Consider the following 54,137-nt stretch of genomic DNA (forward strand, 5'->3'; position numbering starts at 1 on the left):
GATAGCGAAAAGGTCACACCCGTTCCCATACCGAACACGGAAGTTAAGCTTTTCAGCGCCGATGGTAGTTGAGGGTTTCCCTCTGTGAGAGTAGGACGTCGCTAGGCAAAGAAAAAAGCACCTGAGTGGGTGCTTTTTTTGTTTATTCATAATTAGATAAAAAAGCACCTATCAAGGTACTTTTTCACTAGTTCATATATTAGGAGAAAATCTCGGGCATATTAATTTTTCTAAGTTTTGATATATAATATTTATATTTTGGGTCTGTTGTTGGCGTAGCCACTAAACTTCGTTCACATTCCACGCAAATAAATGAAGTGTATAGATGTATTCCTTTCGGTTTGGACTGCTCACAAACAACACAAATTTCCCCCAGCTGTTTTATAGCCATAATCGGTTCCAAAATAACTCCACCTCCATACACCTATTGTTACCAAGATCCACTATTTGTATACAATTTTTCGAATAATCTTTTCGATAGATTGGTTGAATACTATTTTATGTATGATAAGTAAATCGTTGTATGTCTACATGAGTACTTTTAAAAAATAAATAAGAATAAAAAGGACTAGTTTGTTAAAATAGACAAGTATGATACTCGAAAAAGATAAGAGGGATGTCATGTGAATCAAAAACACACCCCACTATATGATGCATTAATCCAACATAAAAATAAAAAAGCAATTTCCTATCATGTCCCAGGGCATAAAAATGGAGAGGTGTTTTTAAAAGAAGCTCATCCGGTATACCAAAATATTTTGACTGTCGATGTAACCGAACTATCAGGTTTGGATGATTTACATTCTCCTAGTGAGGCCATTCTTGAAGCAGAAACTTTGTTGGCTGATTATTATGAGGTGAAAAAAAGTTTCTTTCTTATAAATGGTTCAACGAGTGGAAATTTGGCTATGATCCTTTCAGCTGTAGGTGAAGGAGATGACGTTCTTGTTCAAAGGAATTGTCATAAATCAATCATGAACGGGCTGGGCTTGGCCAATGCAAACCCGATATTTATAACCCCGGAGTTTGACACAGACTGGCAAGTAGCCGGAGGAATAACATTAATTAGCATTAAAGAAGCAGTAAAGGACTATCCTCAGGTTAAAGCACTAATTGTTACATATCCCAACTATTATGGAATGGTAACTAACCTAAAGGAGATTATCACTTTTTGCCATGAACACAACATTATGGTTTTAGTGGATGAAGCACATGGCGCCCATTTTAAAAGAAGCAAGGGGTTTCCAATGAGTGCTACAGAACTAGGTGCAGATGTGGTCGTACAATCTGCACATAAGACATTGCCAGCAATGACCATGGGATCCTACTTGCATTACAATAGTGAAAGGGTTGACTTGGGTAAGTTAAAGCTGTTTCTCCGTATGTTACAATCTAGTAGTCCATCTTATCCTATTATGGCTTCTCTTGACCTTGCTAGAAAGTATATTGCAACATATGAGGAAGAAGACTTACACTATACTCTTCAAATGATCTCTCAGTTTAGAGAAAAGTTGAATGGGATTCCATCTATTAAGCTTCTCACTTATAAAGGTGAAGGAGATCCTTTAAAAGTAACGATACAATCAAGAACATCTTTAACTGGTTTTGACCTGCAGTCAAAATTAGAGGAGTTTGGAATCTTTACAGAGTTAGCAGATGAGCATAATGTACTTTTTATTTTCCCACTCTTAAAAAGAGGAGATTTCTATCCTATAGAGGAAGTATGGTGTGCAATAAAAAAAGGAATTGGGGATGAAGAAACCTCTGAAAGGAACTTACGGAAGTTAACTAAAGGACCTTCTATTTCAACTTTACAAATGTCATATAAGGAACAGCAAAAAAAGAAAGTAGAAATTATTCCTTTATCAGAGGCAAGTGGACGAGTATGTGCAGAGAGTATTATTCCTTATCCTCCTGGTATACCGTTAATATTACCAGGGGAATTAATAAAAAGTGAAGATATTTTGCAGATACACAACTTATTAGAGGCTGGATCGAGATTTCAAGGTGGAGAAAATATAAAGAATCACAACTTAAAGGTATTTTATCATTAGAAACAAGTGAATTAGTTGGAGGGTATTATGAGTAAGGGTTTATTTATTACAATAGAGGGTCCAGAAGGTGCTGGGAAAACAACCATTATTGGAATGCTAGCAACCGCATTAATCGAACGAGGTATGAAGGTTATAGTAACGAGGGAACCAGGCGGCATTCCGATTGCTGAGCAAATTCGGGAAGTAATTTTGAATAAAGAAAATACAGCCATGGATGCGCGAACAGAAGCATTACTATATGCAGCAGCAAGACGTCAGCATTTAGTTGAAAAGGTATTGCCGCATTTACAAGAAGGATCTATCGTTTTATGTGATCGATTTATTGATAGTTCATTAGCATATCAAGGGTATGCAAGGGGACTAGGGATAGATGAAGTATATAGCATTAATCACTTTGCCATTGAAGGAAGGATGCCAGATACTACTTTTTATTTTGATATTGATCCTGAAATTGGTTTGAACCGAATTGGCCAACATAAAGGAAGAGAAGTAAATAGACTTGATTTGGAAGAACTTCATTTTCATGAAAAAGTGAGAGAAGGATATTATCTCCTGCTAGAGCGGTATAAGGATAGAATCATAATGATTGATGCATCACAGTCTGTAGAACATGTTTTTCAGCAGGCTTTAAATAACTTATTAGAAGTGTTAGATAAAGAATAAGAGGGAAAGTGTCTTACAAGTTAAGGCACTTTATTTTTTTAGTAAAGTAATCCTTGAATTTCCTATTTTAGATTATAGGTTAGAGCATGGTACAACGCTAATTACCTGTTATAATAAAGGTAATAATTCAGAATATATTATACCGCTAAGGGGTGGATGATATGAAATTAATTTTAGCAGTCGTGCAGGATCAAGATAGTAACCGGTTATCCAATGCTTTAGTTGATAATAATTTTCGGGCAACAAAACTTGCAACTACAGGAGGATTCTTGAAATCGGGGAATACTACCTTTATGATTGGAACGGAAGATATACGTGTAGAGAAAGCCTTGCAGATTATAAAGGATAATTGTAAATCAAGAGACCAGATGGTGGCTCCTGTTTCTCCAATGGGAGGGAATGCAGATTCCTATGTTCCATTTCCAGTGGAGGTAGAAGTAGGAGGAGCCACAGTTTTTGTTTTACCTGTTGAGCAGTTCCATCACTTTTAATAGCGAGGTCATCTATGAAGATTAATCAGGATATGCGTTTAAATACAGATAAGATTCGATCCGAACAAAAGGCAGCGACAAACACTAGTTTAAAATTTAATGAGCTCGTCCAAAAACAGGATCAAAAAATGCAAATCGGCCAACTTCAAAACCTCCTAAAGGATATTGAAAGTGCGGGTGAAAGATTATCGAGGTCAAGAACATTCAAAGACCTTTCAAAGTATAAGACATTAGTCAAAAGGTTTGTGAAGGAAGCAGTTGATTTTGGCATGGACTTAAAGCAGTCACATAGCTGGAATCAGTACGGACAAGGAAGATCGTTGAAAATTGTTGAGACGATCGATGAAAAGTTAGTGGAGTTAACCGAGGGAGTACTTGAAAAGGAAGAAAACTCTATTGATTTGTTAGGTAAAATAGGTGAAATAAAAGGTCTTTTAATTAATTTATATACGTAAGTGAGTGAGACGATGCTTAAAACTTGGGATGAGATGGATCAAGTGCAGCCAATGGTTGGGAAGCTATTAATAAACAGTATACAAAAGGACAGGTTAGCTCATGCCTATCTGTTCGAAGGTATGAGAGGAATCGGAAAAAAAGAAGCTAGTTATTTATTAGCTAAAAGCCTTTTCTGCTCAAGTCCTATCGACAACTATATCCCATGTGATTCATGTAGTAATTGTAAAAGGATTACTAGCGGTAATCACCCAGATCTCCATTTGTTAGAGCCAGATGGGCTTTCGATAAAGAAAAAGCAAATTCAAGATTTACAAGAGGAATTCTCCAAAACAGGCGTGGAATCAAAGAAAAAAATGTACATTATTGTGCATGCGGATAGAATGACAGGGAATGCAGCCAATAGTTTGCTAAAGTTTTTAGAAGAGCCGCATTCAGAGACAACAGCTATTTTATTAACCGAGGGATCTCAGAAAATGCTCCCTACTATATTGTCTCGTTGTCAGATTATTAAATTCCAGCCCTTCTCTCCTGCTATATTAATAAAAAAATTGGATGAACATGGGGTAGAAAGAACAAAAGCTCCTATAATTGCCCAACTTACCAATAATTTAGATGAGGCTTTGGAGCTAAGTCATAACGATTGGTTTGCACAAGCTCAAAAAATAGTGTTAAAATTATATGAAGTGCTAAAAAAGAACCCACTCGAAGCTTTGGTGTTGCTTCAAGAGGAATGGTTTTTACACTTTAAAGAAAAAGAACAGTTTGATCAAGGTTTAGACTTACTTCTTCTATTATATAAAGATTTACTATATTTACAGCTTGAGAAATCAAATCAAGTCGTTTATGTCAGTGAAATGACCCGTCTGCAGCAATATGCTCTCCATGCTTCAGGAAGGCAAGTTGCAGATGGATTATCTAGTATATTGGAGGCAAAAAGAAAGCTGCAAGCCAATATGAATCCCCAGCTCCTAATGGAAGAGCTGGTGTTACGATTGCAGGAGGGATCTTCATTTGTATAATGTAGTTGGAGTACGCTTTAAAAAAGCGGGTAAAATATATTATTTTGATCCCGGTGATCTCTCAATTCAAAAGGATGAATTTGTTATTGTTGAAACAGTAAGAGGAGTCGAGTATGGCAAGGTGGTCATTGCTCCGAAACAGGTTGATGAGCATGATGTTGTGCTTCCTCTTAAGAAAGTCCTTAGAATTGCTGATCAAAAGGATCGTTTAATTGTTGAAGAAAATCGTTTTGCGGCAAAGGAAGCATACGATGTTTGCTGTGAAAAAGTATCTACACATCAACTGGATATGAAACTAGTGGATGTTGAATATACATTTGACCGAAATAAAGTGATTTTTTATTTTACAGCTGATGGTCGGGTTGACTTCCGTGAGCTTGTAAAAGATTTAGCGGCTATATTCCGTACAAGAATTGAACTTCGTCAAATTGGTGTTAGAGATGAAGCAAAAATGCTTGGCGGTATTGGTCCGTGTGGTAGAATGCTATGCTGTTCAAGCTTTCTAGGTGATTTTGATCCGGTTTCTATAAAAATGGCAAAAGATCAAAATCTCTCATTAAACCCAACAAAAATCTCAGGGTTATGCGGACGTCTTATGTGCTGTTTAAAATACGAAAATGATGAATATGAGTCTGCAAAAGAGCTACTACCTGATTTAGGTCAAGTCATCACTACACCACAAGGTCCTGGTCGTGTAGTAGGGTTAAATATACTGGAAAGAGTACTCCAGGTTGAACTGGCTGATCATGAGCGTGTCCTCGAATATACTCTCGATGAAATATTAAAGGAAGGCGCTGTATAGATTCAATCCACAGATTAATGAGGTGGAAGGCGTGAATAAAAAAGAAATTTTTGATTCAGTAAGCAATATGGAAGCACAAATTGGGCATCTATATAAGCAATTAGGTGAGTTAAAGAAACATTTAGCTGAAACGCTTGAAGAAAATAACTCCTTAAAGCTAGAGAATGAGCACTTAAGGAAACACCTTGATCGAACATCCATCGAGAGGCAACAGCAACCAAAAGTAAGTAAAAGCAAAAAAGGTAAAAAAGCAGAGGAGACTCAGAACGAAAAAATTGTTGATATAGGTGAAGGATATGATAACCTTGCTCGCCTTTATCAAGAAGGATTTCATATCTGTAATCTTCACTTTGGAAGTCCTAGAAAGGATGACTGTTTGTTCTGCTTATCCTTTTTAAATAAAAAATAAGAGGGTCTCCTTTGACAAGGGGGCCTTTTTTTCGGAGAATAAAGGAATTGAGGTAGGAGGACAAAACGATATGTTAAAAGGCGACGAACGTTTGGATTATTTATTAGCTGAGGACCTTCGGATTATCCAAAGTCCAACAGTTTTTTCATTCTCTCTAGATGCTGTATTATTAGCAAGATTCGCTTATATGCCTATCCAAAAAGGAAATGTTATTGATTTATGTAGTGGAAATGGAGTGATTCCCCTATTTTTAAGTACAAGAACAAAGGGGAAAATAACGGGAGTAGAAATACAGGAACGTCTATACGATATGGCGGTAAGAAGTGTTCAATATAATCACCTTGATCAGCAAATTGAGATGATCCATGGAGATATTAAGGAAATGCCAAAGCGTCTTGGTCATGGGAAATTTGATGCAGTTACATGCAATCCTCCTTACTTTTTAACTGATGGAAAAGAAGAGAGAAATGAGAATGAGCATTTAGCGATTGCCAGACACGAAATCCTATGTACTCTAGAAGATGCCATTTCTGTATCTAGTCAGCTTGTTCGCCAAGGCGGAAAGGTCGCATTTGTTCATCGCCCAGGACGACTGTTAGATATCGTGACTTTAATGAGACAATACCATTTAGAACCTAAGCGAGTACAGTTTGTTTATCCAAAGGTTGGAAAAGAAGCCAATATATTATTAGTAGAGGCAATCAAGGACGGAAGCCCAGATTTAAAAGTACTTCCTCCCATGTTTGTCTACCGTGACAACAACGAATATACTGATGAAATGAAAGAAATATTGTATGGAGAAAATGAAGGAAAAGCGGAAGTGGGTGGTCTACATGTGGGAACAAAAAAGCTTTGAAAATGAGGAGAATAAAGGGATTTTATATTTGGTTCCTACTCCCATTGGGAATTTAGAGGATATGAGTTTTAGGGCCGTTAGAATGATGAAAGAGGCAGATTTCATAGCAGCAGAAGACACTAGAAATACAAAAAGGCTATGTAATCACTTTGAAATAGATACACCAATTGTTAGTTACCATGAGCATAACCGGATGGTAAGTGGAGCAAAATTAATCGAAAAGCTAAAGGGAGGAGCAAAGATTGCTCTTGTTAGTGATGCAGGAATGCCAACCATTTCAGATCCTGGTTATGAACTGGTAGTGGAAGCAACCCATGAACAGATTGCAGTTGTCCCTTTACCAGGAGCTAATGCGGCATTAACTTCGCTTATAGCATCAGGTATACAAACACAGCCCTTTTACTTTTATGGATTTTTATCAAGACAGAAAAAGGATAGAAAAAAAGAGTTGGAATTACTAAAAAATCAACAAGCGACAATGATCTTTTATGAGTCACCACATCGGTTGAAAGAAACACTTCAGCAAATCGAGGAGATTTTAGGAAACCGACAGATGACCATATGTAGAGAATTAACAAAAAAGTTTGAGGAATTCATTAGAGGGACTACCTCTGAATTGGTGGAATGGGCCAATCATGGAGAAGTGCGTGGAGAATTTTGTTTAATAATAGAAGGAAACAAGGAAGAAGCAACAGTAGAAGAAAGCTGGTGGGAGAGTTTATCTATTCTCGATCATGTAGAGCATTATATTTCTGTTAAAGGACAATCATCTAAAGAAGCTATTAAGGAAGTTGCAAAGGATCGACATTTACAGAAGCGTGAAGTGTATCAGGCTTATCATATTCAAGAATAAAAAAAGCTTCTCTTTATCTGAGAAGCTTTTTGTTGAAATTATTTAGATACTTGAAAGTTGTTTTGGATTTCTTGAAGTAGTTGTTCTGCACCTTCACGGCTAAGAATTAACTTTCCGCCTGCTAGTGTGATATTATCATCAGAAACTTCACCAGTTACTTGGCAAGTCATATTTGGCTTGTATTTTTTAAGGATGATACGCTCATCGTCAACGTAAATTTCTAATGCATCCTTTTCTGCAATACCAAGTGTACGTCTTAATTCAATAGGAATAACTACACGACCAAGCTCATCAACTTTACGAACAATACCAGTAGATTTCATATTTTTTAGCTCCTCTCAAATCTCCATTTTATTTATTTTTTCTATCTCTTATTCGTCATTATTCGACAAATTTCTTTTATGTTTTTATAATACCAGCCATTCCCAAAAACGTCAATAACTTTATATCTGATTAAATTAGAAAATATTAGAAGTGAAAGAACATTGGTACATCAACGTTCTTAAGGTATGTTAGAATGTTTTTTAAGTTTTTTATAAGAAATAATGAAAAAACGTATGTCGACAAATGCTTGTAATTTAATACATCATTCGACAAGAACCAACAAACGTTGTTATATGAAAGTAGGTATAAACGGTAGGGGTAAGTGGAAAAGGCTAAATAGTTGATTATATTGCACATTTCTTCATAATTAGGTATATTTTGATGAGATAAGAGGTTATGCTGACGAGTATAAGAAGTGACTCGATTCAGAATGATAATCGGATGAGGAGTGAGTGATTTGGGTGAGAAGAGAAAGACATTTTATTTAACAACACCAATTTATTATCCTAGTGGAAACTTACATATTGGACATGCATATACAACGGTAGCTGGAGATGCGATGGCTCGTTATAAGAGGTTACGTGGGTTTGATGTAATGTATTTAACGGGTACAGACGAACATGGTCAGAAAATTCAACGCAAGGCAGAGGAACAAGGAATTACTCCTCAAGCATACGTTGATGATATTGTCGCTGGAATTCAGGAACTTTGGAAGAAGCTTGATATTTCGTATGATGATTTTATTCGAACGACACAAGACAGACATAAAATGGTGGTTGAGAAGATATTTTCTCAACTTCTTGAACAAGGGGATATTTATCTTGATCAATATGAAGGTATGTACTGTACTCCATGTGAATCTTTCTTTACTGAAAGACAACTTAATGAAGGGAACTGTCCAGACTGTGGTAGATCTGTAGAAAAGGTGAAAGAAGAATCTTACTTCTTTAAAGTAAGTAAGTATGCGGATCGCCTGTTGCAATATTATGAAGAAAACCCTGGTTTCATTCAACCTGAGTCTCGTAAGAATGAGATGATTAATAACTTTATTAAACCAGGATTAGAGGATCTTGCCGTATCGAGAACGACGTTTGACTGGGGTGTTAAGGTACCAGGTAATCCTAAGCATGTTATTTATGTATGGATTGACGCTTTGTCCAATTATATTACTGCTTTAGGCTACGGCACCGAGAATGCTTCTAAATATGAAACCTATTGGCCAGCGGACGTACATTTAGTTGGGAAGGAGATTGTTCGATTCCATACCATCTATTGGCCAATTATGCTCATGGCGTTAGATCTTCCACTTCCTAAAAAGGTGTTCGCTCACGGTTGGCTTCTTATGAAAGATGGGAAAATGTCTAAGTCTAAAGGCAATGTGGTAGATCCAGTTACATTAATTGACCGTTATGGACTTGATTCCCTTCGTTACTATTTACTAAGAGAAGTTCCATTTGGAGCAGATGGGGTGTTTACACCTGAAGGGTTTGTTGAAAGAATTAACTTTGATTTAGCGAATGATTTAGGAAACCTATTGAATCGTACAGTTGCTATGATCAATAAGTATTTTGATGGAACGATTCCAATGTACCAAGGTTCAAAGGGAGAATTCGAAGGACAGCTACTTCAAGTAAATGAGGAAACGGTGAAAAAGTATGAAGAAGCAATGGAAAAGATGGAGTTTTCAGTTGCTCTTACAGCACTTTGGCAGTTAGTTAGCCGAACTAATAAATTTATTGATGAAACATCACCTTGGGCTTTAGCAAAAGACGAGGAGAAAAAAGATGAGTTAGCAAGTGTTATGGTTCATTTAGCTGAAACACTTAGACGAGTGGCTATATTGCTTCAGCCATTCCTAACAAAGACACCAAAAGCAATATTTAAACAGCTTTCTATTATAGAAAGTAGTCTTCAGTCCTGGGAAAGTCTCGAAAAATTCGGGATGATTCCAGAAGGTACAAAGGTGGAGAAAGGTGAACCTATTTTTCCGCGACTTGATATCCAAGAAGAGGTATCCTTTATTAAAGAAAAAATGCAATCTTCTGTGAAGCCTGCTGTAGAAGAACCCAAAGCAGAAGAAATTCCAGAGGTTGAGGAAATCACGATTGATGACTTTATGAAGGTTGACTTACGAGTAGCACAAGTAGTAGAAGCAGAGCCGATTAAAAAAGCGGATAAGCTGTTAAAGCTACAGTTAGATCTTGGTTTTGAACGTAGGCAGGTAGTTTCGGGAATTGCTCAATTTTATAAACCAGAAGATTTAGTTGGACAAAGAGTCATCTGTGTTACGAATTTAAAGCCGGTAAAATTACGTGGTGAATTGTCCCAGGGAATGATTCTTGCAGGTCAAAAGGATGGAATTATGTCATTAGCCACAGTGAGTGACTCTCTTCCGCTAGGAGCGAAAGTAAAATAAGGAATAAAGGCATACTAAGATAAAACATAGAAATGTTTCACGTGTAACAATACACATGGCTCATTCCTATGTTTTTCTTATCTTTCTGTTAAAATAAGGAATCAGTGAGTGGGATTAATAGATTTAATAGTTGAGAAACAAATAATATATATGTAACAGAAAAATAATATTGGAGGAAATAAATGTTATTTGATACGCATGTACATTTAAACGCAGAACAATTTTCAGAAGATTTAAATGAGGTAATTGACCGAGCAAGGCTGGAAGGTGTCCAAAATATGGTGGTTGTAGGATTCGATCGACCAACCATTTTAAAAGCAATGGAATTAATTGAAGAATATGATTTTATCTATGCAAGTATTGGATGGCATCCTGTTGATGCGATTGATATGCGTGATGAAGACTTGGTGTGGATTGAAGAGCTTGCAAAACATCCTAAAGTTGTAGCTATTGGGGAAATGGGACTTGATTATTACTGGGATAAGTCACCAAAAGACGTACAACAAGATGTATTTAGAAAACAAATACAGTTAGCTAAAAAGCTGAAACTGCCTATTGTCATTCACAACCGAGAGGCAACAGCGGATATTGTTACCATTTTAAAAGAAGAAAAAGCGGCTGAGGTAGGGGGCATTATGCATTGTTTTAGTGGAAGTGTGGAGGTCGCAAAGGAATGTGTGGAAATGAACTTCTATATATCCCTAGGTGGACCGGTTACATTTAAAAATGCGAAAAAGCCGAAAGAAGTGGCACAAGAGATTCCGTTAAATAAGCTTTTAATCGAAACAGATTGCCCGTATCTTGCCCCACATCCATATAGAGGGAAAAGAAATGAACCAAGTTATGTGAAGTTAGTTGCGGAACAAATTGCTGAACTAAAGGGTCTTAGCTACGAGGAAGTTTCACAGGTTACAACAGAAAATGCAAAAATATTATTCGGCATAAATTGATAAGGAAACCTGTCGAATAAAATAAAAGCTTGTCCAAATCTTTTCTTTTTCTAAAAAGTTCTACATGTCTCCTTTCTCTCATAGGATAACCATGTCGACAACTCTCTCTTTCTTTTTTGAACTCTATTAGTCATAATAGGGAATACGTTCAGAGGAAAATCCTGAGGGTTGACAGGCGCTAAGATACTTTATATAATCACTCCGAGAGAAAAGGGGGCGTTTTTCATCGTGATCCAAAACATGAAAAACCTGTTTTCTAGGTCTTTGAGGACAAAGAAGTGGGCCATTATCTCTGCTAGTTTCATAGTTTTGACAACAGCTACTGGATTTACGGTTTATGAATCCACCAAGGAAACTGTTACCATGACAATGGATGGCCAAGAACGTATCATCAAGACACACGCAGCCACAATTGAAGATATTTTCGACGAACTTGACATCGCTCTTCGTTCAGAAGACTATGTGTTTCCCTCGGCAAACACAAAGGTTAAAGACAACTTAGAAGTTGTTTATAACCCTGCTAAACAGGTCCAAATGGTAAAAGACACCGAGAAAAAAGCAGTTTGGTCTACAGCGGATACTGTAGAAGAGTTCCTAAAGGAACAAGAAATTACACTTACTGAGCACGATAAGGTTACACCTGATTTAGACACTGCAATCAAGAAGGATATGGACATTGAAGTAAACATTGCGTTTCCATTCAAGTTAAATAACGGTGGTACAGAAGAAGAAGCATGGACTACTACTTCGACTACGGTCGCTGACTTTTTACTACAACAAGGAATCACTCTAGGAGAACTAGACCGTGTAGAGCCTGAAAAAGACTCAGTTATTCAGAAAGATGCTGTTGTTAGCATCATTAGGGTTGAAAAAGTCACCGATGTAGTGGAAGAACCGATTCATTTTGCAGTTGTTACAAAAAATGATAGTAATCTATCAAAGGGCACAGAAAAGGTAGTAACTCCGGGTCAAGAAGGATTGAAGACAAAGGAGTATGAGGTAGTATTAGAGAATGGAAAAGAAGTCTCTAGAACACTTCTAAAAGAAACACAGGTTAAAGAGAAGCAAGATAAGGTTGTAGCGGTAGGAACAAAGGTTAGTACCCAAACCGTATCACGTGGTAGTGACAGTGTGAGCAAGGAGTTTTTTGTTACATCCACTGCTTATACAGCAAGTTGTAATGGCTGCTCTGGCATTACTGCAACGGGATTAAACCTTCATGCTAATCCAGGAGCGAAGGTTATTGCCGTCGACCCAAGTGTTATTCCACTAGGAACAAAGGTGTATGTAGAAGGCTACGGCTATGCAGTTGCTTCCGATAAAGGGACAGCAATTAAGGGAAATAAAATCGATGTGTTTTTTGCGTCGAAAGCAGATGCCTATCGTTGGGGTCGTAAAACGGTTAAAATTAAAATTCTTAACTAATTCATTTATGCAGGGGGGCTGCCCTCTGCTTTTTTGTGTTTTTGTCCGCTTTTCATTACAATTGGTTTATACTATATAGACGAATTAAGTAGCAAGAATGTTTCATTTTTATTTCAATTATTTTAATTTTTTTTCAGAAAGACTGTTTATTTAATGGTATGTGTATTGGGAGGAGTTTATGAAGATACAGGAAATTATCGTTGTGGAAGGTAAAGACGATACGACAGCCATTCAAAGGGCTGTAGATGCTGATACAATTGAAACAAATGGTTCTGCGTTAAATGAGGATACCATCAATAAGATAAGAAGGGCCCAACAGACAAGGGGAGTTATTGTTTTTACTGATCCAGACTATCCTGGTCAAAAAATAAGACAAACAATCGCTGAGCATGTACCAAATTGCAAGCATGCCTTTATCCCAAAGGAGAATGCGCTACATAAACGAGGGAAGGGTGTTGGTGTTGAACACGCTTCAGTAGAAGAGATTCGAAAGGCTCTTCGCCATGCTCACCTTATGAAGGAAGAAGTAGAAGTACAGATTACTCAAGAGGATTTGCTAACAGCAGGTCTAATCGGTGGGCCAAAGGCAAAGGAGAGGCGAGAGAAACTCGGTAAACTTCTTTCGATTGGGTATACAAATGGAAAGCAACTTTATAAGCGACTGCTGATGTTTCAAATAAGTAAAACAGAGTTCTCTAAAGCACTAGCCGTTATTTTTCAGGAGGAAACAGATGAATAAAGATATCGCTACCCCTGTAAGGACACAGGAAATACTAAAGAAGTTTGGTTTTTCTTTCAAAAAAAGCTTAGGTCAAAACTTCTTGATTGATACCAATATTTTAAAAAGAATTGTTGATCACGCTAATTTAACCGAACAGTCCGGAGCCATTGAAATTGGGCCAGGGATTGGGGCATTGACAGAGCAGTTAGCAAGAAATAGTGAAAAGGTGGTTGCGTTTGAAATTGACCAGCGATTGCTACCGATTCTAAAAGAGACACTAGCTCCCTATCCGAACACAACGATTATTCATGAAGATGTGTTAAAAGCAAATGTAAAGGAAGTTATTGAGGAGCAGTTTGAAGGCATAGAAGACATCATGGTTGTAGCCAATCTACCATACTACGTAACCACTCCGATTATTATGAAGTTATTAGAGGAGAAACTCCCAATTAGAGGGATTGTTTGTATGCTTCAGAAAGAAGTAGCCGACCGAATTGCTGCGAAACCTGGTGGGAAGGAATATGGCTCTCTTTCAATTGCTGTCCAATATTATACGGAAGCGGAGACGGTGATGGTTGTACCGAAAACTGTCTTCATGCCTCAACCAAATGTGGATTCTGCGGTTATTCGATTAACCGTTAGGCAAGAGCCTGTAGTTAAAGTTCGAAATGAAGACTTTTTCTTTCAAGTAACAAGAGCTAGCTTCGCTCAGCGTAGGAAAACGATTTTAAACAACTTAACAAGCCAACTACCCGACGGAAAGATTAAAAAGGACAAGATATTGCAGGCGCTTGAAAAAGCTGAAATTGAGCCTTCTAGAAGAGGAGAGACATTGTCGATTGCTGAGTTTGCTCAACTTAGCGATGCTTTGCTCGACCATTTTGCTTAAAAAGACCCCACTGAGGGTCTTTTTTAATGGGAATTACGTTATTTATTTTGAACTCTGTCTAGCTCCAGCGCCTAGCCCCTCTAGGTCATAAGCCAAATCACTCCAGAAGGCAGGCCTTCCTGCGCGATTCGTCTTATGTTTGTCGGGGCTAAACAAGGCGCTTCCGCTTTTCTATATATCACGACTTTTAAGCTACGTGCATAGGATAATTAAGAATTATTCTATTTGAATGCTCTGTTTTTTTTGGGCTAATTGGAGTGACTACATTGACGATCAACCTTTTGGATGTCGTTGGGAGAGTTTCGTATAATTGTGATATTATCTTTCGGGTTATAGATATACGAGAAGAAAAGGGAAAGAAGCTTGCTATATTATATGGGGAGGATTTTCGACTAATTGCTGATGCACCCTATGAAGATTTGGTCATGATTGATCAAAACACCCGATCAAAAGTAGCTTCGGAGTATCAAACACTAGAGGAACAATCTTACCAGTTTTTTCGGCAGGATGTAGACCTTTTGCAGTTTAAACAGGAGTTTGAGGTAACTGAAGGTTATAGTAAGCCGTTTAATTATTTTCAAGTGCCAGGCAAAGTGTTACATCTTGATGGCGATCCTTCCTATTTGCAAAAGTGCTTAACTTTATATGAAAAAATAGGAGTACCAGTAACAGGCATACATGTAAACGAAAAAGAAATGCCTAATAAAATAGGGGCATTGATCGATTACTATCGTCCAGATATCCTCGTTATAACAGGGCATGATGCCTATTCAAAGTCCAAGGGGAAACCTACGGATATCAATGCATATCGGCATTCAAAGCACTTTGTTCAAACAGTAAGAGAGGCCAGAAAGAAGTTCCCTCATCTCGACCAGTTGGTCATATTTGCAGGAGCCTGTCAGTCCCATTTTGAATCATTGATTCAAGCAGGTGCTAACTTTGCAAGTTCCCCTTCAAGAGTTAACATACACGCCCTTGACCCTGTCTATATTGTAGCTAAAATTTCCTTTACTCCGTTTATGGAGAGAATTAACGTATGGGATGTATTAAGAAATACGTTAACGGGAGAAAAAGGACTCGGAGGAATCGAAACAAAAGGCGTACTACGAACGGGTATGCCTTATAACAAAGGCAATCATGAATGAGATTCGGTTTGAAATTATAATAGGTTTACTTGTGAAGTGCAAAACGGCAAATCTCATAAACTCCACAGTCAAAAAGGATTAGAGATGGAACTATCTCTAATCCTTTTTGACAATGCGTCCGTAACTCAGAGTTTGATAAATAAGCGGAGAAATTTCTCTTAATTAGGAAAATGCACTGAATATAGCTAAAATAGACGGAAGGATTCCGACTATTGACTCGAAAAACTTGAAAATGAATAATTTTGCTTTGCTTAATCGGAAAAACTCCGCTTATATCCCCCGAACTAAACCCTATTCTGGAGTCTAACGGAAAAACTCCGCTTATGTTTTAATTGATTATGTTGCGCATCTAAGGTACCAAAATTGAACGGTGTTTTTTTGTTTCAAAATTCGGTACATATTTCAAAATAAATAGGTAATCCTAAAAATGTTGAAAATTAGAAGAAAATGCTGAACAAAAAATATTGACTTTTATTTTTAAACACTGTTATAATTTATTATTTTGTTTGACTATACAGTGTAAATGTGTTATACTTTACATAGTGAGGTGGACCGAATGGCAAAAACTTTGGTTGATATTAAAAAAGCTCTTGATTCAAATTTAGGAAAAAGACTTTTGCTCAAGGCCAATGGTGGTCGAAGAAAGACGATTGAAAGATACGGAATTCTTGCAGAAACGTATCCATCTGTGTTTGTAATTGAGTTAGATCAAGAAGAAAATGCTTTCGAACGTGTATCGTACAGCTATGCAGACGTTTTAACAGAGACGGTTCAAATTACCTTCTATGAAGATACAACAGGACAAATGGCACTAAGTTAAGGTTGTCCTTATCGTGTAAGCAGTGAACTTTGGTTTGCTGCTTTTTAATTTGTTTTTTATTTTATATTTTCTTTTAAAAACTATACATATATTTAATCAAATTTTCTCTAAAAGCTAATGAATTTCTAACCACTTCAACATAATAAGAGTGTCGTGATGAAGAAAGGGGATGTTAATCGTGAGCAGAAGAAGAGGGATGATGTCAGAAGGGTTTAAAGAGGAACTAGCGAAGGAGCTAGGGTTCTATGATGTCGTTCAAAAAGAGGGTTGGGGCGGCATTAAAGCAAAAGATGCTGGCAACATGGTCAAGCGTGCGATTGAAATAGCGCAACGGCAGTTAACGGAAAAGCGCTAAAAGCAGCAACCTTTTTACTTCATGCGAGAGTTAACTAACAATTCGAATTCATTGCGACAGAAGCCGGAGAAAACTGATTCTCCGGCTTTTTTGTGTGGAGAGGTCTTACTTTTATCGTTTTGTGGTAAAATAGGACAAAAATGGACTAGAGAGAATGTTTAAAGTAGGTGGAGATGTTGAAGCTTCTAATAAAAGCTCCTGCAAAAATCAATTTATCGTTAGACGTATTACATAAACGATCGGATGGGTTTCATGAAGTAGAAATGATCATGACAACGATAGACCTTGCTGATCGAGTCGAATTAACCTTTTTAGAAGAGGATACCATTCGAATTAATTCTCAAAATCGGTTTGTTCCGGACGATCAAAGAAATCTAGCCTTTCAAGCAGCAAAGCTATTGAAAGAAAGATTTCAAGTGAAAGCTGGGGTTCATATTTCTATTGAGAAAAATATCCCTGTTGCGGCAGGTTTAGCTGGTGGAAGCAGTGATGCAGCGGCAACTTTAAGAGGATTAAACAAGCTTTGGAAACTGAACTTAACATTGGACGAGCTTGCAGAGTTAGGTTCTGAGATTGGGTCGGATGTGTCTTTTTGTGTTTACGGTGGAACAGCGTTAGCAAAAGGACGTGGAGAAAAGATTACACAACTTCCTCCACCTCCTACTTGTTGGGTAGTTTTAGCAAAGCCCTTTATTGGTGTTTCAACAGCAGATGTGTACAGAAGGCTTGAATTAAGTGGAATAAGTCATCCAAACCTTCCTGCAATGGTCGAGGCGATTAAGGAAGGAAGCTTCGAAGGTGTTTGTGGCAATGTTGGAAATGTGTTAGAGGATGTCACTCTGAAGCTCTATCCAGAGGTTGCTCAAATCAAGGATCAAATGCAACGATTTGGTGCAGATGCGGTCTTGATGAGTGGAAGTGGTCCAACTGTTTTTGCCCTTGTTCACCATGATTCAAGAATGCACCGATTGTACAATGGGTTGAGAGGATTTTGTGACCAGGTTTTTGCTGTACGTATGCTAGGAGAACGCCATACCCTTGATTAAATCCGTACATTAATGGTATATTATCGTTAAAACATTCGGATATGGGAGGTCTATTATGAAGTTTCGTCGAAGCGAAAGGTTAGTAGATATGACGAATTATTTGCTTGAGCACCCCCAGCAATTAGTTTCACTTTCTTTCTTTTCAGAAAGGTATGGTTCCGCTAAATCATCCATAAGTGAAGATTTAGCAATCATAAAAGAGACTTTTGAGAAGAGAGGAATTGGAACGCTGAAAACGGTTCCTGGAGCATCAGGTGGTGTAAAGTTTACCGTAAAAGTATCAGATGAGGAAGCAAGGCCAATTATTAACGAATTATGCGGCCTAATAGCCGATCCTGATCGGTTATTACCAGGTGGATATCTTTATATGACAGATATATTAGGAGATCCAGCTATTGTTCAAAAGGCTGGTCGCTTGCTTGCTTCTGCTTTTACAGAAGAAAAAATTGATCTTGTTATGACAGTTGCAACGAAGGGGATTCCTTTGGCTTATGCAGTAGCAAGTCATTTAAATGTGCCGGTTGTTATCGTGCGCAGAGATAATAAAGTAACGGAAGGTTCAACCGTAAGTATTAACTACGTGTCTGGCTCAACAGGAAGAATTCAAACGATGGTTCTGTCAAAACGTAGCATGGATCAAGGAGCTAACGTTTTAATTGTTGATGATTTTATGAAAGCAGGCGGAACGGTTAACGGAATGATTAGTATGTTGAATGAGTTTAATGCTAATTTAGCTGGAATTGCCGTACTGGTGGAAGCAGAAAAAATCGAAGAGAGACTAGTGGATGATTATTTATCCTTAGTAAAGCTTTCGGATGTAGATGTAAAAGAAAAGCAAATCCAAGTGAATGAAGGAAATTATTTTTTACATAAACAGGAGGAATTAGTATGAAAGTAGTTCAAACAAATCAAGCACCTGCAGCTATCGGGCCGTATTCTCAAGGCATCGTGGTAAACAATATGTTTTTTAGCTCTGGTCAGATTCCTTTAACAGCCGAGGGTGATTTACTACAAGGAGATGTAAAAGAACAAACGCATCAAGTATTTAAAAACTTAAAGGCCGTCCTGAAAGAGGCAGGAGCTTCTTTAGAAACAGTAGTAAAGGCAACTGTATTTATTAAAAACATGGATGATTTTGCAGCAGTAAATGAAGTGTATGGGGAATATTTTTCGGTACATAAACCAGCTCGTTCTTGTGTGGAAGTAGCAAGATTGCCGAAGGATGTATTAGTAGAAATCGAAGTAATTGCACTCGTCAAATAAGACGAGTGTTTTTTTTATGAGATATTTTCTAAGAAACTACAAATTCGTCCATAATTTTGACTAATTTTTCAAAAAAAATCGAATTAGAAGAAGGAGATATGAAAAATTTGTTGAATATTTAAACGTAGATTATATCTAATTGTGCAAAGGTGGTGAACAGGATGGAAGTAACAGACGTAAGATTACGCCGCGTTAATACAGACGGACGTATGAGAGCAATCGCATCCATTACGCTTGATAATGAGTTTGTTGTTCACGATATCCGCGTGATAGACGGAAATAACGGATTATTCGTTGCTATGCCTAGTAAACGCACACCAGATGGAGAGTTCCGCGATATCGCTCATCCGATCAATTCAGGTACACGTGGGAAGATTCAAGAAGCAGTTTTAGCTGAGTACCACCGCTTAGGTGAATTAGAAGTTGAATTTGAAGAAGCCGGTGCTTCCTAAAAAAAATAAACAACAAGGGCCTACTTCCTAAGGGTAAGGCTCTTTTTTATGTATCTGTATCCATTTTTTCTCTCCAACCTACTACTACCCATAAAAATAAATGGTTAAACCTTCTTTTATGTTAAAATCATGCAGTTTTTTATCTGTTCTTGAAAAATACGAGTATTTAAGATATATTCTTAATGGATAAAAAGGTATATTGGAGGCCTGTAAATGTCGAATCGGTATGCGGTAGTATTAGCCGCAGGTCAAGGAACTAGAATGAAGTCAAAACTGTACAAAGTTCTCCATCCTGTTGGTGGTAAGCCTATGGTGCAGCATGTAATCGATCATGTGAAAAAGCTTAATATAAACAGTATTGTAACGGTTATTGGACACGGAGCGGAACTTGTAAAAGCACAGCTGGGTGAAGAGAGCAGCTACGTGCTTCAAGAACAACAGCTTGGAACAGCACATGCTGTTATGCAAGCAACGGATATACTAAAGGATAAAGAAGGTATTACCATTGTCGTATGTGGCGACACGCCATTAATTAAGGCAACGACGATGGAAGCATTGTTTAAGCATCATGAAGAGACTTCTGCTAAAGCAACGATTTTAACAGCATGGACAAATGATCCGACAGGCTATGGACGTATTATTAGAAATGAAGATGGATCGGTTGAAAAAATTGTTGAGCATAAAGATGCAACGAATGAAGAACGCTTAGTAAAAGAGATTAATACGGGAACGTATTGCTTTGATAATAAAGCCCTCTTTGACGCACTATCAAAGGTTTCAAATGATAATGTCCAAGGAGAGTACTATTTACCAGATGTTATTGAAATTCTAAAAAATGCTGGCGAAATAGTAACCGCATATCAAACAGAAGATTTTGAAGAAACATTGGGTGTTAATGACCGAGTAGCATTAGCTGAAGCGGAACGAATCTTTAAAGAACGTACGAATGAGTGGCATATGCGTAACGGTGTTACAATCATTGATCCTTCAAGTACATATATTGGTCCGGATGTAGAAATTGGTCAAGACACCATTCTTTACCCAGGAACGATATTAGCTGGTGGAACTGTTATTGGAGAGGATTGTATTATTGGTCCACAAACTGAAATCCACAATTGTAAAATAGGCAATGGAACGTCTATCCGTCAGTCAGCAGCTTACGATAGTGAAATTGGTAGTGAGGTTGCCATTGGTCCGTTTGCGCACATAAGACCTCAATCGAATATTCATGATGATGTGAAAATTGGAAACTTTGTTGAAATAAAGAAAGCTGTATTTGGCAAAGGAAGTAAGGCTTCCCATTTAAGCTATATTGGAGATGCTGAAGTTGGTAGCAATGTAAACATTGGTTGTGGATCGATTACGGTGAACTATGATGGGAAAAATAAGTACTTAACAAAAATCGAAGACAATGTATTTATAGGTTGTAATTCAAACCTTGTAGCTCCAGTTAGAGTAGGAGAAGGAGCGTATGTAGCAGCTGGGTCAACCATCACTCACGATGTTCCAGGAGAAGCACTTGCTATAGCTAGAGCAAAGCAAGTAAACAAAGAAGATTATGTTTCAAAATTAAATAGCAAAAAGAAATAAGCAATCGGAGGTCCATCATGTCAAATCAGTATTTAGATCCAAATTTAAAGGTGTTTACTCTTAATTCGAATCCTGCTTTAGCAGCAGAAATTGCAAAGGTTATTGGTGTGGAGTTAGGGAAATGTTCGGTTACTCGTTTTAGCGATGGAGAAATTCAAATTAATATCGAGGAAAGTATCCGTGGTTGTGATGTGTTTATTATCCAATCCACTAGCTCACCGGTTAATGAGCATTTGATGGAGTTATTGATTATGATTGATGCACTTAAAAGAGCATCTGCCAAATCAATTGGTATCGTAATGCCTTATTATGGGTATGCACGTCAAGACCGAAAAGCTAGAGCTCGTGAACCAATTACAGCTAAACTAGCAGCTAATTTACTTGAAACTGCAGGAGCTACTCGCGTAATTACATTGGACCTACATGCACCACAAATCCAAGGTTTCTTTGATATTCCGATTGATCACCTTATGGGTGTTCCAATTCTATCTCAATACTTTAGCAAGAAGGATTTAAGTGGGGATATCGTAGTTGTGTCACCTGATCATGGTGGGGTAACGAGAGCTCGTAAAATGGCAGAAAGACTTAAGGCACCAATTGCGATCATAGATAAGCGTCGACCTAGACCAAATGTTGCTGAGGTAATGAATATTGTTGGTAATATTGAAGGAAAGACGGCTATATTAATCGACGATATTATTGATACAGCTGGTACGATTACTCTTGCTGCCAATGCACTTGTTGAAAATGGTGCTGCTGAAGTGTACGCATGCTGTACACATGCTGTGCTATCTGGACCTGCGATTGAAAGAATTGAAAACTCAAAAATTAAAGAGCTTGTTGTAACAAACTCGATTGCGTTATCTGAAGAGAAAAAAGCGTCTAAGAAGATCAAGGAACTTTCCGTTGCTGAGCTTTTAGGAGAGGCTATTATTCGTGTACACGAAGAACAATCTGTAAGTATTTTGTTTGATTAATAAAATTCTGAGGCTTGCTACTGGTGCAAGCCTCATCTGTTTAGGCTAAATTAAAAAATTCTACGTTTAGACTCTCCTGTTTAAGGGCATTTTTTATAAAGAGACCTTAATATTGGAAGGAGAAAACGATTTTGACTACCCAATTACATGCACAGGAACGTGAGGATTTCCGTCAATCCACTTTGTCAATTATGCGTCACGAAGGCCAAGTGCCAGCAGTGGTTTATGGCACTAATGTAGATAGCAAAGCACTATATATCAATGCTGTCGATTTCGTGAAAACGATTCGAGAAGTGGGAAGAAATGGTGTGATCTCTCTTGATCTTGATGGAGAAACATACGATGTCATTTTATCGGATTATCAAATGGATCCAATAAAGAAGGAAATACTACACGCTGATTTTCTAGCTGTGGATATGGCAAAAGAAATACAAGTAAATGTTCGTGTTACACTTGTAGGTGAGGCTGCAGGTGTGAAAGATGGTGGAGTACTCCAACAGCCTTTACATGAAGTAAGTATCACAGCCACACCAGCAGATATTCCGCAGGTTATTGAGGTAGATGTTAGCAATCTACAAGTTGGCGAGACCATGTCTATTGCGGATATTCAAGGACGTACATCTTACCATATTAACAACGAATGTGAAGAGACGATCGTCTCAATTCTCCCTCCTAGACAAGAAGAGGAAATTAGTACTGGTGAAGAACAAGAACCAGGAATTCCTGAAAACCTAGAAGGAAGAGAGACAGAGGCTGTCGAATAATTAAAGATAACAAAGCAATCACTACAGGGACTGACCATATTTGTTTGGCCAGCCCCTTTTGATGTTGTAAGAGGTGAAACATGAAACTATTTATCGGTTTAGGCAACCCTGGAAAACAGTTTGATCAAACAAGGCATAATATAGGGTTTGAAGTGATTGATCATTTATCCAATGAATGGAATATTAAGCTTGATCAGTCAAAATTTAAAGGAATATATGGTGTTGGTTATGTAAATGGGGAAAAAGTTTTTCTATTAAAGCCATTAACTTACATGAATTTATCTGGAGAGTCTATCCGTCCGTTAATGGATTACTTTAATATTTCTATGGAAGATATCGTTGTGATATATGATGATCTTGACTTACCAGTAGGGAAGCTACGTTTAAGAGAGAAAGGCAGTGCTGGTGGTCATAATGGTATAAAGTCCTCCATCGCTCATCTAGGAACACAAGAGTTTAAACGTATACGTGTGGGAGTTGGAAGACCAACAAATGGGATGAGTATTAGTGACTATGTTCTTAGTAGATTTACAAAGGAAGAGCAGGAAACCATTAACCTCATCGTGAAAAAATGCGGGGAAGCATGCATAGATTGGCTAAAGGACCCTTTCTTGCAGGTAATGAACCAGTATAATCAATAATCATAGAAAAAAATAAATCTTCGGTTATCATTGCTACGTGGATTACATATCGTATATAAGTAATGAATGAATAAAGTCTGTCCTAAAAGGTCAATACTAAGCTTAATGAATTGTTTACTAGGAGGGACAGGCATGGCCATTCATTACCATTGCCGACACTGCGGACATACAATGGGCACCATTGAACAAACGACTTTAGAGTCTGAAAGATTAGGGCTTCACAAGCTGAATGGTGAAGAGCGACTTGATATGGTAAGTTATGATCCAGAGGGAAATATGCATATTAAATCGATTTGTGAGGATTGTCAGGAGTTGCTAGAAAGAAATCCTGGCTTTCATGAACAAGACTATCTAATTCAGTAAAACGCTTTGGAGAAACATCCAAAGCATTTTTCTGTTTTTATATTACATACATGTGTAGGTATTGGGAGGAGGGCATATATGTTAGCAATTAAGCAACTTTTCAGTGAATTAGATGATACAAAATCCGTCCTTTCTGGAATTGAAGAAGGCATTACTGAACAGCTGATTGCGGGGCTATCTGGTTCTGCAAGGACAGTATTTTTGGCTTCAATGTATGAGCGTATGAGAAAGCCAATGCTTATCGTTACTCATAATCTGTTACAAGCTCAAAAGCTCTATGATGATTTAATCCAATTGGTTGAGGTAGATGAGGTCTTCCTCTATCCAGCTAATGAACTCATCGCAGCTGAGATGAGTATTGCTAGTCCAGAATTAAAGGCACAGAGAATAGAGGCTTTAAATTATTTAAGCAGCAATGCAGGTGGAATTGTTATTGCTCCTATTGCTGGAGTTAGAAAATATCTTCCGCCACTCGAGCTTTGGAAATCCAAACAATATACGATTTCCCTAGGGCAAGATATTGAGTTAGGTGAGCTAAGTCTTCAGCTTGTGAAAATGGGGTATGCAAGGTCTGAAATGGTTGCAGCACCTGGTGAGTTTAGTGTACGTGGGGGGATTTTAGATATATATCCGCTTACGGAAGCGGACCCGATTCGGATAGAGTTTTTTGATACAGAAGTAGATTCTATTCGCACGTTCTCATTGGAAGATCAGCGCTCAAAGGATAAACTGTCTACCGTTTTTATTGGACCAGCAACGGAAGCGCCACTAGATGATTCCCATTTTCCAATAATCGCCGAGCGGCTTGAGGAGCATCTAGCAAAGAGTTTGAAAAAGTTGAAGGATGAGAAAGTAAAAACCGTACTGTCTCAAAATATAGGCTATGAAATCGAACAGCTTAAGAATGGTCAGAGGCCAGAGCAGTTATTTAAGTATTTATCATTCGCCTATGAAAAGTCTAACAGTCTATTAGACTATTTGCCGAAAAATGGTCTTATTTTTGTAGATGAAATTAGTAGAGTTCAGGAAATGAGCGATTCTTTGGATAAAGAGGAAGCTGAATGGTATACAAGCCTTCTAGGTGAAGGAAAGATTGTTCATGATATTCCTGTGTCTCACCAACTGAATGGAATGCTACAAAAATCTAAAAAATCAATTGTATATATGTCACTTTTCCTAAGACATGTGCCCAATACGAACCCACAAAATATTATTAATGTCACTTGTAAGCAAATGCAAAATTTCCATGGACAGATGAATGTGTTAAAAGGGGAAATTGAGCGTTGGAAAAAAGGGAAGTACTCCGTCATTTTTTTAGGAGAAGATAATGAGAAAAGTAAGAAACTAGAAAGAGTATTAGAAGACTATGAAATCGAAGCAGTTGTTGCGGACCAAAAGCAGGATATTTTAAAAGGAAAAGTCCAAATCATGCAAGGTGGGTTACAAACAGGCTTCGAGTTACCTATACAGAAAATTGTTGTTATAACAGAGGAAGAACTTTTTAATAAACGTTCGAAGAAAACAACAAGAAGACAAAAGTTATCAAATGCTGAGAGGATAAAGAGTTACTCAGAATTAAAAGTGGGCGACTATGTTGTTCACGTGAATCATGGGATAGGGAAGTATCTTGGGATAGAAACGCTCGTCATAAACGGAGTGCATAAGGATTATTTACACATTCGCTATCAAGGAACCGATAAGTTATATGTTCCTGTAGAGCAAATTGATTTGGTTCAAAAATATGTGGGATCTGAAGGCAAGGAGCCGAAAATATATAAACTTGGTGGGAATGACTGGAAACGTGTGAAAACGAAGGTTCAGTCATCTGTTCAAGATATTGCTGATGATCTTATTAAGCTTTATGCAGAAAGGGAAGCTTCTGTCGGTTATGCCTACAGTCCAGATGGAGATATGCAGAGAGAGTTTGAATCAGCATTTCCATATCAAGAGACAGAGGATCAACTGCGTTCTATCCAGGAAATTAAAAAGGATATGGAAAGAGAGCGTCCGATGGATCGACTGCTGTGTGGGGATGTGGGTTACGGAAAAACTGAGGTTGCCATTCGTGCTGCATTTAAAGCAATTGCAGATGGTAAGCAGGTGGCTTTGCTCGTCCCAACAACGATCTTAGCTCAGCAGCACTATGAGACTATGAGGGAACGTTTTCAAGATTATCCAATTAATATCGGCCTATTAAGTCGTTTTAGAAGCAGAAAGCAGCAGAATGAGACCATTAATGGCCTAAAGACAGGTACGGTAGATGTGGTGGTAGGAACTCATCGAATTCTTTCTAAAGACATTACGTATCGCGATTTAGGGCTGTTGATTATTGATGAAGAACAGCGTTTTGGAGTTACACATAAGGAAAAGATTAAGCAGTTAAAAACAAATGTAGATGTACTCACGTTAACGGCTACTCCGATACCGAGAACTCTTCATATGTCGATGCTAGGAGTAAGGGATCTATCGGTAATTGAGACTCCCCCCGAGAACCGTTTCCCGGTTCAGACCTATGTGATGGAGTATAACGGTGGACTCGTAAAAGAAGCGATTGAAAGGGAATTAGCACGTGGTGGGCAAGTTTATTTCCTTTACAATCGTGTGGAGGATATTGAAAGAAAAGCAGAAGAAATCAGTGCGCTTGTTCCAGATGCTCGTGTGACGTACGCACATGGTAAAATGACGGAGAATGAGCTTGAGTCTGCTATGCTTGGGTTTTTAGAAGGAGAATCGGATGTACTTGTTAGTACGACCATTATTGAAACGGGTGTAGATATTCCTAATGTAAATACCTTGATTGTATTTGATGCTGACCGTATGGGTCTTTCTCAGTTGTATCAGCTAAGAGGACGTGTAGGACGATCTAACCGGGTGGCATACGCGTACTTTACCTATAGAAAGGATAAGGTATTAACAGAAGTTGCAGAAAAAAGACTTCAAGCTATTAAAGAATTTACTGAGCTTGGATCTGGTTTCAAAATAGCCATGCGTGACTTATCTATTCGTGGAGCTGGAAATCTATTAGGTGCAGAGCAGCATGGATTTATTGATTCTGTCGGATTTGACCTATATTCTCAAATGCTTAAGGAAGCAATAGAGGAAAGAAAAGTTGGTATCGATAAAGAGGTTGTTATAAAGCCTGTTGAGATTGATGTGGAGGTAGATGCATATATACCAGACACATACATTCGTGATGGAAATCAAAAAATTGAAATGTATAAGCGGTTCCGTGGACTATTAACGCTAGAAGATGTACAAGAGCTTCAGGAGGAGATGATTGATCGATTCGGTGAATTCCCTGATGAAGTGGCCTACTTATTCCAATTATCCGAGTTAAAGGTCTATGCGAGAATGGCTGGTGTAGAGACAATTAAGCAAAGCAAAAATGAAATTAATATCATTGTCTCTGAAGAGGATAGCTCTCATATAGATGGGCAAAAAATATTTGAGGTAAGCAGTCAATTTGGCCGGATGGTTGGACTTGGAATGGACGGTAGTAAATTAAAGATGGTTCTTCATATTAAGGGAGTTGGGCTAGATCAGTGGCTAGACGCTGCATTCAAGATGATGAAAGGTCTTCATAATGCAAGGAAGGATCTAGGAAGTATTGTCTCATAAGAGATAAATAGCATAGTAAAATGTTTAATTGCAAAGGTAAGGGGTAAGTAAAGATAAATTGGTTTATTTATCCATTGTTGTTAATTTTAACATTTTAGAGAAAAAACTATGTAAGTGTATAGAACTTTCCATATGAAAGATACTAAGTTCAAACAATGGCAATCATTTCACAACGTAGGGAGATGGATGCCAATCGTTTAAATCATCAGATGAAAGTGAGGCAACGTTGGATGAAAGCAACTGGTATTGTTCGTCGAATCGATGATTTGGGTCGTGTCGTCATTCCTAAAGAAATCCGTAGAACTCTTCGAATTCGTGAGGGAGACCCGTTAGAAATTTTCGTAGACCGCGATGGAGAGGTGATCTTAAAGAAGTATTCTCCAATCAGCGAGTTAAGTGACTTTGCAAAGGAATATGCAGAGGCTCTATACGATAGCCTAGGAAATCCCATCTTAATTTGTGACAGAGATGCTTACATAGCTGTTGCAGGTAGCTCAAAGAAGGACTATTTAAATAAGAATATTAGTGATCTTGTTGAAAAAACAATGGAAGACAGAACGTCGGTCATTATTACACAACAGGGTGAAGTCGCATTAATCGATGGAATTGAAGAAACCATTTCTTCATACACCGTGGGACCAATTATTGCAAACGGTGATCCTATCGGTGCTGTCATCATCTTCTCGAAAGAATCCACTATCGGTGAAGTAGAGCGTAAAGCTGTAGAAACAGCTGCTGGATTCCTGGCAAGACAGATGGAATCATAAAATTCAGGGTGAAAAAGAGGTAGCAATCAGCTGCCTCTTTTTCCGTCTTATCATGTATGCAAGTCTCTGATGTGCTATAATAACTCCGAATTACATAAATTGGGGGTGAGGGTGATTAAACCCCATATAGAGTCACATACCATACTAAAGGGAACCTTACTTCTTACTGTTTCTGCACTTATTGTTAAAGTGCTAAGTGCGTTTTATCGAATTCCCTTCCAAAACCTAGTTGGGGACGTTGGATTTTATATCTATCAACAAGCCTATCCCTTCTACGGAATGGCCTTGGTGTTATGTACATACGGCTTTCCTGTTATTATATCTAAACTTTATATTGAAAAAATGAGCGTAAAAGACGTTCAAGGAGCAAAGAAGCTAATTGTAACCTCCTCTTTTCTTTTATCTTTGATTGGAGTCATCTTATTTATAGCTTTATTTTACGGTGCTCCTTATATAGCCTCTTTTATGCAGGACCCACATATTGCCCTTCTTTTAAAGGCCATTTCTTTTATCTTTCTTTTATTCCCGGTTCTATCTATTTTGAGAGGGGTTTTCCAGGGAAGTGGTGATATGAAGCCGACGGCAATATCACAAGTAAGTGAACAATTTATACGAGTCAGCACCATTTTAATGGTTGCCTTCTTTTTGAGGAACGAAGATCTATATACAGTGGGAGCAGGAGCGATGTTTGGTTCCGTTATCGGAGGGCTAGTAGCAGTATCCGTCTTGCTTTTCTATTTTAAAAAGAGGCAAAAGGATTTCCCGGTGTTTTTTCAAAAGGCATCCATTCCATCATGGTCTGAAGCAAAGGGAATTATAAAATTAGTTTGTATTCAAGGATTTGCTATTAGTGTAAGTAGTATGCTTCTCTTATTTATTCAACTGGCAGATTCTCTAAACCTGTATTCATTATTATTAAAAATTGTGACAAATGAACATGCTGCAAAAGAAATAAAGGGAATATATGATCGAGGAGTTCCTCTTATTCAACTCGGAACGGTAGTAGCTACATCGATGTCGTTAGCGCTTGTACCAATTATCTCTAGTGAAAAAGTGAAAAAGAATATGAGGGTGTTACATGATCGAATTCGCTTGTCTTTGCTTATTAGCATAATGATTGGATGCGGAGCAAGTATTGGGCTTCTTTCCATTATTGAGCCGACCAATATATTTTTATTTCGAAATAGCGAAGGGTCATCCATTCTTGCTATGCAAAGCACCATCATTCTTTTAAGTTCCCTTATTATCACCTTATGTGCGGTACTTCAAGGAACGGGGCAAATCGTCTTTCCTGCGATCACCATTGTTCTTGGATGTTTATTAAAATACTTATTTAATATGTATTTCGTGCCCCTATTTGGAGCATATGGTGCGGTCTTTGCTTCCGTTTTATCACTTGTTATTATTTGCATCCTTTTGTTTATGGTTCTACTAACAAGGGTAAAGGGAGAGATTATAAAAGGGAAAGAGTTAATAAAGGTTGCGGTGGCTGCTTTCATCATGTTTTTGGTATTAAAAGGGTACCAGTGGCTTATTGATCATTTCCTGAATGAACCGAATCGATTAGAGTCTGGTTTAGAAGCAATGGTTGGTGTCATATTAGGGGGACTAAGCTACTTAATTGTTATATTAAGATTATATACATTTAAAGAGAGTGAATTGAGTTTATTGCCTTTTGGAAGCAAACTAATACAATTACTCCCGAAAAAAAATAGGAGTTGATGAATTTGAATAAAATCCAAATCGTTGGTCTTGGTGCAGGTGGTATGGATCAGCTGCCACTTGGTATATATAAAATTTTAAAACAAAGTGAGAGAGTGCATCTTCGAACGAAAGAACATCCTGTAGTGGATGAGTTAGTGAGAAAAGAAGATTTTCAGTTTACTTCATATGATCATATATACGAAGCAAAAGAAACATTTAATGAGGTATATGAGTCTATATGCGATGATCTTATCTCAAAAGCAAATATGGGGTCACTAGTGTATGCTGTTCCTGGACATCCATTGGTTGCCGAACGTACGGTTCAAATTCTGTTAGAAAGAGCAAATGAGCTACAGGTAGAGATTGAGGTTATTGGAGGTCAAAGTTTTTTAGATCCCTTGTTTCAGGCAGTAAAAATCGATCCAATAGAAGGATTCCAACTTTTAGATGGGACAAATCTGAAGCGTGACGATATTTATATGAGTCAGCATCTGATTATCGGGCAGGTATATGACACTTTTATTGCCTCAGAAGTAAAACTAACATTAATGGAAAAATACCCTTATGACCATGATGTGACGATTGTAACAGCAGCAGGTACTTCCAAAGAACTGGTCAAAAAGGTTCCCTTGCATGAGCTTGACCGAGAAGTGACATTAAATAACTTAACCTCCGTATATGTACCACCTGTTCAAAATGAAGAGTTATCTTATAAAGAGTTTTCTAAGCTTCGAAATATAATTGCTGAACTTCGTGGGCCAAATGGCTGTCCTTGGGATAAAAAGCAAACACATCAATCTTTAAAAAAGTATCTGATTGAAGAGTCATATGAGTTAATTGAAGCAATAGAGGAAGAAGATATTGACCACATGATTGAAGAGCTAGGAGACGTACTACTTCAAGTAATGCTACATGCACAAATCGGAGAGGATGAAGGATATTTCTCTATTGATGAAGTAATTGAGGGAATATCAGCGAAAATGGTTAGAAGGCATCCGCATGTATTTGGTGATGTGACCGCCGAAACGGCTGACGAAGTTTTGAAAAATTGGCAAGAGATTAAAGTGGAAGAAAAAGGGGAACAAAAAGTTTCTATTCTTGATGGTGTAGGTACACATTTACCTAACTTAATACGTGCTTATGAATTACAAAAAAAGGCGGCAAAGGTTGGTTTTGATTGGGAAAATGTATTACAAGCATGGGAAAAGGTAAAAGAGGAACTTCTAGAGTTTGAGGAAGAACTCGCAAAGGATACGCATACAGATGATTTGCAGAAGGAATTAGGAGATATCTTGTTCGCTCTGGTCAATATTGCTCGGTTTTTACAAATTCAGCCTGAAGAGGCTTTGTTTCAAACAAATCAAAAATTCATGCGACGCTTTGCCTTTATAGAGGCTAAGGTGCTTTCAAGTGGGAAAAGCTTTGATGAATTTACGTTAGAAGAGCTTGATCAGTTCTGGAATGAGGCAAAAAAAGAAGAGCGATAAGGAGGAGTTTAATATGAGATTAGATAAATTTTTAAAAGTCTCACGTCTTATTAAAAGAAGAACACTTGCAAAAGAGGTTAGTGACCAAGGGAGAATTACGATAAATGGCCTCCAGGCAAAAGCGAGCTCAACCGTAAAAGTTGGAGATGAACTGGCTGTCCGATTTGGGCAAAAGATCGTAACGGTAAAAATTGAAAAGCTTCAAGAAACTTCTCGAAAAGAGGAAGCGGCAGATATGTATAGTCTTGTTAAGGAAGAGAAGGTTGAAGAAGCCGTTGAATAGCTAGCTAGAAGAGGAATCGTATCCTTATGTTTCTGTTCTAATTGAATCATTCCCTTCATACATATGTACAAAAGGTTGTACAAAGTGATTGTGAGGGATGAGAGAATGAGCCAATACTATGACACAAATACTTCAAAGGGATCTACGTTACCAGATCATGATGTCATCATGAGGGGACGTAGACTTTTAGACATCACAGGTGTGAAACAAGTTGAGAGTTTTGATAATGAAGAGTTTCTTCTTGAAACCGTAATGGGCTTTCTTGCTATTAAGGGTCAGAATCTGCAGATGAAAAACCTAGATGTTGATAAAGGGATTGTATCAATTAAAGGGAAAGTTTTTGATCTTGTGTATTTAGATGATCAGCATGGGGAGAAGGCTAAAGGTTTCTTTGGCAAGCTATTCCGATGACGCTTACTACACAATTTTTAACAATGATTTCCATGGCGGCCATGGGAAGCTATCTAGGTGCTGCAATTGATACGTATAATCGTTTCTTATTTCGATCGAAAAGAAAGTCTTGGCTTGTATTTTTAAACGACATATTCTTTTGGATTCTACAAGGTTTGATTTTTTTCTATGTTTTATTTGTTATTAACCAAGGAGAATTAAGGTTTTATATCTTCCTGGCCATTCTCTGTGGGTTTGCTGCTTACCAAAGTCTCTTAAAGCGTGGGTACGCAAGAGTTTTAGAGATTATCATAAACATGATAATCTCTATTTATCGGTATGCTGTTAAAATATTCCTTATGCTTATTTATAGGCCCATTGTCTCTCTCTTGTTAGGTTGTGTTAGTCTAGTTACAATTATAGGGAAGGGACTATTCGCACTTGTGATGTGGACAATCAGGGTCATTTGGACGATAATTAAACTGGTACTTACCCCTATCAAATGGCTCTTGATATTATTTTGGAATTTATTGCCGAAACATATTAAAAAAACCGTCGAGAAGTTATATAATAAGTTAGCAGGATATTATCAGAGAATAAAGAATACCATTAATAACGTTCTTTCTAGGTGGAGAAAGGACAAAGAGTAAGGAGGGAACGCCGAGGTGAGTGTTGTTAGAAAACGCAATATAACAAAAATACCGTCACAATATGTGGAGCATCAGGAAATGGCAGTGATTCAAAATGCAAGAAAAAGAACTCTGCTTATGAGAAGGCTTATTGTTTTTATTGTAATTGTAGGATTATCAGCATACTTTATTGTATCTACACTCCTAAGGCAATCCGCGACTCTAGAGGCAATGAAGGAAGAAAAGCAAAAGGCGGACCAGGAACTAGTCGCCTTAAAAAAGGATGAAACCATCCTTAAAGAGGAAATCATTAAGTTAAATGATGAAGAATATATCGCTAAATTAGCAAGAAAGGATTTCTTTCTTTCCAATAGTAACGAGATAATTTTCAACCTCCCAGAGGAAAAAAATGACAAGGAAAAATGAACCGGTAACTCGGCTTATTGACACGCTTTTTTTCCTTTCTGTATAATATATATAAAGTATGATTTTTTATATTCTTAAGGAGGAACATTCTTTTTATGTCAATCGAAGTAGGCAGCAAGTTACAAGGAAAGGTAACAGGCATTACTAATTTTGGAGCTTTTGTAGAGCTACCGGAAGGATCAACAGGTCTTGTTCACATTAGTGAAGTTGCAGATAATTATGTTAAGGACATTAATGACCATCTAAAAGTTGGTGACCAAGTTGAAGTAAAAGTTATCAATGTTGAGAAAGATGGGAAGATCGGTTTATCAATTAAAAAAGCTGTGGATCGACCTGAAAGACCTGAGAGACCTGAACGTAGCTCTCGTCCAGAAAGATCGGAAAGACCACCATATCGTGGTGGCGGAAATGATTCAAGAGGAGCAGGGCGTCCGCGTCAAGGGAAAGCAAATGATAGAATGCCTGCTAAAGAGAACTTTGAGTCTAAAATGGCTCGTTTCTTAAAAGATAGTGAAGATCGACTGTCTTCTCTTAAGCGTAATACTGAGTCTAAGCGCGGTGGAAGAGGAGCTAGAAGAGGGTAACTTGCTGCTTATACATTAATAAATATGAAGGCAAGCCGAAAAACGGCTTGCCTTTTTGTATGGATTCATAAATTTCTATAAAAAATGACTATTTTTATTCCCATAATTTCTACAAAAACCCCTTTCTTTTTGGAAGGGGTTTTGACTTCCGAAGTTATGAATATAGTTCCGAAAGCGAAGAAATATATAGAATCTTGTCACGTTATTGAATAAGTCTTGAATTAATCCAAGAATTACGTCGAAGGAAAATTGGAATATGTTGAGTAATTATGACAAAATTTTGAACTTATGTTTTTTATAATGCTTGCAACGAAACAAAAATGGGGTGTAAAAATTATGGAAAAGGTAGAAAGGAATATTATTGATCCTGTCGGTGATGTCAATTTTAATAAACATAAGATTGAGTTTGGAAATATGTTGAGCAAGCTACAAGCAAAGTTAGAGACGTTTTTCGTAAAGAAAGGAATTCTTCTACTACTCATCGGATTTTTGCTTGGACGAGCCCTTATATTGGCTAAACTAACGCCTTTTGCCCTTCCTTTTTTTGCGGCTGTCTATTTCGTAAAAAAGGACAAAGCTCCTCTTGCTTTAATCGGACTAGTAGCTGGTGCAGCAACCCTTTCAATTGTAAATTCCGCTTTTGCTTTTTGCACAGCTTTTCTCTTTTTATTTGCCTTTCGACTAACGAAAAGATGGTTGAAAACAGAAGTTCGTGCAATCCCCTTTTATGTATTCTTCACTTTGGGTATTGGTGAGATTGGAAAAAGCTATCTAACAACAGGCAATGTATCACTTTACGATGGAATGATGGCAGGGGTTGAGGCTAGTCTTGGCTTCATATTAACCTTAATTTTCCTTCAGAGTATCCCTCTTCTTTCAATAAGTAAAAGAAGACAAACTTTAAAAACCGAAGAAATCGTATGTCTTATTATTATGCTGGCATCTATTATGACAGGGACCATTGGTTGGTCATTGTATGATTTATCTATTGAACATATTATGTCGAGGTATTTAGTATTAGTATTCTCCTTTGTTGCTGGGGCAACCGTAGGCTCTACTGTCGGAGTTGTGACGGGATTAATATTCAGTCTGGCGAACATTACTAGTTTCTATCATATGAGTTTACTAGCCTTTTCGGGGCTGTTAGGAGGGCTTTTAAAAGAGGGGAAAAAAGTAGGAGTAGCCGTTGGATTATTAATAGCAACTTTATTAATTGGCATGTACGGAGAGGGTGGTGGTTCTCTTTACAAAACCGTCTTAGAATCATCTGCTGCGATTCTATTATTTTTCCTGACACCTCAAGCACTAACATCTAAACTAGCCAAGCATATCCCTGGAACACCCGAGTATTCTGCTGAGCAACAGCAGTATATGAGAAAAATGAGGGATGTAACTGCACAAAGAGTAGAACAATTCTCTTCTGTCTTTCAAGCTCTGTCAGACAGTTTTTCATCATTAGATGATAGTGGAGAAATAGACAAAGATAGAGAACTTGACTTTTTCCTAGGAAACGTAACAGAAAAAACCTGTCAAACTTGCTTTAAAAAGGAAAATTGCTGGTCCAGAAACTTTAATACAACTTATGAATATATGAAAGATATTATGAATGAAATGGATCAAAACTCTGGTGTTGTGCCATTAAAGCTTTCACGAGACTGGGAGAAACATTGCACAAAGTCCAAAAAGGTAGTCGATGCGATTCAACAGGAATTAACCTTCTATCAAGCGAATCAAAAGCTGAAGAAACAAGTGCAGGAAAGTAGAAGACTTGTGGCTGACCAACTCCTGGGTGTTTCAACGGTCATGGGGAACTTTGCAAAGGAGATTCAAAGGGAAAGAGATAATCATTATAAGCAAGAAGAACTTATACTTGAAGCATTACGAGAGTATGGTGTTCATATAGAACATGTTGAAATCTATAGCCTTGAACAAGGAAGTGTTGATATAGATATAACCATTCCATATTGTAATGGACATGGAGAATGTGAAAAGATCATCGCACCTATGTTATCAGACATATTAGGGGAAAACATCGTTGTAAATGCAGAAGAGTGTGCTTCCTATCCAAATGGTTATTGTCATGTAACGTTCCATTCGGCGAAGGCTTTTACAATTGATACAGGGGTTGCTCATGCGGCAAAGGATGGGGGCTTTGTATCAGGTGATAGTTATTCAACGATTGAGCTTGGTGGTGGAAAGTATGCTGTTGCCATTAGCGATGGCATGGGAAATGGGGAAAGAGCCCATATCGAGAGCCAGGAAACTCTTCAACTTCTACAGAAAATTCTGCAATCGGGAATAGAGGAGAAGGTGGCCATTAAGTCAGTCAATTCTGTCCTATCTCTGCGCACAACGGATGAAATATTCTCGACTTTAGATTTAGCAATGATTGATCTTCAAAATGCCGCTGTACGTTTCTTGAAAATTGGGTCAACACCAAGTTTTATTAAGAGGGGGAACGCAGTTATTAAAGTCCAAGCGAGTAATCTTCCGATGGGGATTATTCAGGAGTTTGATGTGGATGTGGTAAGTGAACAATTAAAGGCTGGTGATCTCCTGATTATGATGAGTGATGGAGTATTTGAAGGGCCTAAGCATGTAGAGAACTATGACCTTTGGATGAAACGGAAAATCGGAGAGTTAGTTACGGACGATCCACAAGAGGTGGCTGATTTAATTATGGAAGAGGTGATTCGCTCTCGTTCAGGGTATATTGAGGATGATATGACAGTCGTTGTTTCAAAGATTAAACATAATACTCCGAAGTGGTCCTCTATACCGGTTAATAAATATCGACAAAAAGCAAACTAGTTATTTTATACAGTAAAGAGAAAAGATATGTATATTTCCTCTCCAACTAGTCGAAAATGTTATCAATATGTAGACGTGGAGGGGAATCGAATGAAAACTGGCACATTAAAACAAATTCTTTTGATAACTGATGGATGCTCAAACCAAGGAGAGGACCCAATTGCTGTTTCAGCTTTAGCAAAAGAACAAGGGATCACTGTAAATGTTATTGGAGTGATGGAACAGGATGTTATTGATGATCAAGGTTTAAGAGAAATTGAGAATATTGCATTATCTGGTGGAGGAGTAAGTCAAGTAGTCTATGCACAGCAGCTTTCTCAAACCGTACAAATGGTTACTAGAAAGGCAATGACACAAACACTTCAAGGAGTGGTAAATAAGGAATTACAGCAAATTTTAGGTGGTTCACAGACAGTAGAGGACTTACCTCCGGAAAAACGAGGCGAAGTAATGGAGGTTGTTGATGAGCTTGGAGAAAAGGTAGAACTGGAAGTGTTGATTCTTGTCGACACAAGCGCAAGTATGAAGCACAAGCTTCCAACTGTTAAAGAGGCTTTATTAGACCTATCGTTAAGCCTTAATGCTAGGTCAGGTGACAACCATTTTTCCGTATTTGTATTTCCCGGGAAAAAGAATGATGTCGAAAAATTGCTAGATTGGACCCCGAGGTTAGAATCATTAAGTAGTATTTTTTCAAAACTTACAACAGGTGGAATTACACCTACTGGTCCCGCACTCCGTGAAGCACTGTCATCCTTTAAGAAAAAACGTTCGTTAAGGAGCCTACTTTCTCGTGATGATGAACAATTCTTTGAAGAATCTGTCTAATTTAACAGCTGGAACAATTGTTGAAGGGAAATGGCATAAGAATAGATATGTAATTGTCAAGGAGCTTGGGTATGGAGCAAATGGAATTGTTTATCTTGCTCAGTACTTAAATCAGTATATAGCATTAAAGTTGAGTCATAATGGCATGTCAATTACTTCTGAGGTCAATGTCCTCAAATCCTTTGCCAAGGTCCAAGGGTCAACCCTAGGGCCTTCTTTGGTTGATGTGGATGATTGGATAAGACCGTCAGGAAAGATATCCTTTTATGCAATGGAATATATTAAAGGTCCGGACTTTTTAACGTTTATACAACAAAAGGGGTCAGTATGGATTGAAGTTCTTGTGCTACAGTTACTCTCCGATCTCCATCTATTGCATGTCAATGGATGGACTTTTGGGGACTTAAAGCCAGAAAATTTAATCGTTACAGGTCCACCATCGAAAATAAGATGTATTGATGTTGGAGGTACAACCATTCAAGGAAGAGCAATCAAAGAATTCACAGAGTTTTATGATAGAGGTTATTGGGGTCTTGGATCAAGAAAAGCAGATCCAGCTTACGACTTATTTGCAGTTACTATGATTATGATCAATACCGCATATCCAAAGCGGTTCCAGAAAACTTCAGGAGGTCTTAATCAGTTACAAATGATGATTAAACAAAAGTCTGAATTACTAAAATTTGAGCAAGTGATCATTCATGCACTGCAAGGGAAGTACCAATCAGCTCTGGACATGAGAAAAGCAATAATTGAAGGTAATCATGCTCCTATTCAGCCCAATACAACGAAGGCATCCAATATACAATCACAAAAGCAACGCTCTAAACCATCTGTGCAGCAGCAAAGAAGCCAGGCACAAAATCAAACGGGTCAAAGTCGTCAAATTGTTGTAAAAAAGAAAAAGAAAAGGCATGCCCTTGAAACAATGCTCATTGTAACGACGCTGTCCTTTCTTTATTTCCTTTATATTTATGGGCAGTTATAAAAAAATAATAAATAAATCCCTTAGTTTTTGAAGGAATGTATAGAACATGGTAAGCTAATGATAAGACAATGAAGTAAGGAAGAATCTCATGCTTGAACAAAAAGTAGAAGCTTTTCTAAATCGAAAACAAATAAACTTAATGGGAGCTAGCATTTTAGTTGGTGTATCGGGAGGCCCAGATTCCCTTGCACTTCTGCATTTCCTATGGAGGCGTCAAGAGCGTTACCAATTAAAACTTTTTGTTGCACATGTCGATCATATGTTTAGAGGAGGTGAGTCCGAGCGTGAAGCAAGGTTTGTACAGTCCTTTTGTGAAGAAAGGAACATTCCTATAACGGTTCGTTCTATAAATGTACCATTGTACATGGAAGAAACAGGGTTGAGCTCCCAGGTAGCTGCTAGAGAATGCAGATACTCTTTTTTTCAAGAAACGATGAGAAGGGAAAACCTTCGCTATTTGATGCTCGGACATCACGGGGATGACCAAATGGAAACGGTAATTATGAGGTTAACAAGAGGAAGTTCAGGAAAAGCTAGAGTCGGTATCCCTTTTTCAAGACCATTTGATAGAGGGACCCTTCTAAGACCTTTTCTTTGCGCCTCTAAACAAGAAATAGAAGAATACTGCCAAAGACATTTGTTAGATCCAAGAAGAGACCCTAGTAATGACAGTGACAAATATAGTAGAAATCGATTTCGCCACACCATCCTTCCTTTTTTGAAAGCTGAAAACCCTAGGGTACATGAGCATTTTCAAAGGTTTAGTGAGGAAATGGAAGAGACAGAGTACTTTTTGGAAGACTTGGCAAACCAACAATTAACAAAGGTCATAAGTTTTCAAAGTGAAGAAAAAAATGTTGTTGACATACAAACCCTATGCTCAATGCCAATGCCTTTACAAAGAAGAGTGATTAAACTAATATTAAACTATCTTTATAAGCAACAACCAGCTTCCCTTTCTGCTATTCATATTGAACAGATCTTTTCTCTTATCAACAATCCTCAGCCCTCCGGTGTGATTGATTTACCTGAAAAATTAAAGGTAACTCGTTCATATGGAGAGTTACAATTTCAATTTCAACATACCCTACCAAAGGATGTAACCTTTGAAATTGAATTAAAGGTTGGAAAAACTGTATTACCAACAGGGGATTTCATGACTTGGGAATATCTTGATAAAGAAATAGAATATACTAACATTAATCAACTTCTACTTCCTTTCACCTACAGCAATCTTCCGCTGAAGGTCAGAACAAGGAGAGAGGGAGATCGAATGAGAGTGAAAGGGATGAAAGGAACAAAAAAGATTAAAGATATCTTTATTGATCTGAAGCTACCCATTAAAGAGAGAAATAGGTGGCCTATTGTTACAGACTCAAATGATCATATCATTTGGATTCCTGGAATAAAGAAATCAGATATATCTTCTTTCGTTCAAGCTGATGAAAAGAAATACATACTTTTACAATATAACAAGCAATGATCTTCTAGGGGGCACAAACAAATCATGATGAAAAATGACATTGAAAAAGTTTTATTTTCTGAAGAAGAAATTCAGGAGAAAATCAAGGAGTTAGGGGCAAAACTATCACATGATTATAGTGATAAGTTCCCATTAGCAATTGGCGTACTTAAGGGTGCGATGCCTTTTATGGCAGATCTTTTAAAACGAATGGATACATACCTTGAAATGGATTTTATGGATGTGTCGAGTTACGGAAATTCAACGGTATCTTCTGGTGAAGTGAAGATTTTGAAGGATTTAGATACTTCAGTAGAGGGTAGAGATATATTAATAATCGAAGACATCATTGATAGTGGGTTAACACTTAGCTATCTTGTTGAGCTTTTCCGTTACCGCAAAGCAAAGTCAATTAATATTGTCACATTATTAGATAAACCTACTGGACGTAAGGCTGATATAGCGGCAGATTATGTTGGATTCATCGTTCCTGATGAGTTTGTTGTAGGTTATGGTCTCGATTATGCGGAGAAATACCGTAATTTACCTTATATTGGGGTTTTGAAGCCGGAAGTTTATACAACAAATAACGAGTAAGCGTACGACAAAAGAATTAGTATAGTATGCATATTAAATAGGCATATTCATATACTGGAACAATTTTCTATGTTACTATTTACTATAGTTTGTTTACCCGTGGGAGGAGGTAAGGGATGAATCGGATTTTTCGTAATACCATCTTTTATTTATTAATTTTTCTAGTGATTATTGGTGTGGTTAGCTTTTTCAATGGTAATAATGAACCGACCGAAAATATATCTTATAGTAAATTCGTAGACCATCTTGAAGCTAAACAGGTGGAGTCCATCTCAGTTCAGCCTGAAAGAGGAGTTTATGAAGTTCGTGGGACACTTGAAGGTGCAGAAGAAGGAAAAACATTTATTACTTACGTATGGAACAGTGAAAGTCTATTACAAAGGATTGAGCAGGCAGATCCTACTGTAGATGTGCTTCCTGCGAAGGAAACAAGTGGTTGGGTAACTTTCTTTACTTCTATTATTCCGTTTGTCATTATCTTTATTTTGTTCTTCTTCCTTTTGAATCAGGCACAAGGCGGTGGAAGCCGTGTCATGAATTTTGGAAAGAGCAAGGCGAAGCTTTACAATGACGACAAGAAGAAGGTTCGTTTCAAAGATGTAGCTGGCGCTGATGAAGAGAAGCAAGAGCTCGTTGAAGTCGTTGAATTTTTAAAGGATCCTCGTAAATTTGCAGAACTAGGTGCGCGTATTCCAAAAGGAGTACTTTTGGTAGGACCTCCAGGTACCGGTAAAACACTATTAGCCCGTGCGGCCGCTGGTGAAGCAGGTGTTCCATTCTTCTCCATTAGTGGTTCAGACTTTGTTGAGATGTTTGTTGGGGTAGGGGCATCGCGTGTACGTGACTTATTCGAAAATGCAAAGAAGAATGCTCCTTGTATTATCTTTATTGATGAAATTGATGCAGTTGGACGTCAACGTGGTGCTGGGCTTGGTGGTGGACACGATGAGCGTGAACAAACGTTAAACCAATTGCTTGTTGAAATGGATGGATTCGGAGCAAACGAAGGAATTATTATCGTTGCCGCTACAAACCGACCAGATATTTTAGATCCTGCGTTACTACGTCCAGGGCGCTTTGACCGTCAAATAACTGTGGATCGTCCAGATGTTGTTGGTCGTGAGGCAGTGTTGAAAGTACATGCGCGTAACAAGCCACTTGATGAATCAGTCAACTTAAAAGCGATTGCAGCTCGTACTCCAGGGTTCTCTGGAGCAGATCTCGAGAACTTATTGAATGAAGCAGCATTAGTTGCAGCTCGTCGAAATAAGAAAAAAGTTGATATGACAGATATTGATGAAGCGACAGACCGTGTTATTGCGGGACCTGCGAAAAAGAGCCGTGTCATATCTAAGAAAGAACGCAATATTGTTGCTTTCCATGAAGCGGGCCATACCGTTATTGGTGTGGTGTTAGAGGAAGCCGAAATGGTGCATAAGGTAACGATTGTCCCTCGTGGGCAAGCAGGTGGATATGCGGTAATGCTTCCAAAAGAAGATCGTTACTTCATGACGAAACCTGAGTTACTTGATAAAATTGTTGGCTTACTAGGAGGACGTGTTGCTGAGGAAATTGTCTTCGGTGAAGTAAGTACAGGCGCTCATAACGACTTCCAACGTGCAACAGGAATTGCTCGCCGAATGGTTACAGAGTTCGGAATGAGTGAGAAGTTAGGTCCATTACAATTTGGTCAAACTTCTGGTGGTCAAGTGTTCTTAGGGCGAGACATTCATAATGAACAAAACTATTCAGATAAGATTGCCTATGATATCGATCTTGAGATCCAAACCATTATTAAAGAGTGTTACGCTAAAGCGAAAAAGCTTCTCACTGAAAACCGAGATAAACTTGATTTGATAGCAAATACACTTCTTGAAGTAGAAACTCTAGATGCTGAGCAAATTAAGCACCTAGTTGAAAAAGGATCACTTCCTGATCGACCATCTAGTGAGGATGGTGTTGATGCAAACCCTACAACATCAGTGGTAGATGATGTGAAAGTGAATATCGGCGGTAAGAAAGAAGAAGAATCGTCAATAGATGAGGCATCTTCAAATGAAAGTACACTACCTGATTTAAGAAGTAAAAAAGAATAATAAATCTTAAGAGGTACTCATCTACTGAGTGCCTCTTTTCTATGCTTGCGTTGGATAGTTATGGTATGATGTTGGCAGAATGAAACTAAAGGATAAGAAATTTTAATAAAGTGGTGAGACGTTTGATATTTGTATTTGACGTGGGGAATACCAATATTGTGTTAGGTGTATATGATCGAGAGGAATTAAAACATCATTGGAGAATAGAAACAAACCGTTCAAAAACAGAAGATGAGTTTGGAATGATTATTAAGAATCTATTTACGCATGCCAATCTTTCTTTTTCGGATATAGACGGAATCATTATATCTTCCGTTGTACCGCCTATTATGTTCTCTTTAGAACGTATGTGCCAAAAGTATTTCCATATAAAGCCCTTAGTTGTTGGACCAGGAATCAAAACGGGGTTAAATATAAAGTATGAAAACCCAAGAGAAGTTGGAGCAGACCGGATAGTTAATGCAGTAGCTGCTATTCATGAGTATGGAAGTCCGTTGATCATCGTTGATTTTGGTACGGCAACAACCTATTGTTACATAGATGAACATAAGCAATATATGGGAGGAGCCATTGCTCCTGGTATTAATATTTCAACAGAAGCTCTATATACTAGGGCTGCCAAGCTTCCAAGGATAGAAATTGCTCGTCCAGATGGGGTGGTAGGAAAAAATACGGTTGCGGCCATGCAAGCGGGGATTCTATATGGCTATGTAGGTCAAGTGGAAGGAATTGTCAAACGCATGAAGGATCAAAGTAGAGCAAAGCCTACCGTTATTGCTACAGGGGGATTATCCAACCTCATTGCACAGGAATCCAATATTATTGACATTGTAGACCCATTTTTAACATTAAAAGGTCTTCAAATAATTTATAAAAGAAATTTGGAAACGATAAAGTAAGATAACAGCTTTGTATGACTGAAAGGGGTAAACAAATGAGTGACTATTTAATAAAAGCTCTTGCCTATGACGGGCAAGTTCGTGCTTACGCAGCTAGGAGTACAGAAACAGTAGGAGAGGCACAAAGACGCCATTATACATGGCCTACAGCATCAGCTGCCTTAGGGAGAGCTATGACTGCAGGGGTAATGATGGGTGCTATGTTAAAAGGGGAAGAAAAAATCACTATTAGAATAAATGGTGGGGGTCCACTTGGTCCGATTTTAATTGATACAAATGCAAAAGGGGAAGTACGCGGATATGTAACCAATCCTCAAACTCATTTTGATTTGAATGAACATGGAAAGCTGGATGTTCGAAGAGCAGTGGGAACAGATGGTTTTTTATCAGTTGTTAAAGATATTGGGCTACGTGAGAACTTTACAGGCCAAGTACCTCTTATCTCAGGAGAATTGGGTGAGGACTTTACTTATTACTTTGTCACTTCAGAACAAGTTCCTTCATCTGTTGGAGTGGGTGTCTTAGTCAATCCTGATAATAGTATTCTTGCTACAGGTGGATTTATTATCCAGTTAATGCCTGGAACAGAAGATAAAACGATTGCAGAAATAGAAGCTCGCTTAAAAAACATTGAACCGATCTCGAAGATGATTGAAAAGGGCCTCACTCCTGAGCAAATACTAAATGAGCTACTAGGTAAAGAAAACGTAAAAATCCTTGAAACCTTACCTGTTACTTTTTCTTGCACATGTTCAAAGGAGAAATTCTCGAATGGAATTATCTCTCTAGGTAAAGAGGAAATAGAAGATATGATTGTGACAGATGGCCAAGCGGAAGCGCAATGCCACTTCTGTAATGAAAAATATCAGTTTACGAAAGAAGAATTAGAAGTCCTAAAGGAACAGGCGAAATTTTAATTAAAACCTGGGGGAGAAATGGTGGATAAAAGGTATTTAAAGTCTTTAGTTGTCGGCCTTCTCTTGCTAAATTGTGCAACCATTATATTTTTCTTATCACGGGATAACGGTGGTAGTAAAGAGGTAGTGGCAACGATAGGGAATGAGACCATAACTAGACAGGAATGGCTTGGGGAAATGGAAGAGCGTTATGGACGTGATATATTAAGTGAGATGATTGATCAAAAAGCAATTGCTCAATTAGCTGAAAAATATGACATCTCCATTTCAAAAAAAGCAGTAGATAGAGAGCTTCTTTTGGTGAAAACCATGTACGGGTCAGGATCTAATGAGAACCTAGATGAAGAAAAATGGAGACAGCAAATTCAATATAGCATCATGCTTGATGAGCTTCTGACAAAAGACGTGGTAGTGGAAGAAGAGGATTTAAAAAAGTTTTATGAGGAAAATTCTAGCCTGTACGAAATTCCAACCGCTTACCACCTTTCTCATATTATTGTAGAGACGGAAGAAGAAGCAAAAAAGGCGCTAGAGGAACTTGAACAGGGTACAAGTTTTGAGGCGTTAGCAAGGGAACGTTCCATTGATGAATTCAGTGCAAATCAAGGGGGCGATATTGGGTATGTTAGTGAAGAAATGGACCAGTATGCCCGCGACTACTTAGCAGCTGTCAAGAAGTTGAAGGAAAATGAGTGGACAGGTCCGATTAAAACAGATAATGGTTTTTCCATTGTTATGCTTCACGATCAAATAAAAGGAAGAACGTTCGAGTATAAGGATGTCAAAGACAGTATTCGGAGACAAATAGCCTTAGAGCAAATGGATGTAACTGCAACGGCGCGTGACTTTTGGGAAGAAGCTAAGGTTGATTGGTTTTACGAACAGAACTAGGATAGTTCATTCGAACGATTTTTTACTTGAAAAATCAGTGAAGTTTTATGTAAAAAGATTGACACATGGCAAATTTATGATATAAATTAAATTAAACCAATAAAAATAGTCGGAATAAGGAGTGGTTGTTGATGGCACGTGTAGCAAACTCTATTTCAGAACTAGTCGGGCAAACGCCGATTGTGAAGCTTAATCGCCTTGTTGAAGAAGGTAGCGCAGATGTATACTTAAAGCTTGAATATATGAATCCAGGAAGCTCAGTAAAAGACCGTATTGCTCTTGCGATGATTGAGTCAGCTGAGGAGAGTGGAGAACTTAAGGCTGGAGATACGATTGTTGAGCCAACGAGTGGTAACACGGGAATTGGTCTTGCCATGGTTGCTGCAGCAAAAGGATACAGAGCTATTTTAGTTATGCCTGAAACGATGAGTATGGAAAGACGTAACCTCCTTCGTGCATACGGAGCAGAGCTTGTTTTAACACCTGGTCCAGAAGGAATGGGCGGAGCTATTCGTAAAGCGGAAGAACTTGCAAAAGAAAATGGCTACTTTATGCCACAACAATTTAAAAACCTATCTAACCCTGAAGTTCACAGAAGAACGACAGGTAAGGAAATTGTTGAGCAAATGAGTGAAGGTCTTGATGCATTCGTTTCAGGGATCGGAACGGGTGGAACGATTACAGGAGCTGGTCAAGTTCTTAAGCAAACTTTTGACAATGTTAAAATTTATGCGGTTGAACCAGTTGATTCACCTGTATTATCAGGTGGTAAGCCAGGTCCACACAAAATTCAAGGGATCGGTGCAGGTTTTGTCCCTGATATTCTTGATACAAAGGTATACGACGAAGTGATTCAAATCTCTAATGACCAAGCTTTCGAATATGCACGTCGTGCAGCAAAGGAAGAAGGAATTCTTGGAGGAATCTCTTCGGGTGCAGCTATCTGTGCTGCATTGAAGGTAGCAAAAGAGCTTGGAGCAGGTAAGAAAGTGCTGGCAATTATTCCAAGTAACGGTGAGCGTTACCTAAGTACTCCATTATATCAATTCGAAGATTAATCAAATCTAAGCAACAGTCCCTAGGGCTGTTGTTTTTATTTAGCCAAATAGTAAAATAAGACAAGGAACTTTTATTTTCACTTTTTTAAAGGGGAGAACCTTTTTTGAAAATACTAACATTAACTAGCAAACAGATACCTTTTGATAAAGAAAGGTTTTACCAGAAGTACAGAGAGCTTTCTGGGTCATATCAACACCATGTGTTGTTAGAAAGTGGCCGAGGTGGACGATACAATATTGCTGCTTTTGGACCAGAAACAATCTTTATAGGGAAAAACAACAAACTAACGATTGTTGAAAAGGATAGAAAACAGGAACTACAAGGGAATCCTCTTCATTTAATGAAAGAGTATCTTGCTCAATATACGCTTGAGCATCAGGAAGGGCTTCCGGATTTTCAAGGAGGCCTTATAGGTTATATCAGCTATGATTATGTGCGCTATATAGAGAAAATGCCTAGATTTTCATCGGATGATTTGGACATGCCTGAGGTTTATTTTTTCCTCTTTAATGAATGGTTTGTGTTTGACCATGAAAAGGAAACACTCTGGCTCTTGCAGATTCAAGAGAAGGGATATGAAAGTCCAGATGATCTCGATGAGTGGGAGTCAAAGTGGGCAAGCGCACTCTTGAAGTTCGAACAAGAAAGAATTACTCCTCATAATGATGATCTTCATGTTTCTATGAGCGACGAGCAGTTTATGAAAGCGGTAGAAAGAATTCAGGAGTACATTGCTCAAGGCGACATCTTTCAAGTGAATTTATCTGTCCGTCAAGCAAAAGCAATATCTATTCCAGCGATGAATGTATACGACCAGCTTAGACAATTGAATCCTTCACCTTATATGAGTTATTTACATACCCCTGAGTTTCAGATTGTGGGTGGGTCTCCCGAGCTCCTTGTTAAAAAGCATGGAAAAGAGGTTAGTACAAGGCCGATTGCTGGGACTCGTTCTCGAGGAGAGAATGAAGAAGAAGATCTTAGACTTGCAAAGGAACTCATTGAAAATGAAAAAGAGAGAGCAGAGCATGTGATGCTCGTTGATTTAGAACGAAATGATTTAGGAAGAGTTTGTGAGTACGGAACGGTTGAAGTAAATGAATTTATGGTTATTGAAAGATATTCGCATGTGATGCACATTGTCTCGAATGTTAGAGGTGTCATACGACCGGATCAAACATCCTTTGATTTAATTGATGCAGCCTTTCCTGGTGGTACGATTACAGGAGCCCCTAAGGTCCGAACAATGGAAATTATTGAAGAGCTCGAGCCGGTTCAACGCGGAATTTATACAGGTTCCATGGGTTGGATTGGTTTTAATGATGACATGGAAATAAATATTGTCATTCGAACCATGCTAGTAAAGGAAGGACAAGCTTTTGTACAAGCGGGAGCAGGGATCGTCATAGATTCCAATCCTAAACATGAATACAAAGAATCTTTGAAAAAGGCAATGGCTCTTTGGAGAGCAAAAGAATTGGCGGAAAAAGGTGAATTCCAGTGATTTTAATGATAGATAATTATGACTCATTTACTTTTAATCTTGTTCAGTACTTAGGTGAACTTGGTGAGACTTTGGAAGTTAAGCGAAATGACGCCATAAGTATTCAAGACATTCAAGAGTTAGGTCCAAACTTTCTTATGGTTTCACCTGGCCCATGTAGTCCGAATGAAGCAGGGATATCATTACGAGCAATAGAGGAATTTGCAGGAAAGATTCCCATTTTTGGAGTATGCCTAGGTCATCAGTCGATCGCTCAAGTATTCGGGGGAGATGTCGTGCAAGCAGAGCGGTTAATGCATGGTAAGACCTCTCTAATGTATCATGATGGAAAAACAATCTTTGAAGGATTAGCAAACCCTTTTCCCGCAACAAGATACCACTCTTTAATTGTAAAGAGAGAGACTCTGCCAGAATGCTTTGAAATATCTGCTTGGACGAAAGAAGGAGAAATCATGGCAATCAGGCATAAGGATCTTCCGGTAGAGGGGGTTCAATTCCACCCAGAGTCTATTATGACATCGGCAGGGAAACAATTGCTTCAGAATTTTGTTTCGTATTACAAAATGGAATTGTCTCCAAAGAATGAGGGATTTTGATGTATTTGTATATGAATGGAGAAATGATTAAGGAGGAGGAGGCAAGAATCTCTCCTTTTGATCATGGTTTCCTTTATGGCATGGGCTTATTTGAAACATTTCGTGTATATGAAGGTCATCCCTTTTTAATAGAGGATCATCTTGAACGACTAAATAGCAGTCTAGAGATGATTGGAATTCAAAAAATCCTAAATAAAGACGAAGTGATTCAAGCGCTCAAGCTTCTATTGGAAAAGAACCAGTTATCCAATGCTTATATTCGACTAAATGTATCAGCAGGGGTCGGAGCGGTCGGTTTACCAGTAGAGCCGTATGAACATGCCAATGTAATGATGTTTGTAAAGCCTCTTTCCAAAGCCGGTGGACCGATACAGAAGGAAGCTCAGTTTCTAAAGCTCAGTCGAAATACTCCAGAAGGCCCCTTACGTTTGAAGTCTCACCACTATATGAATAATCTCTTGGCAAAAAAAGAAATAGGAAATCGGACAGATGTGGAAGGGATTTTTCTAACGGAGGATGGTTTTATAGCAGAAGGAATCGTCTCAAATATTTTCTGGGTAATAGATAACCAATTGTTTACCCCTGACCTTGGTACAGGAATATTAAATGGAATCACCCGATCATTTATAAAAGAACTTGCTAGTAAAAGAGGAATACAGGTTAAGGAAGGATTCTATAAATCAGATGTGCTTAAAACAGCTACTGAGATATTTGTTACAAACTCGATTCAAGAGATTGTCGCAATTTCTAAATTGGATTCACTTGTATTTCCTGGTGTAAAGGGTGAGTTTTTTCAGGAGCTGCACAAAGAGTATCGTTTGTGTTCAAATAGACTTTGGAGTAGAAGGGAAATAGTTCAACAAAGGAATTAGGAGGCGGACCAATTGATTACTGCTGGACCATATACATTAGATTTCGAGAAGAAAACAATCATCATGGGAATTTTAAATGCTACCCCTGATTCATTTTCTGATGGTGGAAGCTTTAATAGAATTAATGAAGCGGTCAAACGAGCGATTGAGATGGTGGAAGAAGGAGCTGATATCATTGATATCGGTGGGGAGTCCACAAGACCTGGGGCGAGATTTATACCTTCCGAGGAAGAGATTGAACGTGTGGTTCCTATTATTAAAGCAATATCAAAAGCAGTTGATGTTCCTATATCCATCGATACATACAAAGCAGATGTTGCTAGAGAGGCACTGGCTGCTGGAGCTCATATTATTAATGATGTATGGGGTGCTAAGGCTGACGCGAATATGAAACAACTAGCAGCTGAAACAAAGGCACCTATCATTCTCATGCATAACCGGGAGGATCGGAACTATCAGTCTTTTTTCAGGGATGTTATGAATGATTTATATGAAAGCATAACTCTAGTGAAGGATGCTGGTGTGAGTGATGAACAAATTATATTAGATCCGGGCATTGGTTTTGCGAAGAATGTAAAGTTAAACTTGGAAATGATGAGACATCTACATAAGCTTGTAGCTATTGGTTACCCTGTTCTTCTCGGAACGTCTCGAAAATCAATGATAGGTGCAGTATTAGACTTACCTGTACATGAACGAATGGAAGGAACCGGAGCAACCGTATGTTACGGTATTCAACAGGGATGCCAAATCGTCAGAGTTCACGATGTGAAGGAAATTAGTCGAATGGCAAAAATGATGGATGCGATGATGGGAAAAGGAGAATATGATGGATAAAATTTACGTTAACCGTATGCAATTTTATGGTTTTCATGGTGTATTCCCAGAAGAGAATCGATTGGGTCAGAGATTTATGGTTGATCTTGTTGTTGAAGTAGATTTGAAGAAGGCGGGCCAAAGTGATAACTTGAATGAATCCATTAACTATGGTGAGCTCTTCCAACTGTGTAAAGATATTGTGGAAGGTAAACCATTTAAGCTAGTAGAATCAGTTGCTGAGGAAATTGCTTCACGCGTTTTAAGGGAATTTCCTAAAGCCCATGCTGTAACGGTAAAGGTAATCAAGCCTGATCCACCGATTCAAGGACATTATGAATCAGTCGCAGTTGAAATAATGAGGAGTAGATCAAATGAATAACTTGGCCTATATTTCCTTAGGTACAAATATGGGAGATCGATATAAAAACCTAGTAAATGCCATTCATTATTTAAAAGTGGAAAAAGAAATTCATTTGGTAAAATGCTCCTCTATTTATGATACGGTTCCGGTTGGATATACGGAACAAGATGACTTTTTAAATATGGTAATCTCGGTTAGAACCACACTTACGCCGAATGAATTATTAGAAATCTGCCTTCGTATTGAAAAAGATTTAGGGAGAAAAAGGGAATTCAAGTGGGGCCCAAGAATAATAGACCTTGACATTTTGCTCTACAATCAAGAAAATATTGAAGCAGAGAACCTAATTGTTCCACATCCAAGAATGCAGGAACGCGCGTTTGTTCTTGCGCCATTACTTGAGATAGATTCTTCCATCATGATACCAAATCAGGATAAGTCGATAGAGGACTATTTCAATATGAACGCTGAAAAAGAAGGGGTACGAATATGGAAGCAGAAAAATGGGGAAGACGTATTCGCGCTTTTCGAAAACTAAAAGGTTTTACACAAGAAGGGTTTGCTAAGGAAATCGGTGTTTCTGTTTCTGTATTGGGCGAAATAGAACGAGGAAATCGAATGCCTTCAGATCATTTAGTGGAAACAGCGGCTCAAGCACTAAAAGTTTCTGTAAAGGATTTAATGCCACAAGAGGTGGATGAATAAATATATTATTAAGACGGAGGGGTAACATGCTTAAAATTGGTAATATTGAAATGAAAAATCAAGTAGTGTTAGCTCCAATGGCCGGAGTATGTAACTCTGCTTTTCGTCTAACTGTTAAAGAGTTTGGTGCAGGTCTAGTTTGTGCTGAGATGGTTAGTGATAAAGGAATTATCTTAAAAAACGAAAAAACAATGAATATGCTTTACATCGATGAAAGAGAGAAGCCATTGAGCTTGCAAATCTTTGGTGGGGAAAAAGAGACATTAGTCCAAGCTGCCAAGTTCGTTGATGAAAATACTAATGCGGATATTATTGATATTAATATGGGATGTCCGGTTCCGAAAATCACAAAATGCGATGCAGGTGCTAAGTGGCTTTTAGATCCTAATAAAATTTACGAGATGGTTTCTGCGGTTACGGATGTTGTAAAAAAGCCGGTTACTGTAAAAATGCGTATGGGCTGGGATGAAGATCATATTTACGCTGTTAAGAATGCCCAGGCCGTTGAACGAGCTGGTGGTAAGGCAGTTTCTTTACACGGTCGGACTCGGGTCCAAATGTACGAAGGAAAAGCAAACTGGGATATTATTCGTGAGGTTAAGCAATCAATCGGTATTCCATTAATCGGTAATGGAGATGTAACGACTCCTCAAGATGCCAAGCGTATGCTAGAAGAAACTGGCTGTGATGGAGTAATGATCGGTCGTGCAGCTCTAGGAAATCCTTGGATGATCTACCGTACAGTTAAATACCTTGAATCAGGGGAGCTCATGGGTGAGCCAACCGTTCGTGAAAAAATTGATGTGTGCATACTTCACTTAGATCGTCTTATTGCTCTTAAAGGAGAATATGTAGCTGTTCGTGAAATGCGGAAGCATGCAGCTTGGTATTTAAAAGGAATTAGAGGAAATGCGAAGGTGCGTAATGGTATTAATGAATGCAATACTCGTGCTGACCTTGTTACTTTATTAACAGCTTTAGTTATAGAAGAAGAAGAAAAAGAAGCGATGGAATCTCAAGTGGGTTAAGATTTGACTTCTAACCGAACATTCAATATAATACGTTTGATTATGTAAACTGCCAGTTAATGCTGGCAGTTTTTATTTTATTTTACTTTTTTAATGTCTGTTTTTCTCACTTTGTGTAAAATAATATAGTATGCTTATAAGATGGTGTTATTACATAAATTCAAGCAATTGATGTTTGATAGATACAAGAAGGAAAATGGAGTTGATAAAAAATGAGTCATGAGGAACTTAATGACCAATTACAAGTCAGAAGAGAAAAACTAGCTTCCCTTCAAGAAAAGGGACTCGATCCATTCGGAAAGAGATTTGAACGTTCTGGCTTCTCTCAAGAGTTTATTAATCAGTACGGAGAAATGGAAAAAGAAGAGCTGGCAAATAAAGCTATTGCGGTAACTATTGCTGGCCGTATCATGACAAAGCGAGGCAAAGGTAAAGCTGGCTTTGCACATATCCAAGACCTAAAGGGACAACTGCAAATATATGTTCGTCAAGATGCTGTAGGTGAAGAGCAATATGAAATCTTTAATATTGCTGATTTAGGAGATATTGTTGGTGTAACTGGAACATTGTTTAAGACACAAGTTGGAGAGCTGTCTGTAAAAGTAGAAGACTTTCAGCTTTTAACAAAGTCATTACGTCCGCTTCCTGATAAATTCCACGGTCTAAAGGATGTTGAACAGCGCTACCGCCAACGTTATGTTGATCTTATTATGAGTCAAGAAAGCAGACACACATTCATTACTCGTAGTTTGATCATACAATCTATGAGAAGATACCTGGATTCTAAGGGGTACCTAGAAGTAGAGACGCCTATGATGCATGCAATTGCAGGTGGGGCATCTGCTCGTCCATTCATAACACATCATAATGCATTAGATATGGAATTATATATGCGTATTGCCATCGAACTTCATTTAAAGCGTCTGATTGTCGGTGGCTTAGAGAAAGTTTATGAAATTGGACGTGTGTTCCGTAACGAAGGAGTATCTACTCGTCACAATCCTGAATTTACAATGATTGAACTGTATGAAGCTTATGCTGATTATCAAGATATTATGAGCCTTACAGAAAATCTAATTGCTCATATTGCTCAAGAAGTATTAGGTACAACTACTATTCAATACGGTGAATATGAAGTAAACCTCAAGCCAGAATGGAAGAGACTTCATATGGTAGATGCAATTAAGGAATATACAGGTGCTGATTTCTGGAGAGAAATGAGTGTAGAAGAAGCAAGAGCTTTAGCGAAGGAACATGGAGTAGAAATTAAAGATACTATGCTTTATGGCCATATTGTTAACGAGTTCTTTGAGCAAAAAGTAGAAGAAAAGTTAATTCAACCGACATTTATATATGGTCATCCGGTTGAAATATCCCCTCTTGCTAAGAAAAATGATCAAGACCCTCGCTTTACGGATCGATTTGAATTATTCATTGTGGCTCGTGAACATGCGAATGCTTTCACTGAGCTGAACGATCCGATTGATCAACGTGAACGTTTTGAAGCACAATTAAAAGAGCGTGAAGAAGGTAATGATGAAGCTCATATGATGGACGATGACTTTATTGAAGCTCTTGAGTATGGTATGCCTCCTACAGGTGGTTTAGGAATCGGAATTGATAGACTCGTTATGCTCCTAACTAATGCACCTTCTATTAGAGATGTATTGTTATTCCCAGCGATGAGACATCGTTAACGATCTAAGTAGCGTACAAGAATATGAATTATTCTTGTACGCTACTTTTTTTATTAAAAAATATGTTGCATTCAGCTCGATATGATGATATATTATTATCTGTTGCCGCAAAAGGAGTTAACCTTCTGAGAAAATAATTTAAAAAAAGTTATTGACTCTCGCAGTTACTTCTGGTAATATTAAAAAGTCGCCCAAGAGCGACGAGCTAATAAATTGTTCTTTGAAAACTAAACAAATCATACGTCAACAAAAAAATGATTAGTGTTGAAAATACACTAGCCAACGTTTTAACTTTAAGAGCTAATCTTACTCTTTATTGGAGAGTTTGATCCTGGCTCAGGACGAACGCTGGCGGCGTGCCTAATACATGCAAGT

56 protein-coding genes and 2 rRNA genes are annotated in these 54,137 nt (G+C 38.1%); 56 read left to right on the top strand and 2 right to left on the bottom strand.

Going from position 1 to position 54,137, the window contains the following annotated elements; translation table 11 throughout:
• Positions 1-107, top strand: a 5S ribosomal RNA gene (gene rrf / locus ACVBAX_RS23480); the annotation flags it as partial.
• 92 nt (positions 108-199) lie between these two features.
• Here rrf and ACVBAX_RS23485 read toward each other — a convergent pair.
• Positions 200-391 (bottom strand): sigma factor G inhibitor Gin, encoded by a 192-nt coding sequence (locus ACVBAX_RS23485; RefSeq protein ID WP_430777111.1) that lies wholly within the window; start codon positions 389-391, stop codon positions 200-202.
• Positions 392-623: 232 nt separating this feature from the next.
• Here ACVBAX_RS23485 and ACVBAX_RS23490 point away from each other — a divergent pair, with 232 nt between their 5' ends.
• The 9 genes from ACVBAX_RS23490 to rsmI all read left to right on the top strand — a co-directional run bounded on the left by ACVBAX_RS23490 (position 624) and on the right by rsmI (position 7,603).
• Positions 624-2,054, top strand: coding sequence for an aminotransferase class I/II-fold pyridoxal phosphate-dependent enzyme (locus ACVBAX_RS23490; RefSeq protein WP_447119236.1), 1,431 nt, complete (start codon positions 624-626; stop codon positions 2,052-2,054).
• Positions 2,055-2,081: 27 nt separating this feature from the next.
• Positions 2,082-2,717, top strand: a complete 636-nt coding sequence (gene tmk, locus ACVBAX_RS23495; protein ID WP_447119238.1) for a dTMP kinase — start codon at positions 2,082-2,084, stop codon at positions 2,715-2,717.
• Positions 2,718-2,878: 161 nt separating this feature from the next.
• Positions 2,879-3,208, top strand: coding sequence for a cyclic-di-AMP receptor (locus ACVBAX_RS23500; RefSeq protein ID WP_119706193.1), 330 nt, complete (start codon positions 2,879-2,881; stop codon positions 3,206-3,208).
• 14 nt (positions 3,209-3,222) lie between these two features.
• On the top strand, positions 3,223-3,663 hold the full coding sequence (locus ACVBAX_RS23505) for a YaaR family protein (RefSeq protein ID WP_447119240.1): 441 nt from the start codon (positions 3,223-3,225) through the stop codon (positions 3,661-3,663).
• A gap of 12 nt (positions 3,664-3,675) precedes the next feature.
• Positions 3,676-4,683, top strand: coding sequence for a DNA polymerase III subunit delta' (gene holB, locus ACVBAX_RS23510; protein ID WP_447119242.1), 1,008 nt, complete (start codon positions 3,676-3,678; stop codon positions 4,681-4,683).
• A complete protein-coding gene (locus ACVBAX_RS23515; protein ID WP_160549850.1) occupies positions 4,676-5,485 on the top strand; it encodes a PSP1 domain-containing protein in 810 nt (269 codons plus the stop codon). The genes holB and ACVBAX_RS23515 overlap by 8 nt, the downstream gene beginning before the upstream one ends.
• A 31-nt stretch (positions 5,486-5,516) precedes the next feature.
• The gene (gene yabA / locus ACVBAX_RS23520) at positions 5,517-5,894 is read left to right on the top strand and encodes a DNA replication initiation control protein YabA (RefSeq protein WP_119706197.1); all 378 of its coding nucleotides are present in this window, start codon (positions 5,517-5,519) and stop codon (positions 5,892-5,894) included.
• Between the two features lie 70 nt (positions 5,895-5,964).
• A complete protein-coding gene (locus ACVBAX_RS23525) occupies positions 5,965-6,750 on the top strand; it encodes a tRNA1(Val) (adenine(37)-N6)-methyltransferase (RefSeq protein WP_447119245.1) in 786 nt (261 codons plus the stop codon).
• Positions 6,728-7,603, top strand: coding sequence for a 16S rRNA (cytidine(1402)-2'-O)-methyltransferase (rsmI, locus tag ACVBAX_RS23530; protein WP_447119247.1), 876 nt, complete (start codon positions 6,728-6,730; stop codon positions 7,601-7,603). Before ACVBAX_RS23525 ends, rsmI begins: the two co-directional genes overlap by 23 nt.
• A gap of 38 nt (positions 7,604-7,641) precedes the next feature.
• Here rsmI and ACVBAX_RS23535 read toward each other — a convergent pair whose 3' ends face one another.
• Positions 7,642-7,926, bottom strand: a complete 285-nt coding sequence (locus tag ACVBAX_RS23535; RefSeq protein WP_066059282.1) for an AbrB/MazE/SpoVT family DNA-binding domain-containing protein — start codon at positions 7,924-7,926, stop codon at positions 7,642-7,644.
• Between the two features lie 458 nt (positions 7,927-8,384).
• Here ACVBAX_RS23535 and metG point away from each other — a divergent pair, with 458 nt between their 5' ends.
• The 46 genes from metG to ACVBAX_RS23765 form a co-directional block, all read left to right on the top strand.
• Entirely contained in the window at positions 8,385-10,343 is a 1,959-nt protein-coding gene (gene metG, locus ACVBAX_RS23540; protein ID WP_447119249.1) for a methionine--tRNA ligase, read from the top strand.
• A 182-nt stretch (positions 10,344-10,525) separates the two neighbouring features.
• Positions 10,526-11,293 (top strand): TatD family hydrolase, encoded by a 768-nt coding sequence (locus ACVBAX_RS23545; protein ID WP_447119251.1) that lies wholly within the window; start codon positions 10,526-10,528, stop codon positions 11,291-11,293.
• 240 nt (positions 11,294-11,533) lie between these two features.
• On the top strand, positions 11,534-12,718 hold the full coding sequence (locus tag ACVBAX_RS23550; protein WP_447119304.1) for a ubiquitin-like domain-containing protein: 1,185 nt from the start codon (positions 11,534-11,536) through the stop codon (positions 12,716-12,718).
• Between the two features lie 178 nt (positions 12,719-12,896).
• The gene (rnmV, locus tag ACVBAX_RS23555; RefSeq protein ID WP_447119253.1) at positions 12,897-13,457 is read left to right on the top strand and encodes a ribonuclease M5; all 561 of its coding nucleotides are present in this window, start codon (positions 12,897-12,899) and stop codon (positions 13,455-13,457) included.
• Positions 13,450-14,328, top strand: coding sequence for a 16S rRNA (adenine(1518)-N(6)/adenine(1519)-N(6))-dimethyltransferase RsmA (gene rsmA / locus ACVBAX_RS23560; protein WP_447119255.1), 879 nt, complete (start codon positions 13,450-13,452; stop codon positions 14,326-14,328). The genes rnmV and rsmA overlap by 8 nt, the downstream gene beginning before the upstream one ends.
• A 266-nt stretch (positions 14,329-14,594) precedes the next feature.
• The gene (yabG, locus tag ACVBAX_RS23565) at positions 14,595-15,473 is read left to right on the top strand and encodes a sporulation peptidase YabG (RefSeq protein ID WP_447119257.1); all 879 of its coding nucleotides are present in this window, start codon (positions 14,595-14,597) and stop codon (positions 15,471-15,473) included.
• A gap of 556 nt (positions 15,474-16,029) precedes the next feature.
• The gene (veg, locus tag ACVBAX_RS23570; RefSeq protein ID WP_066059266.1) at positions 16,030-16,293 is read left to right on the top strand and encodes a biofilm formation stimulator Veg; all 264 of its coding nucleotides are present in this window, start codon (positions 16,030-16,032) and stop codon (positions 16,291-16,293) included.
• A gap of 178 nt (positions 16,294-16,471) precedes the next feature.
• On the top strand, positions 16,472-16,648 hold the full coding sequence (locus ACVBAX_RS23575) for a small, acid-soluble spore protein, alpha/beta type (RefSeq protein ID WP_447119259.1): 177 nt from the start codon (positions 16,472-16,474) through the stop codon (positions 16,646-16,648).
• 176 nt (positions 16,649-16,824) lie between these two features.
• Positions 16,825-17,694 (top strand): 4-(cytidine 5'-diphospho)-2-C-methyl-D-erythritol kinase, encoded by an 870-nt coding sequence (gene ispE / locus ACVBAX_RS23580; protein ID WP_430777079.1) that lies wholly within the window; start codon positions 16,825-16,827, stop codon positions 17,692-17,694.
• A gap of 55 nt (positions 17,695-17,749) precedes the next feature.
• On the top strand, positions 17,750-18,586 hold the full coding sequence (purR, locus tag ACVBAX_RS23585; protein WP_430777080.1) for a pur operon repressor: 837 nt from the start codon (positions 17,750-17,752) through the stop codon (positions 18,584-18,586).
• The gene (locus ACVBAX_RS23590) at positions 18,583-18,957 is read left to right on the top strand and encodes a RidA family protein (RefSeq protein WP_447119261.1); all 375 of its coding nucleotides are present in this window, start codon (positions 18,583-18,585) and stop codon (positions 18,955-18,957) included. Before purR ends, ACVBAX_RS23590 begins: the two co-directional genes overlap by 4 nt.
• A gap of 161 nt (positions 18,958-19,118) precedes the next feature.
• On the top strand, positions 19,119-19,409 hold the full coding sequence (spoVG, locus tag ACVBAX_RS23595) for a septation regulator SpoVG (protein ID WP_003347151.1): 291 nt from the start codon (positions 19,119-19,121) through the stop codon (positions 19,407-19,409).
• 213 nt (positions 19,410-19,622) lie between these two features.
• A complete protein-coding gene (glmU, locus tag ACVBAX_RS23600; RefSeq protein ID WP_430777082.1) occupies positions 19,623-20,999 on the top strand; it encodes a bifunctional UDP-N-acetylglucosamine diphosphorylase/glucosamine-1-phosphate N-acetyltransferase GlmU in 1,377 nt (458 codons plus the stop codon).
• A 17-nt stretch (positions 21,000-21,016) separates the two neighbouring features.
• Entirely contained in the window at positions 21,017-21,976 is a 960-nt protein-coding gene (locus ACVBAX_RS23605) for a ribose-phosphate diphosphokinase (RefSeq protein ID WP_160548422.1), read from the top strand.
• A 131-nt stretch (positions 21,977-22,107) separates the two neighbouring features.
• Positions 22,108-22,740, top strand: coding sequence for a 50S ribosomal protein L25/general stress protein Ctc (locus ACVBAX_RS23610; RefSeq protein ID WP_447119265.1), 633 nt, complete (start codon positions 22,108-22,110; stop codon positions 22,738-22,740).
• A gap of 80 nt (positions 22,741-22,820) precedes the next feature.
• Complete coding sequence (pth, locus tag ACVBAX_RS23615; RefSeq protein ID WP_447119267.1) at positions 22,821-23,381, top strand: aminoacyl-tRNA hydrolase; 561 nt, start codon at positions 22,821-22,823, stop codon at positions 23,379-23,381.
• Positions 23,382-23,513: 132 nt separating this feature from the next.
• Positions 23,514-23,744, top strand: a complete 231-nt coding sequence (locus ACVBAX_RS23620) for an anti-sigma-F factor Fin (RefSeq protein ID WP_430777085.1) — start codon at positions 23,514-23,516, stop codon at positions 23,742-23,744.
• Between the two features lie 78 nt (positions 23,745-23,822).
• Positions 23,823-27,362: a transcription-repair coupling factor gene (mfd, locus tag ACVBAX_RS23625; RefSeq protein WP_447119269.1), complete on the top strand. Its 3,540-nt coding sequence runs from the start codon at positions 23,823-23,825 to the stop codon at positions 27,360-27,362.
• Between the two features lie 230 nt (positions 27,363-27,592).
• Positions 27,593-28,129, top strand: coding sequence for a stage V sporulation protein T (gene spoVT, locus ACVBAX_RS23630; RefSeq protein ID WP_160548451.1), 537 nt, complete (start codon positions 27,593-27,595; stop codon positions 28,127-28,129).
• A gap of 111 nt (positions 28,130-28,240) precedes the next feature.
• Complete coding sequence (locus tag ACVBAX_RS23635) at positions 28,241-29,851, top strand: putative polysaccharide biosynthesis protein (RefSeq protein WP_447119271.1); 1,611 nt, start codon at positions 28,241-28,243, stop codon at positions 29,849-29,851.
• 5 nt (positions 29,852-29,856) lie between these two features.
• Positions 29,857-31,320, top strand: a complete 1,464-nt coding sequence (gene yabN, locus ACVBAX_RS23640; protein WP_447119273.1) for a bifunctional methyltransferase/pyrophosphohydrolase YabN — start codon at positions 29,857-29,859, stop codon at positions 31,318-31,320.
• A 13-nt stretch (positions 31,321-31,333) separates the two neighbouring features.
• Positions 31,334-31,603, top strand: coding sequence for an RNA-binding S4 domain-containing protein (locus ACVBAX_RS23645; RefSeq protein WP_251524188.1), 270 nt, complete (start codon positions 31,334-31,336; stop codon positions 31,601-31,603).
• Between the two features lie 105 nt (positions 31,604-31,708).
• Positions 31,709-32,014, top strand: a complete 306-nt coding sequence (gene yabP, locus ACVBAX_RS23650) for a sporulation protein YabP (RefSeq protein ID WP_430777089.1) — start codon at positions 31,709-31,711, stop codon at positions 32,012-32,014.
• Entirely contained in the window at positions 32,011-32,643 is a 633-nt protein-coding gene (gene yabQ / locus ACVBAX_RS23655; protein WP_430777090.1) for a spore cortex biosynthesis protein YabQ, read from the top strand. The genes yabP and yabQ overlap by 4 nt, the downstream gene beginning before the upstream one ends.
• A 15-nt stretch (positions 32,644-32,658) precedes the next feature.
• On the top strand, positions 32,659-33,048 hold the full coding sequence (locus ACVBAX_RS23660; RefSeq protein WP_447119276.1) for an FtsB family cell division protein: 390 nt from the start codon (positions 32,659-32,661) through the stop codon (positions 33,046-33,048).
• A 95-nt stretch (positions 33,049-33,143) separates the two neighbouring features.
• A complete protein-coding gene (locus tag ACVBAX_RS23665; RefSeq protein WP_119706222.1) occupies positions 33,144-33,632 on the top strand; it encodes a S1 domain-containing RNA-binding protein in 489 nt (162 codons plus the stop codon).
• A gap of 336 nt (positions 33,633-33,968) precedes the next feature.
• A complete protein-coding gene (gene spoIIE, locus ACVBAX_RS23670; RefSeq protein ID WP_447119278.1) occupies positions 33,969-36,443 on the top strand; it encodes a stage II sporulation protein E in 2,475 nt (824 codons plus the stop codon).
• 27 nt (positions 36,444-36,470) lie between these two features.
• On the top strand, positions 36,471-37,271 hold the full coding sequence (locus ACVBAX_RS23675) for a VWA domain-containing protein (protein WP_430777094.1): 801 nt from the start codon (positions 36,471-36,473) through the stop codon (positions 37,269-37,271).
• Positions 37,240-38,259: a protein kinase domain-containing protein gene (locus ACVBAX_RS23680; protein WP_447119307.1), complete on the top strand. Its 1,020-nt coding sequence runs from the start codon at positions 37,240-37,242 to the stop codon at positions 38,257-38,259. The genes ACVBAX_RS23675 and ACVBAX_RS23680 overlap by 32 nt, the downstream gene beginning before the upstream one ends.
• 88 nt (positions 38,260-38,347) lie before the next feature.
• Positions 38,348-39,742, top strand: coding sequence for a tRNA lysidine(34) synthetase TilS (gene tilS / locus ACVBAX_RS23685; RefSeq protein ID WP_447119280.1), 1,395 nt, complete (start codon positions 38,348-38,350; stop codon positions 39,740-39,742).
• Between the two features lie 24 nt (positions 39,743-39,766).
• Entirely contained in the window at positions 39,767-40,318 is a 552-nt protein-coding gene (gene hpt / locus ACVBAX_RS23690; RefSeq protein ID WP_447119282.1) for a hypoxanthine phosphoribosyltransferase, read from the top strand.
• A gap of 116 nt (positions 40,319-40,434) precedes the next feature.
• Positions 40,435-42,414, top strand: a complete 1,980-nt coding sequence (gene ftsH / locus ACVBAX_RS23695; RefSeq protein ID WP_430777098.1) for an ATP-dependent zinc metalloprotease FtsH — start codon at positions 40,435-40,437, stop codon at positions 42,412-42,414.
• Between the two features lie 122 nt (positions 42,415-42,536).
• Positions 42,537-43,313: a type III pantothenate kinase gene (locus ACVBAX_RS23700; protein ID WP_430777099.1), complete on the top strand. Its 777-nt coding sequence runs from the start codon at positions 42,537-42,539 to the stop codon at positions 43,311-43,313.
• Between the two features lie 35 nt (positions 43,314-43,348).
• Positions 43,349-44,230, top strand: a complete 882-nt coding sequence (gene hslO, locus ACVBAX_RS23705; RefSeq protein ID WP_447119285.1) for an Hsp33 family molecular chaperone HslO — start codon at positions 43,349-43,351, stop codon at positions 44,228-44,230.
• An 18-nt stretch (positions 44,231-44,248) separates the two neighbouring features.
• A complete protein-coding gene (locus ACVBAX_RS23710; RefSeq protein WP_447119287.1) occupies positions 44,249-45,121 on the top strand; it encodes a peptidyl-prolyl cis-trans isomerase in 873 nt (290 codons plus the stop codon).
• A gap of 131 nt (positions 45,122-45,252) precedes the next feature.
• Complete coding sequence (cysK, locus tag ACVBAX_RS23715; RefSeq protein ID WP_447119289.1) at positions 45,253-46,179, top strand: cysteine synthase A; 927 nt, start codon at positions 45,253-45,255, stop codon at positions 46,177-46,179.
• 104 nt (positions 46,180-46,283) lie between these two features.
• Positions 46,284-47,684: an anthranilate synthase component I family protein gene (locus ACVBAX_RS23720; RefSeq protein WP_447119291.1), complete on the top strand. Its 1,401-nt coding sequence runs from the start codon at positions 46,284-46,286 to the stop codon at positions 47,682-47,684.
• Positions 47,681-48,280, top strand: a complete 600-nt coding sequence (gene pabA / locus ACVBAX_RS23725; RefSeq protein ID WP_447119293.1) for an aminodeoxychorismate/anthranilate synthase component II — start codon at positions 47,681-47,683, stop codon at positions 48,278-48,280. The genes ACVBAX_RS23720 and pabA overlap by 4 nt, the downstream gene beginning before the upstream one ends.
• Complete coding sequence (gene pabC, locus ACVBAX_RS23730; RefSeq protein ID WP_447119295.1) at positions 48,280-49,152, top strand: aminodeoxychorismate lyase; 873 nt, start codon at positions 48,280-48,282, stop codon at positions 49,150-49,152. Before pabA ends, pabC begins: the two co-directional genes overlap by 1 nt.
• Positions 49,153-49,215: 63 nt before the next feature.
• Entirely contained in the window at positions 49,216-49,989 is a 774-nt protein-coding gene (gene folP, locus ACVBAX_RS23735) for a dihydropteroate synthase (RefSeq protein ID WP_447119309.1), read from the top strand.
• Positions 49,982-50,350, top strand: coding sequence for a dihydroneopterin aldolase (gene folB, locus ACVBAX_RS23740; RefSeq protein ID WP_430777107.1), 369 nt, complete (start codon positions 49,982-49,984; stop codon positions 50,348-50,350). The genes folP and folB overlap by 8 nt, the downstream gene beginning before the upstream one ends.
• Positions 50,343-50,870 (top strand): 2-amino-4-hydroxy-6-hydroxymethyldihydropteridine diphosphokinase, encoded by a 528-nt coding sequence (gene folK / locus ACVBAX_RS23745; protein ID WP_447119297.1) that lies wholly within the window; start codon positions 50,343-50,345, stop codon positions 50,868-50,870. Before folB ends, folK begins: the two co-directional genes overlap by 8 nt.
• Positions 50,822-51,037, top strand: a complete 216-nt coding sequence (locus ACVBAX_RS23750) for a helix-turn-helix domain-containing protein (protein ID WP_160548447.1) — start codon at positions 50,822-50,824, stop codon at positions 51,035-51,037. The genes folK and ACVBAX_RS23750 overlap by 49 nt, the downstream gene beginning before the upstream one ends.
• A gap of 26 nt (positions 51,038-51,063) precedes the next feature.
• Entirely contained in the window at positions 51,064-52,065 is a 1,002-nt protein-coding gene (gene dusB / locus ACVBAX_RS23755) for a tRNA dihydrouridine synthase DusB (RefSeq protein ID WP_447119300.1), read from the top strand.
• Positions 52,066-52,277: 212 nt separating this feature from the next.
• Positions 52,278-53,762, top strand: coding sequence for a lysine--tRNA ligase (lysS, locus tag ACVBAX_RS23760; protein WP_447119302.1), 1,485 nt, complete (start codon positions 52,278-52,280; stop codon positions 53,760-53,762).
• A 313-nt stretch (positions 53,763-54,075) separates the two neighbouring features.
• A 16S ribosomal RNA gene (locus ACVBAX_RS23765) occupies positions 54,076-54,137 on the top strand; the annotation flags it as partial.

The sequence above is a fragment of the Robertmurraya sp. GLU-23 genome, assembly GCF_052983275.1.

Coding starts and splice junctions, on each gene's coding strand:
- ACVBAX_RS23485 (WP_430777111.1), bottom strand. CDS start 391: ATGGCTATAAAACAGCTGGGGGAAATTTGTGTTGTTTGTGAGCAGTCC.
- tmk (WP_447119238.1), top strand. CDS start 2,082: ATGAGTAAGGGTTTATTTATTACAATAGAGGGTCCAGAAGGTGCTGGG.
- ACVBAX_RS23500 (WP_119706193.1), top strand. CDS start 2,879: ATGAAATTAATTTTAGCAGTCGTGCAGGATCAAGATAGTAACCGGTTA.
- ACVBAX_RS23505 (WP_447119240.1), top strand. CDS start 3,223: ATGAAGATTAATCAGGATATGCGTTTAAATACAGATAAGATTCGATCC.
- holB (WP_447119242.1), top strand. CDS start 3,676: ATGCTTAAAACTTGGGATGAGATGGATCAAGTGCAGCCAATGGTTGGG.
- ACVBAX_RS23525 (WP_447119245.1), top strand. CDS start 5,965: ATGTTAAAAGGCGACGAACGTTTGGATTATTTATTAGCTGAGGACCTT.
- rsmI (WP_447119247.1), top strand. CDS start 6,728: ATGTGGGAACAAAAAAGCTTTGAAAATGAGGAGAATAAAGGGATTTTA.
- ACVBAX_RS23535 (WP_066059282.1), bottom strand. CDS start 7,926: ATGAAATCTACTGGTATTGTTCGTAAAGTTGATGAGCTTGGTCGTGTA.
- ACVBAX_RS23545 (WP_447119251.1), top strand. CDS start 10,526: ATGTTATTTGATACGCATGTACATTTAAACGCAGAACAATTTTCAGAA.
- ACVBAX_RS23550 (WP_447119304.1), top strand. CDS start 11,534: ATGAAAAACCTGTTTTCTAGGTCTTTGAGGACAAAGAAGTGGGCCATT.
- rnmV (WP_447119253.1), top strand. CDS start 12,897: ATGAAGATACAGGAAATTATCGTTGTGGAAGGTAAAGACGATACGACA.
- rsmA (WP_447119255.1), top strand. CDS start 13,450: ATGAATAAAGATATCGCTACCCCTGTAAGGACACAGGAAATACTAAAG.
- veg (WP_066059266.1), top strand. CDS start 16,030: ATGGCAAAAACTTTGGTTGATATTAAAAAAGCTCTTGATTCAAATTTA.
- purR (WP_430777080.1), top strand. CDS start 17,750: ATGAAGTTTCGTCGAAGCGAAAGGTTAGTAGATATGACGAATTATTTG.
- ACVBAX_RS23590 (WP_447119261.1), top strand. CDS start 18,583: ATGAAAGTAGTTCAAACAAATCAAGCACCTGCAGCTATCGGGCCGTAT.
- spoVG (WP_003347151.1), top strand. CDS start 19,119: ATGGAAGTAACAGACGTAAGATTACGCCGCGTTAATACAGACGGACGT.
- glmU (WP_430777082.1), top strand. CDS start 19,623: ATGTCGAATCGGTATGCGGTAGTATTAGCCGCAGGTCAAGGAACTAGA.
- ACVBAX_RS23605 (WP_160548422.1), top strand. CDS start 21,017: ATGTCAAATCAGTATTTAGATCCAAATTTAAAGGTGTTTACTCTTAAT.
- pth (WP_447119267.1), top strand. CDS start 22,821: ATGAAACTATTTATCGGTTTAGGCAACCCTGGAAAACAGTTTGATCAA.
- ACVBAX_RS23620 (WP_430777085.1), top strand. CDS start 23,514: ATGGCCATTCATTACCATTGCCGACACTGCGGACATACAATGGGCACC.
- mfd (WP_447119269.1), top strand. CDS start 23,823: ATGTTAGCAATTAAGCAACTTTTCAGTGAATTAGATGATACAAAATCC.
- spoVT (WP_160548451.1), top strand. CDS start 27,593: ATGAAAGCAACTGGTATTGTTCGTCGAATCGATGATTTGGGTCGTGTC.
- ACVBAX_RS23645 (WP_251524188.1), top strand. CDS start 31,334: ATGAGATTAGATAAATTTTTAAAAGTCTCACGTCTTATTAAAAGAAGA.
- yabP (WP_430777089.1), top strand. CDS start 31,709: ATGAGCCAATACTATGACACAAATACTTCAAAGGGATCTACGTTACCA.
- yabQ (WP_430777090.1), top strand. CDS start 32,011: ATGACGCTTACTACACAATTTTTAACAATGATTTCCATGGCGGCCATG.
- ACVBAX_RS23665 (WP_119706222.1), top strand. CDS start 33,144: ATGTCAATCGAAGTAGGCAGCAAGTTACAAGGAAAGGTAACAGGCATT.
- spoIIE (WP_447119278.1), top strand. CDS start 33,969: ATGGAAAAGGTAGAAAGGAATATTATTGATCCTGTCGGTGATGTCAAT.
- ACVBAX_RS23675 (WP_430777094.1), top strand. CDS start 36,471: ATGTATATTTCCTCTCCAACTAGTCGAAAATGTTATCAATATGTAGAC.
- ACVBAX_RS23680 (WP_447119307.1), top strand. CDS start 37,240: ATGATGAACAATTCTTTGAAGAATCTGTCTAATTTAACAGCTGGAACA.
- tilS (WP_447119280.1), top strand. CDS start 38,348: ATGCTTGAACAAAAAGTAGAAGCTTTTCTAAATCGAAAACAAATAAAC.
- hpt (WP_447119282.1), top strand. CDS start 39,767: ATGATGAAAAATGACATTGAAAAAGTTTTATTTTCTGAAGAAGAAATT.
- ftsH (WP_430777098.1), top strand. CDS start 40,435: ATGAATCGGATTTTTCGTAATACCATCTTTTATTTATTAATTTTTCTA.
- hslO (WP_447119285.1), top strand. CDS start 43,349: ATGAGTGACTATTTAATAAAAGCTCTTGCCTATGACGGGCAAGTTCGT.
- ACVBAX_RS23710 (WP_447119287.1), top strand. CDS start 44,249: ATGGTGGATAAAAGGTATTTAAAGTCTTTAGTTGTCGGCCTTCTCTTG.
- cysK (WP_447119289.1), top strand. CDS start 45,253: ATGGCACGTGTAGCAAACTCTATTTCAGAACTAGTCGGGCAAACGCCG.
- pabC (WP_447119295.1), top strand. CDS start 48,280: ATGTATTTGTATATGAATGGAGAAATGATTAAGGAGGAGGAGGCAAGA.
- folP (WP_447119309.1), top strand. CDS start 49,216: ATGGGAATTTTAAATGCTACCCCTGATTCATTTTCTGATGGTGGAAGC.
- folB (WP_430777107.1), top strand. CDS start 49,982: ATGGATAAAATTTACGTTAACCGTATGCAATTTTATGGTTTTCATGGT.
- folK (WP_447119297.1), top strand. CDS start 50,343: ATGAATAACTTGGCCTATATTTCCTTAGGTACAAATATGGGAGATCGA.
- ACVBAX_RS23750 (WP_160548447.1), top strand. CDS start 50,822: ATGGAAGCAGAAAAATGGGGAAGACGTATTCGCGCTTTTCGAAAACTA.
- dusB (WP_447119300.1), top strand. CDS start 51,064: ATGCTTAAAATTGGTAATATTGAAATGAAAAATCAAGTAGTGTTAGCT.
- lysS (WP_447119302.1), top strand. CDS start 52,278: ATGAGTCATGAGGAACTTAATGACCAATTACAAGTCAGAAGAGAAAAA.